The 57,671-nt window shown below is 39.7% G+C and carries 51 protein-coding genes and 1 riboswitch (1 of these 52 running past the window's edge); of the genes, 15 read left to right on the plus strand and 36 right to left on the minus strand.

The window, feature by feature from the left end; genetic code table 11:
• Positions 1-608: 608 nt before the first annotated feature.
• Entirely contained in the window at positions 609-1,844 is a 1,236-nt protein-coding gene (locus E6C50_RS12595; RefSeq protein WP_136403584.1) for an ABC transporter permease, read from the minus strand.
• 5 nt (positions 1,845-1,849) lie between these two features.
• Between E6C50_RS12595 and E6C50_RS12600 the strand changes: the two genes are divergently transcribed.
• The 6 genes from E6C50_RS12600 (at position 1,850) to E6C50_RS12625 (ending at position 12,893) form a co-directional block, all read left to right on the plus strand.
• Positions 1,850-3,106, plus strand: a complete 1,257-nt coding sequence (locus tag E6C50_RS12600; RefSeq protein WP_136403585.1) for an exo-beta-N-acetylmuramidase NamZ family protein — start codon at positions 1,850-1,852, stop codon at positions 3,104-3,106.
• A 12-nt stretch (positions 3,107-3,118) separates the two neighbouring features.
• Positions 3,119-4,678 (plus strand): histidine kinase, encoded by a 1,560-nt coding sequence (locus E6C50_RS12605; RefSeq protein ID WP_136403586.1) that lies wholly within the window; start codon positions 3,119-3,121, stop codon positions 4,676-4,678.
• Positions 4,679-4,786: 108 nt separating this feature from the next.
• Entirely contained in the window at positions 4,787-7,372 is a 2,586-nt protein-coding gene (locus tag E6C50_RS12610; protein WP_136403587.1) for a zinc-dependent metalloprotease, read from the plus strand.
• A 15-nt stretch (positions 7,373-7,387) separates the two neighbouring features.
• The gene (locus E6C50_RS12615) at positions 7,388-10,738 is read left to right on the plus strand and encodes a SusC/RagA family TonB-linked outer membrane protein (RefSeq protein ID WP_136403588.1); all 3,351 of its coding nucleotides are present in this window, start codon (positions 7,388-7,390) and stop codon (positions 10,736-10,738) included.
• A gap of 10 nt (positions 10,739-10,748) precedes the next feature.
• Positions 10,749-12,068 (plus strand): RagB/SusD family nutrient uptake outer membrane protein, encoded by a 1,320-nt coding sequence (locus tag E6C50_RS12620; RefSeq protein ID WP_136403589.1) that lies wholly within the window; start codon positions 10,749-10,751, stop codon positions 12,066-12,068.
• A gap of 60 nt (positions 12,069-12,128) precedes the next feature.
• Complete coding sequence (locus E6C50_RS12625; RefSeq protein ID WP_136403590.1) at positions 12,129-12,893, plus strand: LytR/AlgR family response regulator transcription factor; 765 nt, start codon at positions 12,129-12,131, stop codon at positions 12,891-12,893.
• Positions 12,894-12,911: 18 nt separating this feature from the next.
• Here E6C50_RS12625 and E6C50_RS12630 read toward each other — a convergent pair whose 3' ends face one another.
• Positions 12,912-13,268: a PH domain-containing protein gene (locus E6C50_RS12630; RefSeq protein WP_168732815.1), complete on the minus strand. Its 357-nt coding sequence runs from the start codon at positions 13,266-13,268 to the stop codon at positions 12,912-12,914.
• Positions 13,269-13,320: 52 nt separating this feature from the next.
• Entirely contained in the window at positions 13,321-13,815 is a 495-nt protein-coding gene (locus E6C50_RS12635; RefSeq protein ID WP_136403592.1) for a YkgJ family cysteine cluster protein, read from the minus strand.
• A 59-nt stretch (positions 13,816-13,874) separates the two neighbouring features.
• Here E6C50_RS12635 and E6C50_RS12640 point away from each other — a divergent pair, with 59 nt between their 5' ends.
• Entirely contained in the window at positions 13,875-14,591 is a 717-nt protein-coding gene (locus E6C50_RS12640; RefSeq protein ID WP_136403593.1) for a class I SAM-dependent methyltransferase, read from the plus strand.
• A gap of 62 nt (positions 14,592-14,653) precedes the next feature.
• Here E6C50_RS12640 and E6C50_RS12645 read toward each other — a convergent pair whose 3' ends face one another.
• From E6C50_RS12645 to E6C50_RS12685, 9 genes are all read right to left on the minus strand, one after another.
• Entirely contained in the window at positions 14,654-15,061 is a 408-nt protein-coding gene (locus tag E6C50_RS12645; protein WP_136403594.1) for a DUF2059 domain-containing protein, read from the minus strand.
• Between the two features lie 39 nt (positions 15,062-15,100).
• On the minus strand, positions 15,101-15,733 hold the full coding sequence (locus E6C50_RS12650; protein ID WP_136403595.1) for a 7-carboxy-7-deazaguanine synthase QueE: 633 nt from the start codon (positions 15,731-15,733) through the stop codon (positions 15,101-15,103).
• Positions 15,734-15,895: 162 nt separating this feature from the next.
• Positions 15,896-17,554 (minus strand): tetratricopeptide repeat protein, encoded by a 1,659-nt coding sequence (locus E6C50_RS12655; protein WP_136403596.1) that lies wholly within the window; start codon positions 17,552-17,554, stop codon positions 15,896-15,898.
• Between the two features lie 38 nt (positions 17,555-17,592).
• On the minus strand, positions 17,593-18,513 hold the full coding sequence (locus tag E6C50_RS12660; protein ID WP_136403597.1) for a PstS family phosphate ABC transporter substrate-binding protein: 921 nt from the start codon (positions 18,511-18,513) through the stop codon (positions 17,593-17,595).
• 99 nt (positions 18,514-18,612) lie between these two features.
• Positions 18,613-18,837, minus strand: coding sequence for a hypothetical protein (locus tag E6C50_RS12665; RefSeq protein WP_136403598.1), 225 nt, complete (start codon positions 18,835-18,837; stop codon positions 18,613-18,615).
• Between the two features lie 9 nt (positions 18,838-18,846).
• Positions 18,847-19,671, minus strand: a complete 825-nt coding sequence (locus E6C50_RS12670) for an energy transducer TonB (protein WP_136403599.1) — start codon at positions 19,669-19,671, stop codon at positions 18,847-18,849.
• Positions 19,672-19,702: 31 nt separating this feature from the next.
• Entirely contained in the window at positions 19,703-20,257 is a 555-nt protein-coding gene (locus E6C50_RS12675) for an ExbD/TolR family protein (protein WP_136403600.1), read from the minus strand.
• Between the two features lie 20 nt (positions 20,258-20,277).
• Positions 20,278-20,892 carry an ExbD/TolR family protein gene (locus E6C50_RS12680; protein WP_136403601.1) on the minus strand — a complete coding sequence of 205 codons (615 nt, stop codon included), beginning with the start codon at positions 20,890-20,892 and terminating at the stop codon, positions 20,278-20,280.
• An 80-nt stretch (positions 20,893-20,972) separates the two neighbouring features.
• A complete protein-coding gene (locus tag E6C50_RS12685) occupies positions 20,973-21,809 on the minus strand; it encodes a MotA/TolQ/ExbB proton channel family protein (RefSeq protein ID WP_136403602.1) in 837 nt (278 codons plus the stop codon).
• A gap of 368 nt (positions 21,810-22,177) precedes the next feature.
• Between E6C50_RS12685 and E6C50_RS12690 the strand changes: the two genes are divergently transcribed.
• Genes E6C50_RS12690 through E6C50_RS12700 form a run of 3 tightly spaced genes read left to right on the plus strand, consistent with a single transcriptional unit; the run spans position 22,178 to position 24,436 of the window.
• Positions 22,178-23,695, plus strand: coding sequence for a helicase HerA-like domain-containing protein (locus E6C50_RS12690; protein ID WP_136403603.1), 1,518 nt, complete (start codon positions 22,178-22,180; stop codon positions 23,693-23,695).
• A 3-nt stretch (positions 23,696-23,698) separates the two neighbouring features.
• Complete coding sequence (locus tag E6C50_RS12695) at positions 23,699-24,067, plus strand: DMT family protein (protein ID WP_136403604.1); 369 nt, start codon at positions 23,699-23,701, stop codon at positions 24,065-24,067.
• A 6-nt stretch (positions 24,068-24,073) separates the two neighbouring features.
• A complete protein-coding gene (locus E6C50_RS12700; protein ID WP_136403605.1) occupies positions 24,074-24,436 on the plus strand; it encodes a cupin domain-containing protein in 363 nt (120 codons plus the stop codon).
• Positions 24,437-24,566: 130 nt separating this feature from the next.
• On the opposite strand, the gene E6C50_RS12705 is transcribed toward E6C50_RS12700, so the two are convergent.
• Complete coding sequence (locus E6C50_RS12705; RefSeq protein WP_136403606.1) at positions 24,567-25,913, minus strand: FAD-dependent oxidoreductase; 1,347 nt, start codon at positions 25,911-25,913, stop codon at positions 24,567-24,569.
• Positions 25,914-26,134: 221 nt separating this feature from the next.
• On the opposite strand from E6C50_RS12705, the gene E6C50_RS12710 reads away from it, so the two are divergent.
• A complete protein-coding gene (locus E6C50_RS12710) occupies positions 26,135-26,293 on the plus strand; it encodes a lmo0937 family membrane protein (RefSeq protein ID WP_136403607.1) in 159 nt (52 codons plus the stop codon).
• 29 nt (positions 26,294-26,322) lie between these two features.
• Here E6C50_RS12710 and E6C50_RS12715 read toward each other — a convergent pair whose 3' ends face one another.
• Together E6C50_RS12715 and kynU are read right to left on the minus strand one after the other, a co-directional pair.
• Positions 26,323-27,405 (minus strand): agmatinase family protein, encoded by a 1,083-nt coding sequence (locus tag E6C50_RS12715; protein WP_136403608.1) that lies wholly within the window; start codon positions 27,403-27,405, stop codon positions 26,323-26,325.
• Positions 27,406-27,526: 121 nt separating this feature from the next.
• The gene (gene kynU / locus E6C50_RS12720; protein WP_136403609.1) at positions 27,527-28,810 is read right to left on the minus strand and encodes a kynureninase; all 1,284 of its coding nucleotides are present in this window, start codon (positions 28,808-28,810) and stop codon (positions 27,527-27,529) included.
• A gap of 107 nt (positions 28,811-28,917) precedes the next feature.
• Here kynU and E6C50_RS12725 point away from each other — a divergent pair, with 107 nt between their 5' ends.
• A complete protein-coding gene (locus E6C50_RS12725) occupies positions 28,918-29,649 on the plus strand; it encodes an SIMPL domain-containing protein (RefSeq protein WP_136403610.1) in 732 nt (243 codons plus the stop codon).
• Positions 29,650-29,705: 56 nt separating this feature from the next.
• Here E6C50_RS12725 and queA read toward each other — a convergent pair whose 3' ends face one another.
• The 10 genes from queA to E6C50_RS12775 form a co-directional block, all read right to left on the minus strand.
• Positions 29,706-30,755 (minus strand): tRNA preQ1(34) S-adenosylmethionine ribosyltransferase-isomerase QueA, encoded by a 1,050-nt coding sequence (queA, locus tag E6C50_RS12730; protein ID WP_136403611.1) that lies wholly within the window; start codon positions 30,753-30,755, stop codon positions 29,706-29,708.
• Between the two features lie 87 nt (positions 30,756-30,842).
• Positions 30,843-32,075: a 3-phosphoshikimate 1-carboxyvinyltransferase gene (locus E6C50_RS12735; protein ID WP_136403612.1), complete on the minus strand. Its 1,233-nt coding sequence runs from the start codon at positions 32,073-32,075 to the stop codon at positions 30,843-30,845.
• 28 nt (positions 32,076-32,103) lie between these two features.
• Positions 32,104-32,430, minus strand: coding sequence for a nucleotide pyrophosphohydrolase (locus tag E6C50_RS12740; RefSeq protein WP_136403613.1), 327 nt, complete (start codon positions 32,428-32,430; stop codon positions 32,104-32,106).
• A gap of 37 nt (positions 32,431-32,467) precedes the next feature.
• Positions 32,468-32,920, minus strand: a complete 453-nt coding sequence (gene dtd / locus E6C50_RS12745; protein ID WP_136403614.1) for a D-aminoacyl-tRNA deacylase — start codon at positions 32,918-32,920, stop codon at positions 32,468-32,470.
• Positions 32,917-33,885 carry a ribosome small subunit-dependent GTPase A gene (gene rsgA, locus E6C50_RS12750; protein WP_136403615.1) on the minus strand — a complete coding sequence of 323 codons (969 nt, stop codon included), beginning with the start codon at positions 33,883-33,885 and terminating at the stop codon, positions 32,917-32,919. Before rsgA ends, dtd begins: the two co-directional genes overlap by 4 nt.
• Before the next feature lie 69 nt (positions 33,886-33,954).
• Positions 33,955-35,607, minus strand: a complete 1,653-nt coding sequence (locus E6C50_RS18115) for a hypothetical protein (RefSeq protein ID WP_136403616.1) — start codon at positions 35,605-35,607, stop codon at positions 33,955-33,957.
• 53 nt (positions 35,608-35,660) lie between these two features.
• Positions 35,661-36,743 carry a bifunctional 3-deoxy-7-phosphoheptulonate synthase/chorismate mutase type II gene (locus E6C50_RS12760; protein ID WP_136403617.1) on the minus strand — a complete coding sequence of 361 codons (1,083 nt, stop codon included), beginning with the start codon at positions 36,741-36,743 and terminating at the stop codon, positions 35,661-35,663.
• On the minus strand, positions 36,733-37,620 hold the full coding sequence (locus E6C50_RS12765) for a prephenate dehydrogenase (RefSeq protein ID WP_136403618.1): 888 nt from the start codon (positions 37,618-37,620) through the stop codon (positions 36,733-36,735). The genes E6C50_RS12760 and E6C50_RS12765 overlap by 11 nt, the downstream gene beginning before the upstream one ends.
• Positions 37,621-38,769 carry a pyridoxal phosphate-dependent aminotransferase gene (locus tag E6C50_RS12770; protein ID WP_136403619.1) on the minus strand — a complete coding sequence of 383 codons (1,149 nt, stop codon included), beginning with the start codon at positions 38,767-38,769 and terminating at the stop codon, positions 37,621-37,623.
• Positions 38,766-39,593, minus strand: a complete 828-nt coding sequence (locus E6C50_RS12775; protein WP_136403620.1) for a prephenate dehydratase — start codon at positions 39,591-39,593, stop codon at positions 38,766-38,768. Before E6C50_RS12775 ends, E6C50_RS12770 begins: the two co-directional genes overlap by 4 nt.
• 291 nt (positions 39,594-39,884) lie before the next feature.
• On the opposite strand from E6C50_RS12775, the gene gldA reads away from it, so the two are divergent.
• Positions 39,885-40,787 carry a gliding motility-associated ABC transporter ATP-binding subunit GldA gene (gldA, locus tag E6C50_RS12780; protein ID WP_136403621.1) on the plus strand — a complete coding sequence of 301 codons (903 nt, stop codon included), beginning with the start codon at positions 39,885-39,887 and terminating at the stop codon, positions 40,785-40,787.
• A 1-nt stretch (position 40,788) separates the two neighbouring features.
• On the opposite strand, the gene E6C50_RS12785 is transcribed toward gldA, so the two are convergent.
• Together E6C50_RS12785 and E6C50_RS12790 are read right to left on the minus strand one after the other, a co-directional pair.
• The gene (locus E6C50_RS12785) at positions 40,789-41,532 is read right to left on the minus strand and encodes a head GIN domain-containing protein (RefSeq protein WP_168732816.1); all 744 of its coding nucleotides are present in this window, start codon (positions 41,530-41,532) and stop codon (positions 40,789-40,791) included.
• A 10-nt stretch (positions 41,533-41,542) separates the two neighbouring features.
• Complete coding sequence (locus E6C50_RS12790) at positions 41,543-42,637, minus strand: acyloxyacyl hydrolase (RefSeq protein ID WP_136403623.1); 1,095 nt, start codon at positions 42,635-42,637, stop codon at positions 41,543-41,545.
• A gap of 188 nt (positions 42,638-42,825) precedes the next feature.
• Here E6C50_RS12790 and E6C50_RS12795 point away from each other — a divergent pair, with 188 nt between their 5' ends.
• Entirely contained in the window at positions 42,826-43,461 is a 636-nt protein-coding gene (locus tag E6C50_RS12795; RefSeq protein WP_136403624.1) for a T9SS type A sorting domain-containing protein, read from the plus strand.
• 39 nt (positions 43,462-43,500) lie between these two features.
• Here the strand turns inward: E6C50_RS12795 and metF are convergent, their stop codons facing one another.
• The 9 genes from metF to E6C50_RS12840 form a co-directional block, all read right to left on the minus strand.
• Positions 43,501-44,457: a methylenetetrahydrofolate reductase [NAD(P)H] gene (metF, locus tag E6C50_RS12800; protein ID WP_136403625.1), complete on the minus strand. Its 957-nt coding sequence runs from the start codon at positions 44,455-44,457 to the stop codon at positions 43,501-43,503.
• 25 nt (positions 44,458-44,482) lie between these two features.
• Entirely contained in the window at positions 44,483-47,164 is a 2,682-nt protein-coding gene (gene metH / locus E6C50_RS12805) for a methionine synthase (RefSeq protein ID WP_136403626.1), read from the minus strand.
• Positions 47,165-47,169: 5 nt separating this feature from the next.
• Positions 47,170-48,162: a homocysteine S-methyltransferase family protein gene (locus E6C50_RS12810; RefSeq protein ID WP_136403627.1), complete on the minus strand. Its 993-nt coding sequence runs from the start codon at positions 48,160-48,162 to the stop codon at positions 47,170-47,172.
• A 148-nt stretch (positions 48,163-48,310) separates the two neighbouring features.
• A riboswitch (SAM riboswitch) is annotated at positions 48,311-48,431 on the minus strand.
• 71 nt (positions 48,432-48,502) lie between these two features.
• Positions 48,503-49,675: a trans-sulfuration enzyme family protein gene (locus tag E6C50_RS12815; RefSeq protein WP_136403628.1), complete on the minus strand. Its 1,173-nt coding sequence runs from the start codon at positions 49,673-49,675 to the stop codon at positions 48,503-48,505.
• Positions 49,676-49,699: 24 nt separating this feature from the next.
• Positions 49,700-52,111 (minus strand): bifunctional aspartate kinase/homoserine dehydrogenase I, encoded by a 2,412-nt coding sequence (thrA, locus tag E6C50_RS12820; RefSeq protein ID WP_136403629.1) that lies wholly within the window; start codon positions 52,109-52,111, stop codon positions 49,700-49,702.
• Entirely contained in the window at positions 52,108-53,100 is a 993-nt protein-coding gene (locus tag E6C50_RS12825; protein WP_136403630.1) for an alpha/beta fold hydrolase, read from the minus strand. The genes thrA and E6C50_RS12825 overlap by 4 nt, the downstream gene beginning before the upstream one ends.
• A 106-nt stretch (positions 53,101-53,206) precedes the next feature.
• Positions 53,207-53,665, minus strand: a complete 459-nt coding sequence (locus E6C50_RS12830; RefSeq protein ID WP_136403631.1) for an OsmC family protein — start codon at positions 53,663-53,665, stop codon at positions 53,207-53,209.
• Positions 53,662-54,960 (minus strand): O-acetylhomoserine aminocarboxypropyltransferase/cysteine synthase family protein, encoded by a 1,299-nt coding sequence (locus E6C50_RS12835; RefSeq protein ID WP_136403632.1) that lies wholly within the window; start codon positions 54,958-54,960, stop codon positions 53,662-53,664. The genes E6C50_RS12830 and E6C50_RS12835 overlap by 4 nt, the downstream gene beginning before the upstream one ends.
• A gap of 652 nt (positions 54,961-55,612) precedes the next feature.
• Positions 55,613-56,599, minus strand: coding sequence for a T9SS-dependent choice-of-anchor J family protein (locus E6C50_RS12840; protein ID WP_136403633.1), 987 nt, complete (start codon positions 56,597-56,599; stop codon positions 55,613-55,615).
• A gap of 311 nt (positions 56,600-56,910) precedes the next feature.
• Between E6C50_RS12840 and metK the strand changes: the two genes are divergently transcribed.
• Positions 56,911-57,671, plus strand: the 5' portion of a protein-coding gene (gene metK / locus E6C50_RS12845; protein WP_136403634.1) for a methionine adenosyltransferase. It continues 490 nt past the right edge of the window; 761 of the gene's 1,251 nt are visible here — the first part of the coding sequence; its start codon is at positions 56,911-56,913; its stop codon lies off the right edge, out of view.

A 57,671-nucleotide genomic window follows, 5' to 3' on the forward strand; every position in this document is an offset into this window, starting at 1 on the left:
GAAAAAATTTTCTTCACTTTTCTCACTCAATACCCTTAAGAACTTCCCTGTTTTGCGGGTGGCAAAGGTAAATCACTTTTTTATTTCTCGCAAATCTTTTTTGACTTTTTTTCTAACCTTAGTCATTCCCAATCTGCCGTACTCTACATTCAATGAACTCCCTTATTGCGGCTGCAAAACTAGAACCTTTTTCCGGTTTCGCAAACTTTATCATACCTTTTTTTAAATCTTTTTCTTAACAACCTCATTACAAAGACGTAACAACACCCGTTTTTTTTGATGGTCAGGGAACCCTTGTTCTCATTATCCGGTTTTACTGGCGTTTTTGCCTTTTTTATCACTCAAAAACAAGACCTGACCCGTTACAAAAAACTGTCAACTCATCCGAAATTAGTAGCAGCATACCTATATATAAGTGCGTCTTCTGAAAAATAATATCTGATCCGTTGTAAAAAATCGATTATCCGTAAATAAAAAAACTACCATTATATGATAGATAGCACTAAATCCGAGCCGAAAATTATTTTGATCTACATACTTTATATAATAAAACACCTGACAGGTTTCAAAAACCTGTCAGGTGTAAAAGGTGTTGCATTATTTCTTTTTTAGTCGAAACGAATCGCTTTAACCGGAGAGATCTTAGTAATAATATAGGACGGAATCAGCAAAACAAGTAAACAAACGACTATCGTCCCCAGGTTTAATGCTAAAATCGGAAGTACCTCTATAACCACCGGTGCTTCGGTAACATAATAATTCTCCGGATTTAATTTTACAATTCCAAAATATTTCTGAACCAACAACAATCCAATCCCGATTCCATTCCCCCAAAGCAGTCCTCTTATAATAAGGTATAGCGCATTGTATAAAAATATTTTTCGGATCATCCAGTTATCAGCCCCAATCGATTTTAGAATCCCGATCATTTGTGTACGCTCCAAAATAAGTACCAACAAAGCCACAACCATATTAATTGTCGCCACAACCACCATCACGATTAGTATGACTACTATATTAAAGTCGAACAATTTCAGCCACTCAAATATATTATAGTATTTCTCCTGAATCGTTATACTATTATAGGTAGGTGGAATTTCAGCGTAAATCGCCTCACCCTTTTCTTTTATCTTCGAAAAATCTTCAATAAAAACTTCAAACTCGCCCACTTGATCTTTACTCCATTTATTGATACGCTGAACATGTCGGATATCACCTATTATATAAGACGCATCAAACTCCTGAAATCCGGAATTATAAATCCCGACGATTTCGAAACGGCGCAGGTTGGGTAATTTATTCCCTTCCTCTTTCATAAAAAAGGTATTAAACTTATCCCCTAACTTTAATTGCAAACGATCCGCCAGGTATTTTGAAATGATCACTTCATTATTAAGCGCCCCTTTTAAATTTGGAATCCGACCGGCAACAATATACTCTTGAAGATCATTCCATCGAAAATCCTTACCAACACCTTTAAACACGATTCCTTCGAAAGCCGTCTCCGTTCGTATAATTCCAGCTTTGGACGCTGTAGCCTGTATATGACTGATACCGTCAATATTTTTAAACTTCGGATAAAACGACTGATGAATCGAAATAGGCTCCACACTTACCTCGGACTGATTATCATCGTAGTTGGTAATAATCACATGCCCATTAAAAGCCGCGATTTTCTGGCGTATTTTTTGCTGCAATCCAACGCCGGTCGCCACGGAAACAATCATCATAACGATTCCGATGGCAATAGCCGCAATTGCAATTTTTATTATTGGTGCAGATATACTACTTTTATAGTTTTTAGTAGTAATTAGGCGTTTTGCTATAAAATATTCTAATCTCAAAACTTATGGTATCAAATTCCGTTTTCAAAAATACAGTTTTATTCTTGGTTTTAGCGATAGTATCCTGCGGAAATTCTGCGATTAAGCACAAAGACCCGAAAACCTATCCAACAAACGAGGCTACAACTGCCAATCGGCCAAAGGAACCGATTCTTACCGGAGCCGATAATTTTGAAAAATACCAGTCACTTCTTAGCGGCAAGAAAATTGGCATTGTAACCAATCCGACCAGTATTGTCAACTACGACGGCGACAAACAAAAGTTAAGTAAGCCCCATCACCTTGTTGACTTCCTATTAAAAAACAAATTGGATGTTGTAAAAATATTTGCACCGGAACACGGTTTCCGCGGAACCGCCGATGCAGGAGAATTGATCAAAGACGGAAAAGACACGCAAACCGGTTTGCCGATCATCTCCTTATATGGTAACAATAAAAAGCCAAAACCGGAACAATTAAAGCAAATTGACGTCATGGTTTTTGACCTGCAAGATGTGGGCGCCCGATTTTACACCTATATCTCCTCCTTACATTATGTGATGGAAGCCTGTGCCGAAGAAAATATTCCTTTAATTGTCCTGGATCGTCCGAACCCGAACGGTAGTATTATTGATGGTCCGATATTGGAAAAAGAATTTACCAGCTTTGTGGGCATGCATCCGATTCCGGTTTTACATGGGATGACTATTGGGGAATATGCACGAATGATCAATGGCGAAAAATGGCTAAAAAACGGGGTGCAATCTCAGTTGGAAGTTATCGCCTGTACGAACTATAAACGAACTATGCCGTATAGTTTACCGGTAAAGCCCTCACCCAACCTTCCTAATGATCAATCCATCAACCTATATGCCAGTCTTTGTTTGTTTGAAGGCACCAATGTGAGTATGGGACGCGGTACCGACAAACAATTCCAGATTTATGGTTCTCCATTTCTGCCAAAATCCGATTTTAGTTTTACGCCCGGGCCGAATTTAGGTGCTAAAGATCCTGTACACAACGGTAAAGTGTGTTATGGCGAAGACTTATCCGGTATCCCAAAAGTGACCAACCTCCAGCTAAAATGGCTGATCAAAGCCTTTAGCGAAACTTCCGATAAAAAAGTATTCTTTAACAGCTTTTTTTCCAAACTGGCCGGAACGCAGAAATTGCAACAGCAAATCGAATCCGGATTGCCCGAAACAGCCATTCGGAAATCCTGGGAAAAAGGCCTGAATTCCTTTAAAAAAATGCGCACTGCCTACCTTATATATGAAGACTAATTTTTCAGATGCTTGAAATTCCCGATTAAAAATACCATTTCCCGTCGCACTTTCTTAATTACATCGCTTATTGTGATCGTAATTACGACGGTGGCTATTTTTATTTTAAGCAATCTGATAACCCAAATCACCGAAAAATCCAATGAAGAAATTGCCCAGCGTAGTTTTCTAAAAAAATACGAAGTCTTACAACAGGAATTCGGTCGCTTGCTGGAACAAAAGAAAAACGTACAGGAAGTCCTTAAAATAAGTAATGATCAAAACATAATCAACAACCTTACGGTACTCAATGCGATTCAGTTGAGCAATCCGGTTGTATTGTGCAACTGGTTTCAGATTAACAACGGTACGATTTACACCAACGATTCTGAAAAAGGTACTTTCCAAAAGCACCTGAATCTTTTGGTTGATCCTTCTGCTAAAGAAGAAAACTCCAGTATACTTTTAAAACAGGGCGATACCTTAATATGGCGCAACTATTTTAAAATTAAAAAAGACGACGCCACGACCATCCGTTATGGTTATGATATTGATTTAAAAAAATTACATGACTATTTTGCATTAATCGACGGTAATGCGCCAAACTATGCGTTTGTTTTCGACCAAAACGGAACCTGTATCTTCCACCCGGAAGCAGAAAAAAACGGTAAAAACATTTTTGATTTTACCAGTCTGAATCCTTCGGATACGCTTATCACGAACAAATCCGGATTCAATGAAACCGTCGCTTTATCGGAATACCTGCAACTGGATGTAATCCGGTTTGTAAAGCCTTTAAAACTGGAAGGTATCAACTGGTATGTGTGTATCAACTTCCCGAAAATGATCGCCGATGAAAATGTAAACAAAGTCAAACAACATGCCTCGGCCATATATTTGATTACTACATTTATTCTGGTTTTTATCTTTTACCTTTTTAATCGTGCCAACCGAAAAGAATATCTGGAAAAAGAAGCCCTGGTTGCTGATAAAAACAAGCTGCTTCTGGAAAACGAAAAGGTTCACAAAGAAAATGCATTGATTCAGTTGCAACAACTCAAGGAACAAATCAATCCGCATTTTCTGTTCAATACGCTCAACTCCTTATATATGTTAATTGACGTTGACGCGCCAAAGGCTAAAAAATTTACTTTAAACCTGTCGAAAATATACCGTTATCTGATTGACCCGCCACAGGAAAACATTGTCCCTTTGAGCGATGAACTTTCTTTTATCGAACAATACATCTTTTTACAGATGACCCGTTTTAATCAGGAATTACAATTTTCGATTGAAATTGAGGACGATTCGGGGCTAATCAAAAACATTCCGTATTTATCGTTACAGATTTGTATTGAAAATGTAATTAAACACAATTTGGCCACCATAGAATCGCCTTTAAAATCACGCATTATTGTTAAAAAAGACGCTGTATTTATTATCAATAATTTACAAAAAAAGACCAGTACCGAACAAAGTAATAATTTTGGCTTAAAATACTTACAAAGTATCTATAATTATTATTCTAAAAAAGACTTCAAAACCTTTGAAGAAAATGGAGAATTTATTTGCATTCTACCACTAATTGAGTAAGAATAAGTCATTCACTCCCAAATTAGAGCCACTCACTCCGTTTTGTTTTTATATCGTCACAGGAACTTCTAAATTTCGAGACAATTATTTAACCAAAACTTAACATAAATGAAAAAAAAGACACTCATATCAAGCACAAAATATGTATTGGTATTGTTGTTTTTATTGAGTAATGTTACTGCATTTTCCCAGAAAAAGAAACAAAAAGAAACAAAAACAGAAACTACTAAAGACACGATTGCAAAAACCAAAGGTTATGCTGAATTACTAAAAAAAGGATCCTTGAAAAAGGGGCTTTTTAACGTTATTCAGGTAAAGACCGACATTTATTTCGAAATCCCCGACAGTTTGATGGGAAGGGAATTCCTCGTTGTAAATAAACTGTCACAGGTTCCGATGCAGGTAAATGAGGCCGGATTAAACAAAGGAATGAATTACGAAAACAAAGTAATTTCATTCTATAAAGATACTGTTGCTAAAAAGGTATGGGTAAAATCGTCACTTCCTAAAGTTTCCTCTCCGGAAACTGATGCCATTACGGCATCGGTAAAGGATAACTTTTCCGAATCAATCATTGAAGTTTTTGATATCGAAACCAAAAACAGTGATTCCACCTCGGTAGTGATCAAAGTAAACAAAGTATTCGACGGAAAACAAAAAAGCTTTAACGATGTACTAAGTAACATCGGATTTGGCGGATCGGTCAAATCGGATCTGTCGTATATCGAAGCTGTTAAAACCTTTCCGGGTAATATTGTTGTAAAATCGCAATTAACGACCTCTGTAAGTGAAGGCGGACCTGCTTTATCCGTAACTTTAGGGGTGACTAGCAATATTGTTTTGTTGGATAAAGTCCCGATGAAGCCCCGTTTCCTGGATAAGCGAATCGGGTACTTTACCGAAAAACACTGGTATTTTAATGACAACCAGCATGCGATGGTTGAGAAAGAATTAATTACGAGATGGCGATTGGAGCCGAAAAAAGAAGATGAAGCGCGTTATTTAAAAGGGGAGTTAGTAGAACCTAAAAAACCAATTGTATACTATATCGATCCGTCCACTCCAAAACAGTGGCGTCAATATATTATAGACGGTGTTCATGACTGGCAGGCCGCTTTTGAGAGAGCCGGATTTAAAAATGCCGTAATAGCCAAAGAACCAACGGAAAGCGATACGGATTTTGACATTGATGACGTTCGTTATTCTGTTATCACGTATGCGGCTTCCCCAAAAGCGAATGCCATGGGACCATCGGTTGTGGATCCTAGAAGTGGTGAGATTATTGAAGCCGACATTATCTGGTGGCACAATGTAATGACTTCATTACACAGCTGGATGCGAATTCAAACGGGACCAATTGATCCGAAAGCCAGAGGAAACAAATTCAGCGACACTCATATGGGAGAAGCAATTCGTTTTGTATCCTCCCACGAAGTGGGACACACGTTTGGCTTAAAACACAATATGGGTGCTTCGTTTGCTTTTGAAGTGGATTCATTGCGTTCGAAAGTCTTTACCGAAAAAATGGGAGGAACCGCTCCGTCGATCATGGATTATGCCCGTTACAATTATGTGGCACAACCGGAAGACGGTGTAACGGCAATCACCCCGAAAATTGGTGAATATGACAAATATGCAATTGAATGGGGGTATCGTTGGTATCCGAATGAGTCAGAGGAAAAGACAAAGCTAAGTGCTTTGATTGGCAAGCATCAGAACGATCCGATGTATTTCTACGGAGAGCAACAGGATGGTGGTGCAATTATCGATCCGCGTTCACAGTCCGAAGATTTAGGGAACGATGCAGTTAAAGCAAGCGAATATGGATTGAAAAACCTGAAACGCGTTGTAGACAATATTTTAACCTGGACGTATGAAAAGGATGCTTCCTATTATGAAACCGGAAAACTGTATATCGGAACAATCGGTCAATGGCAATTATACAACCGTCATGTTTTAAACAATATCGGAGGTGTATACCTGAACACTACCGTTCACGGTGATCACAAATCCAGTTATGTTCCGGTTTCGGCTACGATGCAACGTAAAGCAACCGATTATTTGCTTCGAAATGTGATTACAATTCCGCAATGGTTGTTTTTTAACCCGATCCTTGACAAAACCAATCCGTTAAAAGATTCTCCAGTGGGTCCCTACGAATACACACCGTACACCCTTTCGAGAGAATTACAATATGGCATACTATACGATTTGTTTAGTGACGAGCGTTTACTTCGCATGATCGAGAACGAACTTTACCAGCGAAATGGCGCAAAAGACAAATTGTTTACGGTTAGTGATCTCTTTAAACGTGTTCATCAACAGGTATTCAGTGGTACAATTCAGAACAAATCGTTGTCGATTTTGGAACGTATGACACAGAAAAATTATGTAGATGTATTGATCGTTTCGACCAATAAATTATTTGAAAAGACAGATGCTAAAAAATTAATGTTTACCAAAACGCTGAACATGCCAATGCTTTGCAATCATGTTCATGAAGACCAGATGATACGCAACATTAATCAATCATCATTAAAAAGAGTTACCGAAGTAACCTCTGAAAAGAAAGGCGAACTAAACAAGGTATTACAACTTTTAAAACTAAAGAAAAACACCGGAAATCTGGAAACCCGAAACCACTATTCGGATTTAATCAATCGAATTGAAAAAGCACTAAACAATCCTCTATAAACTAACAATTCAAAAATGAAAAGACTATTAATTTTAATGACACTCCTCCTCTCCCTTGCGGGATATTCCCAAGAGAGCAGGACGATTACAGGAAAGGTAATCGATGCACAGGACAAATTACCTATGCCTGGTGTTTCGATTTATGTAGAAAATAAATCGATAGCCACCAAAACCGGTCAAAGCGGAATTATTGAAAGTACCGGCGTGGGTACGGTAACCGACATGGACGGTAATTTTAAACTGGAAATCACCAAAGATGTAAAAAGCCTGCGCGTTAGTTTTATAGGTTATGAATCCTACCTGATCGATTTGACTTCACAAAGCCACTATACTGTTAATCTGAAGTCCGATTTGAATCAATTACAGGAAGTAGTTGTAACTGGTTACCAAAAAATTGAAAAGCGTAAGCTAACCGCTGCTTTGGTAAAAGTAGACATGGAGAATATCCAACAAGCTGGTGTAGCCAGCGTCGACCAACTTTTAATAGGTCAGGTTGCCGGTGTAGCCATAACACCAGGTAACGGAGCACCGGGAGGCGCTGCAAAAATCCGAATCAGGGGAACGGCCTCACTATCCGGTCCTCAGGATCCGCTATGGGTATTGGACGGACTTCCATTGGAAGGAAACGATGCTCCAAAATTTAATGACAAAGAGAATATTGATCAATTAAATAATTTTTCAATTGCCGGTTTAAATCCGGATGATATTAAAGACATTACCATCCTAAAAGATGCTGCCGCTACTGCCATATATGGAGCGCGTGCTGCTAACGGAGTAATTGTAATTACAACCAAAAAAGGTAGAAAAGGACGTATGGCTGTTAATTTTACTGCCAATACATTCGTAACACAAAAGCCTGATTTTTCAAAGTTAAACCTGATGGATGCCAACCAAAAGGTTGATTTCGAACTCGGTTTGGCCAGTCGTCCGGAATTAACATACCGCGATGATAAAGGTGCTATTTCACGTATTTTGAACACCAGTGGTGAGCTAGGTGCCTACCGTGCCGGTGGTTTTTCGGCACTGACACCGGCAACACAGCAGGCGATCAATGCGTTACGTGCCAACCAAACCAACTGGGGTGATTTATTATACCGTACAGCTGTGAACCAACAATATGGATTGAGCTTATCTGGTGGTGGTGAAAAATCGGATTACTATTTTTCATTAGGGTATTACGACGAAAAAGGAGCCACTATCGGAACCGGATTCGAACGTTATAACATTACCTTGAAAAACAATTATGAAGTATCGGATAAATTAAAAGTAGGCGTTGGCCTTTTCGGAACGCAGAGTAAAAACACCTCGTATATTTCCGATACAGATGCTTTTACCAACCCGGGAAATTATTCAAGAAATGCCAACCCGTATTTGTCACCATTGGATGCCGACGGTAACTATGTGTACGACAAAGATATTCAGGGTTATTCGGATCGTTATGTACCGTTTAACTTTTTGGAGGAGCGCAACAACACCTCCTATCAGTTAAAAACCAGAGCGTTAAAAGCGATTTTCGATTTGGAATACAAGGTAACCAACGATTTAAAGTTAACCTCTCAAATCGGTTTACAAATGGACAATTCCGACACCGAAAAATATGCGGGTAAGGAAACGTATTTCACCCGTAAGGAGCGCGAAAAAACCAGACGTTTTAAAAACGGAGGCTTTTATTATTTCCTTCCGGATGGTGGAATCATCCAGAATTGGGACACTGATTTTTTCCAGTATAATATCAAAACACAATTGACCTATAATAAAACACTTGGTGAGAAACACGAACTGGATCTTTTGATAGGTAACGAATTACGAAGAACATACAATACGAGTATCTATTCAAGAGGCTATGGTTACAACCGCCAAACCGGAACAACATCACAAATTCTGTTCCCGGATCAGTCAACAGCGGATGAAGCGCAGTACAAAACGTATGGTAGAAACCACAACGAAAATGCCTTTGCATCGTTTTATGCTACCGCATCCTATACCTACGACAGAAAATATACTATTTTCGGAAGTGTACGTTATGATGGTTCCGACTTATTTGGTGTAGATCCGAAATATAAATATTTACCATTATGGTCTATTTCGGGATCATGGTTGGCTTCGGAAGAAAGCTTCCTGAAAGACAATGTACCGACGATCAGCAACCTTCGTTTTAGAGGTTCTTATGGTCTACAAGGGAATATCGACAAAAACACCTCTCCGTTTGTAGTAGGAAACTACGGAAATGTGAGTATTCTTCCGGGACAAACGGAACAAACTATTGTCGTAACGAGCCCGCCAAACAGTAAATTACGTTGGGAAAAAACTGAAAACGTAAACGTTGGTTTCGATTTAGGCGTATTGAAAAACCGTATTAGTGTAGCCGCCGATCTGTATGGACGTAAGAGTACCGACCTTTTAGGCGTACGTGCTTTACCACTTGAAAGCGGTTTCGAATATACCAATATGAACTGGGCTCAGGTTACCAATAAAGGTTATGAGATCTCATTAACCACAAAAAATATTGACAACCAGAATTTCAAATGGACGACCAATTTCAATTTAGCACACAACAAAAGTAATATCGACCGTATCCAAGTACGTGCCAACAGTTACTTACCATCCGGTGAAGGTTACCCGGTGAATGCCGTATTTGCCTTGAAAACCGCAGGAATCGACGCTAATGGTTACCCTCAGTTTGTAGGTAGCGACGGACAAGTGGTGAGTGCTGTAGAGTTCTTCCAGTTATACGATCCGTATGCCGATATTATACCAGGTGAATTAGCGCAATCCCGTTTAACCGAGAATGCCGATAAATTCAGAAGTTTATTTTCCTATGTGGGTGATCGTGATCCAAAATATACCGGAGGTTTGATCAACACGTTTAAAATTAAAAACTTTGATGTAACGGTTTCGGCGGCATTTAACTTAAAACAAACGGTAGTAAAAACACCTCCCTACAACGGAACACAGCTTGACAGAGGTCAGAACTATACTACTGATGTCCTGAACGCCTGGTCACCAACCAATACCGGTTCGAATTTACCGGGTATCGTTGGAAAAGGAGATCCGTTTACCGACAACTCCTGGATGGCTTACCAATGGTTTTCAAGCGGTAATCCGGTGAACACGTACGCGTTATTGGATACCTGGGTGGAAGAAATGAGTTATATGCGAATCAGCAGTATCCGTTTGGGGTATTCCCTACCGAAAACGGTTACGGATAAAATGAATATTCAGAATATACGTTTTAGTGTAGAAGGAAGAAACCTATTTGTGATCAGTTCGGACTACAAAGGTTATTTCGATCCGGAAACATTTGGTAACATCTATGCACAACCTATCCCTAGATCGGTAACATTAGGGTTAAACGTAACTTTTTAAAATTAAGATCATGAAAAAACTATCAAAATATATCATTCTGGCTGTAGCGGCAATCGGAATGACAGGTTGTGATGATTATCTGGATATCAAACCGGAAGGAAAAGTAATTCCGGAAACACTTCAGGATTTCAGAGCGGTTATGACTCGTGCTTACGGCGTATACCCACAACACAAATCACTGACGACTTTACGTGGTGACGAATTGAACTTAAACGAGTTTGACGATCAGTTAACGTATATCAAAGATATTTATATCTGGAAAGATGCGAATCCCGACCCGGCTACGACAAGTTTCCAATGGGGACAATTGTATAATGCTGTTTTCTATACCAATGTTGTGATCAACGATGGTAGTTCTAAAATTCCGGCATCCGATGAAAAAAATCAACTATTAGGAGAAGCTCATGCTTTAAGAGCCCTTACCTATTTTGATCTGGTAAATCTTTTTGGCAAACCGTATAATAATACCACATCCGGTTCTGATCGCGGTGTTCCATTGGCATTACAGGTAGATTTGGAACAGGATTTTATTCCGGAAAGCGTAGCGAATGTTTACAATCAGATTTTATCGGATATTGAACAGGCAAAAGGTTTATTAAACCAGCCCACACAAGCGACCGGGTTAAACTATCGTTTTTCGAAAGCGGCTATTTATGCATTGGAAGCGCGTGTACGTTTGTACCGTAACGAATGGCAAAATGCTTTGGATGCAGCCAATACGGCACTGACCTATAAAAACCAGTTGGTTGATTTGAACACCACTGCTGTTCTTCCAAACAAATACAACACAGTTGAATCGGTTATGGCGTTGGAAGATAATTTTATCAACTCACTAAAAAATGCCTCATTTGCATCAGCCGATTTGATTGGAGCCTTTAATCAAACCGGTGATTTACGTTTCCCGTTATATTTTCAGGCATCAGGCAGTCGTTTCCGATTCCTTAAAGGTGGTGAACAAGAACAGAAATGTACCTTCAGAACGGCAGAACTTTATCTGATTAAGGCGGAAGCACTTGTAAAATCAGGTGATTTGTCACAAGCGAAAGCAACCCTACTGACATTGGCGCAGAAACGTTATACACCGGCTGCTTATACCGCATTGGAAACACAGGTTAATGCGATGGCAGCAGATGCTTTTACCAGCTTCCTGTATGAAGAAAGAAGACGGGAATTTACCGTTGAAGGTCACAGATGGTTCGACCTTCGAAGAGTAAACCAGAAACAGATTATACACCAGCTGGATGGAGAGAATTATACCCTGGTTCAAAACGATCCAAGGTATACTATTCCGTATCCGAAAAACGCACAGTTAAATAATCCGAATTTATAATTTCAAGAGGTCCCGGCAATAAACCGGGACTTTTTTTTACTTTTACATAAAAAAGTAAAAATGAAGATTGCTATTGTTGAGGATGAACACCTTGCCTCCGGTTATCTGAAAGCCATTTTAGAACGACAGGAGATCCTTTCGATATCAGACATTACCATTCTCCCCTCCGTAAAAGAGGCCATTGCTTTTTTTAAGGAAAACACCGTTGACCTTGTCTTTATGGATATCCATTTAGGCGACGGTAAAAGTCTTGACATCTTTGAGACGATTTCCATTTCCAGCCCGATCATCTTCGTTACCGCTTATGATGCCTATGCGATCAAAGTGTTTAAACATTTTACGATCGACTATCTCCTTAAACCTTTTGAAGAGGAAGAATTACTGGAAGCCCTTTCCAAATACAAAAAAATAAAAAGTGCTTTCGATATCAACCAAACCGTACAATCGTTGGCAACTATCGAAGATAAAAGTACCGATCCGTATCAAAAACGCTTTCTGGTAAATCATGGTTATCGCTTTATCTCGATCAACGATTCCGATATCAGTTCATTTATGGGCTCTGGAAAACACCTGTTTATTTTTACAACAAACGGGACAAGTTTTTTATATGATGACACGATCAAGGATATTATCGGCAAATTAAATCCGGAGTTTTTCTTTAAAGTAAACCGGAAATATATCTTACACCGTTCGGCGATTAAAGAAGTTATCCGTCATTCCAGTCAAAAAGTGGAAATTGTAGTCGATGCTACCATCAAAGACAGTGCCCCGATATTGGTTAGCAAAAACGAAATCAATGCTTTTAAAAAGTGGTTGGATCAATAAAGATGAATCCTACTCCAATTAAAGTACAACCTGAATATCCGGATTGATTTTCAGTAGTTGATTTAAAAAAGCATCTCTTTCCTCTGGTGAAATGATCACACTTTTCTTGCCCTGATATTTAATTTCGATACGATCGGTTATCGAATTGGCCGGTGCACTCAGTATACTATCGGTTTTAGATACCGAAACAATATCGGAAATCGCAATTTTTATATGTACCAAAAATCCCGATCGTACCACTAAAGTCGTATCCGTAATTGTATATTTGGTCTGACGCATCAGATATGCTATAAAAAGGCCTACCAGCAAAAGTATCAGTAAGCCGGGCCATGCTCCTTTTGAAATAAAAACTATACCGGGTATCAGCAGTGACATACTCAGTATTAATATAATTCCGGAATCTATTTTCGATCGGTAGACATTCATGTTATAAAGGTAGTTTTTTTTTCATTTCCTCCACTATAGTATAAGCAGCCGGACATATGGCCACATTTTTTAGTGTCAGATTGGCAATTTGCTGGAATTTTTTTCGATCTGTATGCGGGAATTCCCGGCACGCTTTTGGCCGGACATCATAAATCATACAATAATTCTCATGATCCAGAAATGTACAGGGCACACTTTGCAATACATAATCATTGTCTTCATCAATACGCAGGTACTTTTCGATAAACTGTTGCGGCTTTAATCGGAAGTGTTTTGCAATCCGCTCCACATCAGCCAAGGTAAACAAAGGCCCGGTCGTTTTACAGCAATTGGCGCATTTCAGACAATCCGTTTTGCGGAATTCAGCATCGTGCAAATCCTGCATCACATAGTCCAGATTTTTGGGCGGCTTCTTTTTCAGCTTATCGAAATACTTTTTGTTTTCGTTATGCTTATCTTTGGCAAGCTTAGGTAGATTTTTTATAACATTGTCCATATCGGAGATCATTCACCTGGCAAATAAACAAATAACCGTTATAAGATACAAACTAAATAATGAAAGACCTTATTGGAAAAGCCATCCTGGATTATCAGACAAAGAATGCGCCGGAAGATATTATTACCGAAACATCGCTGACAGAAGCCGACAGTATGTCTGTGGCTTATTTATTCCGCGGTTATGAGGACATGCCCGGCATTGAACAAAAAGCATTACAGTTGGCCAAAGGAAAAATATTGGATGTAGGTTGTGGCGCCGGAAGTCATAGTTTGTACTTACAGGAAAAAGGATTGGACATCACGGCAATCGACATATCTGAAAATGCGGTGGAAGCTTGTCGGTTGAGAGGTTTACAAAACGTAACGGTACAGGACGTGATGACATTATCGGATACCATCCAATACGACACTATTTTATTATTGATGAACGGTACCGGTTTATGCGGTAAACTCAATCGCGTGGCTGGTTTTTTACAAAAATTAAAGTCACTTTTAACGCCAAACGGACAAATCCTGATCGATAGTTCCGATATCATTTATATGTTTGACGAAGATGAAGATGGAGGCAAATGGATTCCATCGAACATGGAATATTATGGCGAACTGGTTTTCCAGGTGCGCTATAAAGGCCAACAAGAGGATGCTTTTGACTGGGTTTATATCGATTACAACACCTTGCAAAATGCGGCGCATGCTAATGGCTTACAATGCGAACTGGTCAAAGAAGGAGAACATTATGACTATCTCGCCCGACTGACACATCTTAAACTATAACATAAAAAAGAGCCCGGATATGGGCTCTTTCTTGTTTTATACAGGAATAAAAAATACCGTTATTATTGCATGTATTTCATCATCATACCTTGTAGTGAACTTCCCCACTCCTGACTAGCAGCCATGTTTTTCTCTGCGATTACACCAGCTTTATCAGTCATTTTTTTACCTACCGGTGTTTCATAAAATTTCAAGATTTGCTTGATATCGTCATGAGAATACTCTTCCATATATACCTTAGCGATTTTATCGTATAAAGACGGTAAAGAAGCATCAAACTCAACCAGGAAAGCAGCTTGCTTTTCTTTTGGAATCATTTTCAGGATCTGGTCTTTAGCCAATTTCATCTGACTAGCCGATCCGGTTACTTCAATTACCTTTAATACGTCTTTTTTGAAGGCCTCATTAGTCTGTGCCATACCGATTTGCGCTGCAAGTACCAAGGCAAATGTTAAAACTATTTTTTTCATCGTTTTTTAATTAATAATAGAGGATAAATATAATCCTTTTTATGGAATATTCAAATATTTATGCGTTTGCAGCGAAACCCTCCATTTTGGATTATTCATAACATAATCGACAATCAAAGGCGTCATTTCTTCCTTTTTACTCCACTCCGGTTGCAGGAATAATATAGCCTTGTCGTTTACTTTGGCTGCCTGTTCTTCGGCAAATAAAAAGTCGTGTTTATTATGAATAATCACCTTTAATTCATGCGCCTGCGCATATACATCTTCCTGAGGCAATTTTGTCTTTTTTGGAGACAAACAAATCCAATCCCAGGTTCCGGATAGCGGATAGGCTCCCGAAGTCTCAATATGAACTCTAAGATCCTGCTCTTTTAATTTCGCCGTTAACGGTTCCATATTCCAGGTTAACGGTTCTCCACCGGTAATCACAACGGTTTCGGCATATTTTTTAGCATTGGCTACAATCCGATCCGTTTCGGTTGGCGGATGCAATTCGGCATTCCAGCTTTCTTTTACATCGCACCAGTGGCATCCTACGTCACAACCGCCTATTCGGATAAAATAAGCCGCCGTTCCGGTGTGATATCCTTCCCCCTGAATGGTGTAAAATTCCTCCATTAAAGGCAACATCTCGCCTTTTTCTACCGCTAATTGAATTTCTTTTTTCAGCATTTTTTTCTAAAATAGTCTGCAAAGATACGGATTTTGCTTTTTTATCGCTGTAAAACATAAAAAGCTTATTCAGAATTAACTAAAGTTTATCAGTTGGTCAAAACACAAAATAAAAAGCCGATGAAAATTCATCGGCTTCTCTACTATACCAAACGGTTGTTATTACAATTTTTTCAACGTATCAGTAGCATATTTGTTACCTGGTTCCAATACTAATAACTCCTTAAGGTTTTCTATAGCTTTGGCTTTTTCACCATTGTTAGCATAGTAGGCTCCCACATACGTATAGGCTTCGATCAGGTTGTTTTTCGCTTTTTCCGTTTCACCTTTTTCTTTTACAATCTTAACATATTGCTCGTACGATGAAACCATTACTTTTTTAGATTCCGGCGTATCCATCACACGGTTAACTTTCGCTTTGTATAAGTGTGCATCCTGAGTTGTTGGCGAAGCTGCAATTACATTTGTAAAGGCTGCATCTGCTTTTACCAACTCGTCTTTTGGCGATGTTTTCTCATCATAATCAAAGTATAGTGCATATCCTAAATAGAAATTATCATACAGGTAGTTTTTCGATTTTTGGTTTTTAACCGCCACTTCAAAGATTTTCCCGGCTTCTCTATAGAATTTCTCTTTGAAAAGTTTTAATCCGATTTCGTTTAACTCTGTTGCGATGATCGGATCTTTTTCAACCGCTTTGTTAAGCTCTTCAATTCCCTGATCGTACATTCCTTTTTCATATTTTCCATCTGCACCTTTAGACAAAGCAATTTTAGCCAAACCTAAATACAGGTAATCTCTGGCGATAATTTTCTTCGCTTCCACTTTAGAAATATACTCATTTAAGGCTTTCACACTTTCCTGGTGGTTTCCATTTTCGTGAGCCGAGTATCCTAAATAACGTAAGATTCTAGGGTTTACCTTGTCAAGCTGTTGCATTTTTTTAGCCTCTGCTTCCAAAGCTTTGTAATCTTTAGCCAAAATCAGGAAGTCAGCGTGACGCATACGAGACTCTAACGAATAATCGGTTAAACTCATATATTTTTCGTAGTACTCCAATGCTTTTTTCACATAAGCATTATAGTTTGATGTTTCACTTGCGCCCCAGTGGTAGTACGTTTCCGCTAATTCTCTGTAAACCGGACCATAATTAGGGTTGGTTGCCACGATTTCGTTGAATGATTTTACCGCTTCCGGGAATGCTTTTGCATTTTTAGTGATAACCGCCAGTTTGATTTTAGCCATCAACAACGAATTGTCGTAGTCATAGGCATTACGATACGCACTATACGCTTCGTTGGTGTTACGTTCTCCGTAATACGCATCACCCAGACTTAAATACGCCTGTGCCGATTTCGGATCAACAACTAAAACTTTTTTCAGGTTTTCGATTGCTTTTTTATAATCGGGTCTTTCCGATTTTGTATAGGCTCTACCGATTAATAAAAATTCTTCGGTATCTTTCTTTTTAATATCTTTTGTTGCTTTGGCAAAATTGGCTTCCGCCCCAAAACCATCACCGTTATCCAGGTTAATTTCTCCTAGTCCGATGTAGTTGATTGCTCCTTTATCTTTGGCTGCGATACCTTTTTCAAAGAAGATTTTAGCCGAGTCGGTCGCTTGTTCGTTAAGATATAAATCTCCAAGATAGAAAAAGTTTCTACCATTATTTGGATCCGACGCTACTAACGATTTTAATATCTTTTTCGCTTTTTCATACTGCTCTGCATCAACTGCTTTTTTCGCCTGCTCCAAATCCTGTGCAAAAGTGGCTGTACCAATCACAGACAGTAACAAACTAAAAACTTTTACATTCTTCATTTTTATAGTCTTATTTATTATTATTTGGTTTTCTAAATTTAATTACGCACCTGAATCTCCCTTGTTGGCATGATTGCCGGTACCAATCCGGATTTCAGCATAATGCGTTGGCCTTTCTGTCCTGCAACAAAAGAGGCAAACCCCATGCCTAAACCGGTTGTTCCCTGAAAATTTAACATATATAGTTTTCGGGTAATCGGGTAATCTCCGGTTGCAATGTTGTTTTGTGTTGGTTTAAAGAACTTATTATTCTTAAGTTTATTGTTATTTACCCCTAAAACTTTAACATTTAAAACGGCATTTTGTAGTTCCCGTGGCGTTTGTAACAACCAGTTCACACCTACAACCCCAATTGCATCGGTATGGTCGGCGATATAATTGAGTAATTCTCCGTTTGATTTTAGTGAGAAAACACCATTTGCCGGCAATTCTTTTACTCCTGCAAATTCTTTTAGCGTTCGAACCGTACTGGAATTGGCATTATCAAACACCAGGTTTTTGATTTTTGTGGATTTTTTCCCCATCATCACCGACACAATTTCCTCAGTTGTAATGGTAGAATCGGCTTGCTTGGCATTTACGATAAAAGCCACGGCATCGGTTCCGATTTCGGTAATACGGGGAATAATTTGTTTGCTTCTGAAATTTTTCAATTCCAGCGAATCCAATGTTCGGGGTAAAACGACGATCTGAGATGTCTGCTGGTAAATGGATTGTAGTATTTCGGTCTCCGTTTTTTGTTCCAGCGTTAATTTGGCCCGATCGTATTCATTTTGAAAAAGTGTCGCTTCGTCATCAACAATCGGGAAGATGGTTTCTTCAACCAGAACCGTAGCTTTACCGGACACCGGAGTTTCTTCGACATTCTCGGTCGCAGCTTCTGTTTTTTTACATCCTATCTGAATCGCAAGCATGCCAATCCCGAAAAGCAATCCCAATCTAAAAATATTCTTTTTCATAAAGAAAATCAACTCAATTTCGAATAATGTTTAGATACAAAGTTAGTCCTTTTTTACAAGTACCGAAATCGAAGTTGCTAAATTAAAGTTATAATTTACTTAATTATCATCCTGTTGTAGTAGCCTTACAAAACGAATCGCAGCATAAACAATCAGTATCACGGCTAATATAACCCTATTCCTGTACGGTAGCTCCACCGGCATCGATTTCCAGATGATCAATGTTGCAGCCATAAAAAGATACAAACACAGGAAGACAAGTCCTAAAACAAACAGAAATCGCTGTTTAGGCGATTTCTGTCTAAAATTTTGATATATATTCATAGAAAATTATTATTCTCCTACCTGAATAGTAATTGGTAAGTTATACGCTACACGAACCGCTCTACCGTTCTGAACTCCCGGTTTCCACTTAGGAGCGTTTTGTAACATACGAATTGCTTCTTTACCCATTCCGTATCCCGGATCTCTAAGAACTTTAATATCGGTTAAGCTACCGTCTTTTTCTACTACGAAACCAACAATAACACGCAATACTTTCACTCCTTCGTCTACCTCCGGTGATCTAAAGTTTTTCTGAACGTATTTGTTGAATCCGGCCATACCTCCTGGGAATTCCGGCGCCACTTCTACGGCCATATATACTTTATTCGGATTATCTTCAACGATATCAGAACCTTTTGGTCCTTCTCCGGATGGTTTATCGATATTGATATCCCCGGCTTCTTTATCCCCTTTGATATTCTTTTGTCCAGGGTCGGCCGTTTCCAGGTCTTTTACCGTTGGCGGATCTTCATCACGAACCAATTTTTTATCCACAACCTTTGGTGGTGGGAATTTCACCTGATCGTTAATCGATTTTGGTGGTTCCGGTGGCGGTGGTGGTAATACCGGTTCATCTTTTGGTGGTGGTGGCAATAAAGCCGTCTCGATCACCTTGTCCAGCTTCTCCTCTTTTTTGCTACTAAGTGTATCGGAAAGATATCTTGTAACCAAAGGAGCGCTAACCGCAGAACCGAACAACAGAATTCCGATAGCCAGAGCTCTTGTTGTGGTTTTAGGGTTTTCTGAACGTAACTGATAGGCACCGTAAGCCTTGTTTCGGCCTTCGAAAACCATATCAATCCACCCTTTTTTAAATATGTTTAATCTTGACATAATTTCGTTTTTTAAAATTAGCTCAAAGGAATTAATTCATTCCTTCTTTGTCTAACATTTTAAGTTCATCCGGTGTAATATCCACAATTGCATAAGTCGGAACCGAAGTAATTGCCATTTCATCCAAAATATCCACTAAGTTTTTATAGTTGGATTTTTCTGTTGGTTTGATTACCACAATTAATCCTTTTTTCGGATCCGTTCCGTAGATCGCTTTTACTTTCTGGATCTGATCTAAAATCACCTTACGAATTCCTTCTTTTCCAAAAGCAGCTGCAGTTGGACCTTCAAGAGGCGAACCTGGCTGACCTTTAAACCATAAGATCTTATTGTCTTTTCCGATCAAAATCGTTAACGAACGATCATCAGGAACTGTTAATTCAACATTATCCTTTTTATCTGGATCTTTATCCGGCATTGCCAAATTCATTGACTGAGGTTTTGACAACGAAGTCGTTAACATAAAGAAAGTAATCAATAAGAATGCCAAATCCACCATCGCTGTCAAATCGACACCGGCGTTTTGTTTTTTACTTCTTACTTTCTTGCCTTTACCGCCGCCGTCGCCTGTATTTAATTCTGCCATTTCTACAGTTTCTTTTTAAATTAAAAATCTTCGCTTCTCAAACCGGTAACCAGGAAAAACCTGTTTACTTTTTGTTTCTGTAGAATATCGATTACCCTTTTTACGGTTGGATATTCTTCTTTCGCATCTCCTTTGATAGCAATCTTAAGCTCGGCATTGTTTAACTCTTTCGTAGCTAAACGGGCTGCAAGTAACCACTCTCTTAATTGATTGTCGGTCGAATCATACGGAATACCTGGCTGAAGACCTTCTTTATTACGCTCTTCTCCGGTTAAAGCCAATAATTGCTTTAAACCACCAACCGGTACACCAAAACCATCTACAAGTGAAAATTTCTTTTTCTCTTCGTCAGTAAAATTCACATTGTATTTTTCACCTATCTTTTCCAAAGTCAGAATTCTGATATCCTTACCTACTACACCGAAGAATACTTTTTCCTTACCTACGGTGATGGTTGCCAAATCGGAATCCGGCAATTTCGTTTGTACCGTAGAAGCAGGCGTATCTACCGGAAGTGGCTCAGGAAGCTTTGCTGTAGATGTCATTACAAAGAAAGACAAGAGTAGGAACGCCACGTCACACATCGCGGTCATGTCGATCCTAGTACTCTTCTTTTTCATTTTTGCTTTAGCCATTCTCTATTAGAATTATAATTGCAGTCAAAACAATTGACCTTTTAACTGCAACTGATTATTAAATTAACTCTTTTACTCAATTATGCGTTGTTACGCGCTTTGAAACGTCTGTAAGTTTGCGTGATTGCAAAACCAGCCTCGTCGATAGAGTAAGTTAATTTATCAATCTTAGATGTAAAGATGTTGTAAGAGATAATTGCTAAAGTAGACGTACCGATACCAGTAGCCGTGTTGATAAGTGCTTCAGAGATACCTGTTGCTAATGCCGCCTGATCCGGTGCACCTGCTGCAGCTAATCCAGAGAACGCTTTAATCATACCCGATACCGTTCCTAACAGACCCATTAACGTACCGATAGATACTAGAGTCGCGATAATTGTTAAGTTTTTCTCTAACATTGGCATTTCCAATGAAGTAGCTTCTTCGATTTCTTTTTGGATAGTCTCAGTAGCTTTTTCACTGTCAAATCCTTCTTTTTTAACCTCTTGGTATTTAGTTAAACCAGCTCTAACTACGTTAGCAACTGAACCTTTTTGTGTATCACACTCAGCGATAGCTTCTTCGATTTTACCCTGGTTGATTAACCCTTGTACATTTTTAACGAAAGCTTCAACATTTCCTTTACCAGCTGCTTTAGAGATAACGAAGAAACGCTCGATTGAAAATACTACAGTCATCAAAAACAATCCCATTAACACTGGAACGATGTACCCTCCTTTAAAAACCATTCCTAGATAGTTTCCTGGTAGTGGATGACCATTCGGATCACCGTTAACAAAGTTAGATGGATGACCCATTACGAATTTCCAAATCAAAATTCCGATTACAACACAGATTACGATAGCGAAACCTGCAAATAAACTTGATCCGTTAGAGCTAGCTCCCTTCCCAACATTTTCGTTAGATACTTTTGTCATTTTTTTTTAATTTTTAGTTTTTTGATTTTATTATAACTACCTTCTTACAAAATGAATATTTTCGCCTTATAAGATTCGCAAATTTATGTTTTTAGAGTAAATAAAAAAATAAAAAGCATTTTTTTTCGGCACGTACAACAAATTATTTAACAATGAGTATACTTTTCTTTTTAAATTCCCAAACAACTATTAACATAACTTTAAATTAATAACGCTTTATTGTTACTATTATTCTTTCAGTATTGTTATCTTTTACTGTTTTTTTATAATAAAGCCGTAATTTCATCATCATAAAGCCATAAACAGGAACAAAATGGTTTTGTATATTTGTAATAAGTCAATTTCGTAATACTATTGCTACAATCAACATGACAGCTACTAAATTTTCAGAATCCATACGTACAGGATACGACTGTAAAGGAGAACATATCATACTGGGAGGCGCCCTTTTAAACGGTGAAGCCGTTCCGGATACACTGATAAAAATCCCGTTAAAAACCATCAACCGCCACGGATTAATAGCCGGTGCTACCGGAACCGGAAAAACCAAGACCATACAGGTACTTTCCGAACAATTATCTCAAAACGGAATTCCCGTAGTAATGATGGATATCAAAGGTGACTTTAGTGGTATCGCTATGCCCGGCGAAGTAAAACCTTTTATTACCGAACGCCATGAAAAAATGGGCATTCCTTACGAAACCAAAGCGTTTCCGGTAGAATTGCTCACCTTATCCAAACAAGACGGTGTTCGTTTACGGGCAACGGTTTCCGAATTCGGGCCAGTACTATTCTCCCGCATTCTGGATTTAAACGATACCCAAAGCGGTGTGGTTTCCGTTATTTTTAAATATTGTGATGATCATCAGATACCGTTATTGGATCTGAAAGACTTTAAAAAGTTGCTGCAATATGCTACTGAGGAAGGGAAAGCCGAATTCGAAAAAGAATACGGTCGGATTTCAACGGCATCTACCGGTTCCATTTTACGAAAAATCATCGAATTGGAACAACAAGGTGCCGATATTTTCTTTGGAGAATTGTCGTTTGACATCAACGATCTGATGCGTATCGACAGCAACGGAAACGGCTATATCAATATCATCCGACTTACCGATATACAAGACAAGCCCAAACTTTTTTCTACTTTTATGCTTTGTCTGTTAGCCGAAATCTACAGTCAGATGCCGGAACAAGGCGATAGCGGGCGTCCGGAGCTTGTTATTTTTATTGACGAAGCCCACCTGATATTCGATCAGGCCAGTAAAGCCTTATTGGATCAGATCGAAACCATCGTAAAACTAATCCGTTCCAAAGGAATTGGTATTTACTTTATCACCCAAAATCCGACCGATGTTCCGAATGGTGTTTTGGCACAATTGGGTCTTAAAATACAACACGCATTACGCGCTTTTACCGCCAACGACCGTAAAGCGATTAAAATGACAGCTGAAAACTATCCGCTTTCCGAGTTTTACAAAACCGACGAAGTAATCACACAATTGGGAATTGGTGAAGCTTTGGTCACCGCATTAAACGAAAAAGGAATTCCGACACCTTTGGCCGCTTGTATGATGCGCGCACCCATGAGTCGTATGGACATTCTGACCCAAAGCGAGATAGATACGATCAACAACAATTCGAAGCTGGTTAAAAAATACCAGGAAACAATCGATCGCGAAAGCGCCTACGAAATCCTGAACAAAAAAATAGAAACCGCTCAGGAAGCCGCTGCTCAGGAACAACAACGCAAGACCGAAGCAAAAGAAACACAGCGTTCTGCTCCACAAAAAAGTTCAGCTATGAACCCTATCGTAAAAGTACTAACGAGTGCGACTTTTATACGAGGTGCTTTTGGCATCCTTTCCAAAATACTCAACAAATAACACATGAAAGGTTATCTAACTATAGGATTACTAATCCTTTCCAATATTTTTATGACACTGGCCTGGTATGGTCATTTAAAATTTAAAGAATTAAAATGGTTTGAAAATGCCGGATTGATCACTATTGTATTGATCAGTTGGGGATTGGCGCTTTTTGAATATATGTTCCAGGTTCCAGCCAATAAAATTGGGTTTCAAGGCAATGGCGGACCGTTTAGTCTGATGCAGTTAAAAGTAATTCAGGAAGTCATCACTCTTGTTATATTCGTGATTTTCTCCCTACTCTTCTTTAAAAACGAAACCTTCCGCTGGAACCATGCCGTAGGTTTTTGCTTTCTGATTCTGGCCGTATATTTTATCTTTAAAAAATAACCGATTATGAAAAAATATCAAATCCAAAACACACCGTACATAGTTCCTACGACCGACGGCAAACATATTGAGGAACACCACGGCAAAATTGCCACCGGCAATACCGAAATTTCGATTGCCCGTATGATCGCACCACCACATTGGAGTGAGCCTTTCCAAACGCCAGAATTTGACGAATACACCTATATCATTACAGGCAAAAAACAATTTATTATCGAAGGTGATACGATTGTTCTGGAGGCCGGCCAATCGATCCGGATTCAAAAAAATGCCCGGATACAATATTCCAATCCGTTTGACGAGCCTTGTGAATACCTTTCGGTTTGTTTACCGGCTTTTACGATGGAAGCGGTACATCGTGAGGAGTAATAAAGCTACACCTGAGATTGTTTTACCTTCAACACCAAACTCACTTTAGAAACACCTGACAGGTTTTAAAAACCTGCCAGGTATAACAAATAAAAAAGGGTTACTCTAGAATAAAGTAACCCTTTTTATATTACGACTGTTGTAACAGTTCTAAAATTTTCTTTTCGACTTCTTCCGTTTCCCATTGGGTTTCGATACTCGGAATTTTCATGATCTCTTCCATTATGGCATTCTGATGATTACCAATTGCCAATGCTTCCGAATACGGTCGGTAGCTAAACGTTACCCGATCGTATAACGGCAACCATTTTTCCGGATGTTTTAACGCAAACCACTTTTCGATTTTCTTTTGGAGCAGGAATTTTTCATCGGCCGTTTTCGTACTCATTTCCATAAAATTACGGTACGACAATTCGGCAATCGCATCGGCATTAGGCTTACGAATTACCTGATATTCTTTAAAAATAGTCTCCCAATCATCTCCAAACTGCTCCATCAATCCGGCTAAACAGGTAATATCTTCAAAACCGGCATTCATCCCTTGTCCGTAAAACGGTACAATAGCATGCGCCGCATCACCGATTAACGCGACTTTATCGCCATACGTCCACGGATAGCATCGCATCGTTACCAACGAACTGGTTGGGTTTTTAAAGAAATCATTAACCAACTCCGGAATTACCTGTAAGGTATCCGGGAAATATTGCTGAAAGAACCCTTCCACTGCTTCCCTGTCGTGAAGCGCTTCAAAGGAATTTTCTCCTTCAAATGGCATAAATAAAGTACAGGTAAAACTTCCGTCCATATTCGGCAAAGCGATCAACATAAAAGCGCCACGCGGCCATATGTGAAACGAATTTTTATCGAGTTTATGGGTTCCGTCCGGATTGGCGGGTATATTTAATTCTTTATAACCGGTATCCAGAAAATCCTGTGAATAATCAAAACGGTTTTGGCGTTGCATTCGGTGACGTACTCTCGAAAAGGCACCATCGGCTCCGAAAACTTTATCGTATTTCAGTTCTTCCCAGGCCCCTTTTTCAGTTTCGCCGATATGAAGTGTCGCATCAGCCAGTGTTACATCCCAGATTTTCTTTTCAAAAAAGAACTCCACGCCGACTTCTTCAGCCAGTGTAAGCATCAAACGGTTTAATCCGCCTCTTGAAATCGAATAAATACTCTCTCCGTCGATTCCGTAAGGTTGATACGCCAGCTCTTTATCTACCAGATGTATCGCTCTTTTATCCATCGGAATAGCTACTTCCCGAATACGATCTCCTATTCCTGCGCCATCCAGTGCTTTCCAACCTCTGTGTGACATCGCCAAATTGATTGATCGGCCGGAAAAGGCTATTTTCCGAACATCCGGGCTTCTATCATAAACGTGAACAACATGTCCCGCTTTTCTCAGATATATTCCCAATAATGTCCCTACCAAGCCAGAGCCAACAATGGCTATACGTTGCTGCGTTTGCATGAAATCTGTTGTAAATAATTGGCGTAAAAATACTTAATAAATAAAGAACCACAGCCGTTTTATACTGATTTTATTATAATTTTCACTTTTACCGGAAACCCAAATTCCACCCTAGCACAAAATCCTTTAAAAAACAACAAGAACCTTAATTTTTTATTAAATTTTAAACATTTCCGAATAAATAGTATTATTTTTAAAAAACAACTTAAAAACTATTTATTATGAAAGATTTAGTCTGGTTAATTGTAGTTATCTTACTACTGGGATGGCTGGTTGGTTATTTCGGTTTTCGGGAAGCTGTTGGTAGTTTCATCCATATTTTATTAATACTGGCCGTTATTGGTATTTTATACCGATTAGCGACCGGCAAAAAACTATAAAAACAAAAAATCCCCGAATGGGGATTTTTTTATCGGTTGAATTTTATTTTTTGTCCGACGTTTCGTTTTTGCGATTTAGCCAGAACACCACACATATGAAACAACATTCTTGCTCCGACATTTCCGTCCCAGTCATCATCACCCGGAGCAACTTCCACCAGGTCAAAACCAATGATTTCTTTATTGGTTTCCGCCAATCGGCTTAACAAATAAGCTGCCTGCTCAAACGAGAATCCTCCCGGTACCGGTGTTCCTGTATTTGGGCAATACCATGGATACATCCCGTCGATATCAAAGGAAATACACACTTTTTCCGGCAAGGATGCAATGATATCATCACATTGTTGCGCCCAGGTTTTCCCTTCAAACGTTTCCGCTTTCAAGTCCATATCGGTGTGTACCAATACGCGGTTTCCTTCTTTTTGAGCCACTTCCACTTCCTGTTCACAGAAATCACGGATTCCAACCTGAACAATTTTAGAAACCTGCGGAATTTGTAAGGTATTATACATAATCGAAGCATGCGAATACGTAAACCCTTCGTAGGCAATTCGCAAATCCATATGCGCATCCAAATGTAAAATACCAAAGCTTTCGTGTTGTGATGCCAACGCTTCATAGTATCCTAACGGCGTACTATGATCACCGCCAAGTAAAACCACTTTCTTACCTTGTTTCATCCAATGTAAAACACGGTCTTTCACTTCGTTTTTCAGATCTTTACACACTTTATTAATCTTATCCAGATCCGATTGTAAAGCCGGAAATGTTGCAACATCTTCACCTGCTTCCAATGCTTCGATAATCGGTTGCGCCAGACTTTTATATTTTGCGGAATTCGTCGCCCAGTGTTCCGGCGCTTCATCCATATATATTCCTAATTTCCACAATTCCGGAAACTCCTGATGTTGTAAATCCACCTGAAAAGAAGCATCTAAAATGGCATTCGGTCCTTCAGAAGTTCCCGCTCCATAGCTCACGGTAACTTCCCACGGCACCGGTACAATTATAATCTCACTTTCTTCGGCAGTAAAGGGTAATCCAAATACACTTGCATCGGCCAATCCCGGTTGTGACGGATCAAAACTTTCTATTTTTTGCTGTTTGTTCATTTTACTTTTTATAATGGTACGTTTACAACTAATGTATACAAAGATAGTAGCATTAGTAGAATTCCGAAAAAAATGTTTCCAAAAAAAGACCAGAGATTTCCGGTCTTTTTAGATTTTATAGCTATTTGCTTTTATTCAAAATTCCTTCGCGTAAAATCTGTCCGAATTCATACATATCTTCAAACGAACAATAGAACGGTACCGGAGCCAAACGGATCACATTGGGTTCCCGCCAGTCGGTTATTACGCCGTTTTTCATCAGATAATCAAAAAGCGTTCTTCCTTCGCCATGTAAAAACACCGACAACTGACACGCTCTTTGCGTCGGATCGGAAGGTGTGATTACCTCGAATTCACTTTCCACTTCTTTATCCACTTCCTGAAGAATAAACTCCAAATAAGCCGTTAGTAAATCTCTTTTTTCGATTAGCTTATCCATTCCTACTTCGGCAAACATTTCAACAGATGCCAAATACGGCGCCAACGATAGTACTGGTAAGTTACTAATTTGCCATCCATCAGCACCGCGAACCGGATCGAATTGCGGCTCCATTTTAAAACGGCGCTCTTTATTATGTCCCCACCATCCGGCAAAACGCGGCAAACTCGTATCGTTATGATGCATTTCGTGGATAAAACAACCGGAAGCATTTCCCGGTCCTGAGTTCATATATTTATAACTACACCAAGCCGCAAAATCGACATTCCAATCGTGTAATTGTAATTTGATATTTCCGGCTGCGTGCGCCAAATCCCAGCCTACATACGCGCCATATTTATGCCCCGCTTCGGTAATCGTTTTCATATCAAAAACCTGTCCGGTGTAATAATTCACACCGCCAATCAACACCAAAGCCAACTCATCACCTACCTCATCGATTTTGGCCAACACATCTTCCAGACGGATATTGTGTTCGCCTTCTCTGCGTTTGATTTCCACAATGGTATCTTTTGGATCCAAGCCATGAAAATGCACCTGACTTTGGAACATGTATTGATCACTTGGAAATGCTTTTTCTTCGCAAATGATTTTATATTTTTTAGCTGTCGGACGATAAAACGTCACCATCAACAAATGCAGATTCACTGTTAGGGTATTCATTACCGTCACCTCGCTTGGTTTGGCACCCACCACCGTACTTAAAGGCGCTGCAAAACGTTCGTGGTAATCCCACCACGGTTTGTCAGCATAAAAATGACCTTCTACCGCCAGATTTCCCCAATCGTCCATGATCTCATCCACATAGGCTTTGGTTCTTTTTGGCTGTAATCCTAAAGAATTACCGGTAAAATAAATCACCTGTTTTCCATTTACCTTCGGAAAAATAAATTCGCTTCGATACTTTGCCAATACATCTTTTTCATCCAGCTGTCTCGCAAATTCACGTGTATTTTGAAATGTCATTGTTTATTATTTTGGTTTCGCGTAAAAATAAGAAAAAATAAATTTTTGCGTTTGTTATTACAATACAGATATTTCATACATTTATAACAATTAAATATTTTTTAGTGATGAAAAACAATGTTAATTCCCTAATCATAGGAATAGCGGTTGTTCTGGCAGCGTTCCTGTTTTCCAACGCCTTTAAAAACAGAAACCAAAGCAACGACACCATTAGTGTAACCGGGCTTGGCAAAAAAGATTTTGTATCGGATCTGATTGTATGGAGCAGTTCTTTTTCCAAAAAGAATATGAACCTGAAAGAGGCTTATGCCGCACTCGACAAAGATCGCGAGATCATTAAATCGTATCTGATTTCAAAAGGAATTCCGGAAAGTAATATTGTTTTTTCGGCGGTTAACATCAATAAGGATTTCGAATACAGCTATGATAGCAACGGTAATACGCGCCAACAAATCTTCACCGGTTTTTCACTTTCCCAAAATGTACAAATCGAAAGTAAGGAAGTCGATAAAGTGGAAGGTATTTCCCGCGAGGTAACCGAATTGATCAACTCAGGCGTGGAATTGTATTCCAATCCACCGGAATATTATTACACCAAACTGGCAGAACTAAAACTAGAAATGATTGCCGAGGCGACCAAAGATGCCAATGCCCGGGCACAGAAAATCGCCGAAAATGCCGATGCCAAACTGGGCAATCTGAAAAAATCGGATATGGGTGTTTTCCAAATCATTGCACAAAACTCATCGGAAGAATACTCCTGGGGCGGTTCGTTTAATACGGCTTCTAAAAAGAAAACCGCTAATATTACCATGAAATTGGTATATCAGGTTCGATAGTTCCTATAAAGTCATAAAAAAAGCGTTCCGAGGAACGCTTTTTTTATGGTATTACCTTACAGGATTAACATCGCATCACCGTAAGAATAGAATTTGTATTTTTCTTTAACCGCCTCTTCATAGGCTTTTTTCATTAAATCGTGACCACAGAAAGCCGAGATCATCATTAATAAAGTTGATTTTGGTGTATGGAAATTGGTAATCATACAATCGGCTACGCTAAAGTCGTAAGGAGGGAAAATAAATTTATTGGTCCATCCTTCGTACGGGTTTAATGTTTTGGCCGACGAAACCGAACTTTCCATCGCACGCATGGTGGTTGTTCCAACCGCACATACTTTTTTCTTGTTCGTTTTTGCTTTGTTTACAATCTCACACGCTTCTTCGGTAATACGCAATTCTTCCGAATCCATTTTGTGTTTCGACAAATCTTCCACCTCAACTGGGTTAAAAGTTCCCAAACCTACGTGTAATGTAATTTCGGCAAAATTAATTCCTTTGATTTCCAAACGCTTCATCAAATGTTTAGAGAAGTGCAATCCAGCCGTTGGAGCCGCTACAGCACCTTCTTCTTTCGCATAGATCGTTTGGTAACGTTCCGCATCTTCCGGCGTTACGGCACGGTTGATGTATTTCGGAATTGGTGTTTCCCCTAATTCCAGCAATTTTGCTCTGAACTCCTCGTAAGAACCGTCGTAAAGGAAACGAAGTGTTCTTCCTCTGGAAGTAGTATTATCGATAACTTCCGCTACTAACGAATCGTCATCGCCGAAATATAATTTATTACCTATACGGATTTTACGAGCCGGATCTACCAATACATCCCACAAACGTTGTTCCGCATTTAATTCTCGTAACAAAAACACCTCAATTCTCGCTCCTGTTTTTTCTTTATTTCCATACAGACGAGCCGGAAAAACCTTGGTATTATTCAGCACCATTACATCACCTTCTTCAAAATAATCCAGGATATCTTTAAAAAGTTTATGCTCGATGGTCTGCGTTTTTCTGTTGACAACCATCAAACGCGCTTCGTCTCTGTTTTCGGCAGGAAACTCTGCAAGCAATTCAGCCGGCAAATTGAAATTAAAATGAGATAACTTCATTGTACAAATTTTAAATTGAGTGCAAATATACTATCGCGAGACAGGGGTTGTCAAGTGTTTTAAGTTTTATTTTTTAAAACCCTTATTTTACAGCACTTGTTCCGCTATCCGGAAACCAGTTTTACGAAGATCGTCCCAAAAACCGGGGTAGGATTTAGAAACCACTTCGGCCTCACTAATGATTAATGATGTTTTTAATGCCAATGGTGCAAAAGCCATCGCCATCCGATGATCCTGATAGGTTTGTATTACCACATCCGACTTTATTGTTTCGGATGCTTCCAAAGTCAGACTATCGTCGGTTACCGTGATCACGGCTCCGAGTTTGGTCAGTTCGTTTTGCAAAGCCACCAGACGGTCGGTTTCTTTTATTTTGAGCGTATGCAATCCGGTAAGACGACACGCTTTATGGAGTCCGAAACTGGTTACTGCTATGGTTTGCGCGATATCCGGTGTATTCTTCAAATCGAATGTCACAGCTCCTGAATGAGAAACTTCTATTTTTCGTAAGGTAACCGTATTGCCTTCAAAAATGGATTCCACACCAAAATGACGGTAAATTGCCACTAAATCGCTATCGCCCTGAAAGCTGTTTTCCTTATAACTGGACAGGGTGATTTCTGTTCCGACCTTCGCCATTGCTACTATGGAATAGTAATAGGATGCCGAACTCCAATCGCTTTCCACTGTACTTATTTGCGGTGCAATTTCTTTTTTTGGCTGAACCGTGATACGATTACCTTCAAAAGTTGTTTCAATTCCTATTTCCTGTAATAGCGACAAAGTCATTTGGATATACGGAATGGATGTTAGTTCACCTTCCAGAGTCAACTCCAAACCCTTTTCAAGACGTGGTGCGACTAAAAGCAAAGCCGAAATATACTGACTGCTTACATTCGTTTTCAGACTTACTTTCGATTCTGTCAATTTTTTTCCGGAGATTCGAATGGGCGGATAGCCTTCGTTTTTTTCGTAGGCTATAACAGCTCCCAATTGCCGTAAGGCATCAACCAAAATGGAAATGGGTCTTTCCTGCATACGCGATGATCCGGTGAGTATGATTTCACGACCTTCCTGAATTGCGAAAAAGGCAGTCAGGAAACGCATGGCCGTACCGGCATGATGAATATCAACCACGGACTCCTCCGACTGTAGCGCTTTGGTCATCATCAAACTGTCATCTGAATTGGACAGATTGTTCAATTTCAGATTCGGATACAGTGCCTGAAGCAATAACAACCGATTGGTTTCGCTTTTGGAACCTGTAATGGCAATTTGGGATTTGAGGTTTACGTCTGATAGTCGGAGTTGTAGATCCATAATTTTATAGCGCTATAAGGCGTTGTATTTATTTTAATTTTTCGTTGTTGTGATGGCGGTCGTGATCCCTTTTGGTTTTCAGATCCATTTTCTTATCGAACGCCGCTTGCAGATCCACACCCGTTTGGTTGGCCAGACATAAAACCACAAACACCACATCGGCCAGTTCTTCGCCCAGATCTTTGTTTTTATCACTTTCCTTTTCGGATTGCTCGCCATAACGACGTGAAATGATTCGTGCCACTTCGCCTACTTCTTCGGTTAACTGCGCCATATTGGTCAGTTCGTTAAAATAGCGAACCCCATGGTTTTTAATCCAGTTATCTACGTCCAGTTGTGCGTTTTTTAAGTCCATTTTTATGCTTTTTTAAGTATTCTTTTCTCTTTACTCTTTACTCTTTATTTTTCGTATCGATTACAATCGTCACCGGTCCGTCATTAAGCAATCGCACTTTCATATCGGCTCCGAATTGGCCGGTTTGAACCGGTTTCCCTAATTCCATTTCCATTTGTTTTACGAATGTTTCGTATAACGGTATCGCCACATCTGGTTTGGACGCTTTGATATAGGAAGGTCGGTTTCCTTTTTTGGTTTGGGCGTGTAGTGTAAACTGACTTACCACTATGATGTCTCCATTGGTATCTTTTAACGACAGGTTCATCACCTCGTTTTCATCGCCAAATATGCGAAGGTTGGCAATTTTAGCCGTTAGCCAGGCACTATCTTCCTGCGTATCAGCATCTTCGATTCCAATCAACACCAATAAACCGTTACCGATTTCGGCTACAATTTTCCCGTCGATGGTAACAGAAGCTTCCGTTACCCGTTGTATGACTGCTTTCATTCGGTATCCTGTGCTTTTCCTTCTCCGTAGATATCGGTTCGGTAGTTTTCATCTTCCCCTTCTAAAATCTGGATATAGCTTTTATAGCGCGACCAGGCGATTTCATCATTTTCCAACGCCTCTTTAACGGCACAATGCGGTTCTTCCTTATGCAGGCAATTATTAAATTTACACTGATCTTTTAAAGCAAAAAATTCCGGAAAATAATCTCCGATTTCCTGTTTTTCCATATCGACAATTCCAAAACCGCGGATACCCGGCGTATCGATAATTCGGGCGCCAAACGAAAGATCGAACATCTCGGCAAACGTCGTGGTGTGTTGTCCTTGTTGGTGTTGATCGGATATTGCTTTTGTTTTAAGGTTTAACGACGGTTCCAGCGCATTGACCAAAGTGGATTTTCCTACACCGGAATGTCCCGAAAACATAGATACCTTGTCTTTCATCATGGTCTTTAACTCGTCAATTCCTTTCCCTTCGGCTGCCGAAACACGCAGGCATTTATAACCTATATTGGAGTAGACATATTGCAGGTAAAGCTGCTCGTCGAGCGTCGCTTCATCGTAGGTGTCGATTTTATTAAAAATCAAAACCGCTTCAATACCATAGGCTTCGGCCGTAACCAGGAAACGGTCAATAAAACTCGTTGTGGTTGGCGGATTGTTAATCGTAACCAAAAGAAATACGATATCGATATTGGAAGCGATAATATGGGTTTGCTTGGACAAATTCACCGATTTGCGAACGATATAGTTTTTACGGTCGTGGATGTTGTGAATAATCCCCGCCACTTCGTCTGTGGACTGATCCAATTCAAAATCGACCACATCACCAACGGCAATAGGATTGGTACTCTTAATGCCTTTCATTCGGAATTTTCCTTTTATACGGCATTCAAAAACCTGATTGTCTTCGGTTTTAACACTGTACCAACTTCCTGTAGATTTATAAACGATTCCTGTCATACCGCAAAGATAACTATCTTATTATTACAAAAAAAGGTTGCTTTTGAGGGCAACCTTTTCTGATTTTAATTATTGTAAAACCATTCGACCTAATTTGTCCTGCGATTTTCGGGACGCATAGATCAGGAATTCCTTTTCATTTTTTCTGTAAAAAATACCCGGACGGATTACCAATTCATTTTTGATGGCTTCTTCCGGATCTTTTCTGGTGATCACACCGCTATCGCTAAACATAAAGATTGTCGGAACTGCATTGTTGTAATTCCCCAATGATTTAATCTCTTCGATATCGGTAATTCCTTTGTTCTTTTTATTATCGTTAAAAAGAATGCTCAACTGACCGTCTTTGTAAATCGGAATAGCACTTAGGTATTCTGGTCCTTTCCCCATAACGCCTAACGGAAATGACAATCCAAGTGCCACGTTAAAGTTTCCGGAACCGCCCAATCCTGCAAAAATATTAAGTGACGCCACGGTAACGGTTGCCGCCTGTTCTTTTGCTACCACATTACTCCAATCCAACGATCCGTCTGGTTTTAATGCCATCACGATCATTTCGTTTGTGGTATAAGTAATGGGTTGTACGCCTAACGGACCAATCCCTTGTCGTTGTCCTACATAAATAAAACGGTATTCTGAGATAACAATAAGTCCGCCGTCATTTTTCTCGATGATCGAGTGAATCATATATAGCGGCTTTAGATCTTTCCCTTTTTTCGCACGACGCTCACCCAATAATTTCACTTTGGTTGCATAGTCAAACTCATTAAATTTTAGGTTGTCATTGGTATTGTTGTCCAGATTAATCGTAGCGTTATAAACACCTTTAAGCTCTTTGTTTGCTTTTCCGTTGTCTCTTACGCTTGAATAAAACCCAACCAATTGTACCGTATTTTTACTGGTAGAAATCATTTTACAATTGATAATTTCTTTTCCGGTAAAGTTGATATCCACTACTTCTTTTTTATAACCGTTTTGGTTTTTAAATGCGAATACCTGGAATTTTTCTACTTTTTCCTTTTTCTTTTTATCGCGGTAGCTTTCGTTGATCACTAAAAACACATCGTCTTTTGTATTGATATCGAAATCGGAAATTGTAAACTCATAATCTTTTTGATCGTCGTTATAGCTTACCTTTTCAATATTGGAGAAAACCGTTTTTAAATTCGGATCAAACATCTTCAATTCATACTTCAAGGCATCTTCTTTTTCGTAAAGCGCCGTGTGCATGGCAAGCAACATATGCTCATCCGGCGATACTTTGAAATAAAAACCACCTCTGTCGGAACTTTTTGCCACTTCGGCCTCGAACATGGTTGTCATGTTCTTGCTTAATTTTCCATCTTCGGAATATTCAATTCCCACCAATGTAAAGATTTTGTCTTTTCTATGGTACACACTTCCAATCACATATAGCTTACCGTTTAGAATAACGATCTCTTCAAAATCGATATCCTTGTCTTTTAACTCCGGTAGCAAAATTGGTTTGTTCGAAAGCAGTTTCATGCCGCTTGCATCGAAAATCTTTAGGAAATAATCGCTTTTCCCTTTTAATCCAAGTGCATAAATCTTGTTATTGGTCTCTCCAATAATTTTAATAATTTTCCCTTTCTCTTCGGTAATTTCTTCACCATAGGTAATGGAAACATTTTCCATTTTGTATTGTGAAAAAGCCGAAAAAGTTGTCATTAAGGTTACTACAAATAGTAATAGTTTTTTCATATAAGGCTTGTTAAAAAATTTCGCGATATTACGAAATTTTATGAATCAAGCCGTTAACTATTTATTATTTTCTCCTGATGCGCGATACTCTCCTGGTGAATGGCTTTAAACATCTTAAGGATAAACTCCTCACTTAGACCACGTTCTTCACCTTCCAAGACCATTTTTCCAAGAATTTCATTCCAGCGTTTGTTTTGCAATACCGCTACGTTGCGTTCTTTTTTTAACGCACCAATACTATCGGCAATCTTCATTCGCTTACCAAGGATATTTAAAAGTTTGCTGTCGATTTCATCAATCTGCGTACGCAATCCTTCCAATCGCTGGTTGTAATCGTCGGCTTCATCGGTTATTTTACGGATTCGTAAATCTTTAAAAATCTGTTTTAAGGCCGATGGTGTCACTTGTTGTGCGGCATCGCTCCACGCATTATCCGGGTCAATATGTGTTTCGATAATCAGTCCGTCGTAATTCAGATCGAGTGCTTGTTGGGACACTTCCAAAATCATATCGCGTTTTCCGGTGATATGCGACGGATCACAAATTAGCGGCAAATCCGGGAATTTGCTTTGCAACTCAATTGGCAACTGCCACTCCGGATTGTTTCGGTATTTTGTTTTTTCGTAGGTCGAAAATCCTCTGTGGATTACGCCTAATTTTTTGATATTGGCATTGTACAAACGTTCCACTCCTCCAAGCCATAACGCCAAATCGGGATTTACCGGATTTTTAACCAGTACGATTTTGTCGGTATCTTTTAACGCATCGGCAATTTCCTGAACGGCAAACGGGTTTACAGTCGTTCTGGCCCCAATCCACAACACATCTACATCGTGCTCCAAAGCCAGTTGCACATGATCCGCATTGGCAACCTCAACAGCCAGTAACAAACCGGTTTCCGCTTTGGCGCGTTGCAACCATTTTAGTCCAATGGCGCCTACGCCTTCGAAACCACCCGGACGCGTACGCGGTTTCCAGATTCCCGCTCTGAACACACTTACATCCGAATCCTTTAATTCGTGTGCTATTTTTAATACCTGTTCTTCTGTTTCGGCACTACATGGCCCGGCAATCACCAATGGGTGACTTAAATTGAAAGCGTCCAACCATGTTCTCATTGCAGCATTATTCTCCATAACTCAATTCTTTTTTTAAATGTATTCCTTTTAAAATTTCTTTTATTCTGTTTGTTTGTTCCATTTCGGCATAAACCGAATCATAATCATCTGTTTCCAGTAAGGTTTTAAAATGATTCAGGTTTTCAATATATTCGGACAGTGATTTTAACACCATCGTCTTGTTTTGCTCAAAAATAGGCGCCCACATAGCCGGGGAACTTTTTGCCAGTCGCACGGTACTTTCGAATCCGCTACCGGCCATATCAAAAATATCCCGTTCGTTTTGCTCTTCTGCTATAACGGTTTTCCCTAACATAAAAGAACTGATGTGCGACAAATGCGAAACGTAAGCAATGTGTTTGTCGTGTGCTTTCGGATCCATATAACGGATGCGCATCTTTATTTTTTTAAACAATTGCAGCGCTTTTTCCTGAATCCCAAAAGCTGTTTTTTCAATTTCGCAAATGATATTCGTTTTTCCTTCAAATAGCCCTTCAAAGGCTGCCGACGGTCCTGAAAACTCCGTACCCGCTATCGGATGCGTGGCTATAAAATTACGCCTTTTCGGATGGTTTTCAACGACTTTACAGATTTGTTCTTTTGTAGACCCTACGTCCAGCACGACGGTATTCTCATTTATCCGATCCAGCACTTCCGGCAAAACGTCAACCGCCTTATCAACCGGTATCGCCAACACCACCCAATCGGCTTCCGACACTTGTTTCCAGTCGGCCTGACGGTCGATGATGCCGCGTTCCAATGCTTCTTTAACATGGTTTTCATCAGTATCAATCCCAAAGAAAACCGCCTGTTCGTTCTGTTTTCGAAAGTCAAGTGCCAGCGATCCGCCTATCAGACCAAGGCCAATTATAAAAACTTTTTCTTCTCCCTCCATTTATTCAAATCGTTTTAGAATTTCTTTTATTTTTTCTTCCGGAAGACATAACGAAAAACGAATGTACCCTTCTCCATTACTTCCGAAAATCGTTCCGGGTGCTATAAACAGGTTTTTATCGTATAACAATTTGTCGACAAAAGCTTCCGCTGATTTTTCTTCCGGTGGCAGTTTCGCCCAGACAAACAATCCGACGCTATTGGTATCGAACGTGCAGTTTAATTTTCGCGCCAGTTTAAAAACAAGATTCCGTCTGGTTTGATACACTTCATTTAGTTTTGCAAACCAATCCGAATCACTTTTCAAAGCGGCGATGGCTCCTTTCTGAATACCGTAAAACATTCCGCTGTCCATATTGCTCTTCACTTTTAGCACCGCCTGAATTACCTCTTTTTTCCCCATTACCATTCCTACACGCCAACCGGCCATATTAAAGGTTTTACTCAGCGAATTCAGTTCCATCGCCACCTCCATCGCTCCGGGAATACTCAAAATAGATTCCGGATTCTCGTTTAGTATAAAACTATACGGATTGTCATTTACAATCAGAATCCGGTGTTTTTTGGCAAAGGCAATCAGTTTTTCAAACAACGTCCGGTTTCCGATAGCTCCGGTTGGCATATGCGGATAACTCACCCACATGAGTTTTACCCGTGAAAGGTCTTGTTTTTCCAGGGCTTCAAAATCGGGTTCCCAGTTTCGTTCGGCAGACAAATCATAGAAAACACTTTCGGCACCCACCAGATTCGCAACCGACGCATAGGTCGGATAACCCGGATTTGGGATCAGCACACCGTCACCTTCATTTAGAAAAGCCATAGCAATGTGTAGAATTCCTTCTTTGGATCCCATTAACGGCAATATTTCCGAATCCGGATTTAGGTTTACTTTAAAATGAGTTGCATAAAAACCGGCCATCGCCTGACGGAGTTCGGGAAGCCCCTGATAACTCTGATATTGGTGCGCAGCTGGTTGCGACATGGCTTCCTGTACTGCTTCCATTACCGCAGTTGCCGGTGCCAGATCCGGACTACCAATTCCCATATTGATCACTGGTTTTCCTTTGGCTTGCAACTCCCGTACTTCCCGCAGTTTTTGCGAGAAATAGTATTCCTGAACCTGATCTAATCTTTTTGCTGTTGTAATCATACTACTCCTTTTTTATATTCTCCTAAAACCTTAAATTCTTTCGTCATTTGCTGCAAAGTAGTTCTGGCGTTTTCATAATCGGCATACTTGTCGAATGTGATATCGATAAAGAAAGAATACTGCCAGGGTTTTTCGATAATCGGCATCGACTGTATTTTGGTAAGGTTCAACCTGTACTCATTCATAACATTCAGAATTCCGGCCAGACTTCCCTGCATATCTTCCAATTCAAACTTCAACGAAACCTTATCAATATCCGGTTTCGGAATAACCGAATTTTGTGCTTTTACAATCACAAAACGGGTTTTATTACTGGTTATCGTATGGATATTTTCGGCCAATACGGAAAGTTCATACATCTCGGAAGCCACTTTACTGGCCACTGCTCCGATTCCGGAGAGTTCTTTATCGCGGATTCTTCGCGCTGTTTCGGCGGTATCAGCATCTTCCACCAGTCGGATATGCGGATAACGGCTAAAAAACTTTTTACATTGCAATAACGCCATCGGATGGGAATGTACTTCCCGGATATCTTCGATCGTTTGTCCCGGCAACGCCATCAGATTCATCCGGATATCCAGATAATGCTCCCCGATAATGTGCAGTTTATTAAAATCAATAAGTGCATAATTCGGAATAATCGATCCGGCAATCGAATTTTCCAATGCCATGATTCCCAGATTGCGATCGTCGTCGAGTACATTTTTCACCAATTCGTCGAACGACATACATTCGATAAGGTTTTTACTTTCGTTAAAGTATTCTTTCGCTACCTGATGGTGGAATGAACCTTTGATTCCCTGTATTGCAATTTTCCTTTCCATAAGCCAAAAAAAAATCCCGATGGAAAACATCGGGATTGTATTATAGTGTTATAATTCTTTCGTATACATCGATCAAATAACCATATGACAATCCCTTTCTTCTTTCCAGAAAAAATAAAAGAAATTGTTATAATAAAAAGTGTTACTTGAATTCATGGTTTTTCGCCATTGTATTTGAATGACAAAATTAGAAAAAAAATATTTTCCCCGATCCGATTTTTAAAAAATTTATGATTTTTAAAATAATCAGCATTAATTTCTTCTTATTTTTGCTCCAAATCAGGTATTAGTATGTCTATTGAAGTTTTAAAAATATCCAAGAATTACGGCGAACAAAAAGCATTGGATTCGGTTACATTTTCGATAAAAAAGGGAGAGATTGTAGGCTTCCTTGGGCCGAATGGTGCCGGAAAATCAACCTTAATGAAAATACTGACCACTTTTTTGGATGCCGATGAAGGTACGGCCACTGTTAACGGTCATGATGTTACAACAGCACCAAAAGCTGTTCAGAAATCGGTTGGCTATCTTCCGGAACACAATCCTTTATATCTGGATCTATACGTTCGCGAATACCTGGCTTTTAATGCCGATGTATATAAAGTAGCGAAATCCCGTATCGACGAAGTGATTGCGCTTACCGGATTAACACCGGAAAGTCATAAAAAGATAGGAGCACTTTCCAAAGGATACCGTCAACGTGTTGGACTGGCCACGGCTTTATTGCACGATCCGGAAGTATTGATTCTCGACGAACCTACCACAGGACTTGACCCGAATCAGTTGGTTGAGATCCGTGAGTTGATCAAAAATATCGGAAAAAACAAAACCGTTTTTCTTTCGACGCATATTATGCAGGAAGTAGAAGCGATTTGTGATCGTGTGATCATCATAAACAATGGTAAAATCGTAACCGATAAAAAACTGGATAGCCTGATGAATGAAGATAACGAACAGGTTATTGAAGTAGAATTTGACTATCAGATTGAAGCCCAATTAATCGCTACAATTCCAAACCTGCAATCGCATCGAAATGTTCACGATACCATTTGGGAACTTACTTTTACAACGGAAAAAGACATGCGTCCGGCCGTTTTTGATTTTGCACAGGAAAATGGCTTAAAAACCTTACAGCTAAATCTGAAAAACAAAAATCTGGAAGCCGTATTCCGCGAAATGACGCAGAAAAAATAATCTAATTATAGACGACATGCCCGGTATAATGCTGGGCTATTTCTACTAAAGACGGGTTGTTTTTCAGCACCACATTCCCGGTACTGTAAATATTTCCTTTTATATCCTGTTGCGGATTTACAATGATATCATTGGTACTTCGCTGAAAAACATACACCTGTTGTGCAATCAGATTTTGCCCCTCAAAACGTTCGGCACCGGAATAAAAAGCAATAGTAAGATTGGTTGCTTTTCCGGAAATACGATATAACGAAGCCTGATTATCTTCGACAACAAGATTGGTACATTCCAATTGCAAATCGAATATTCCCGAAGCCGTATCGGAATACATACCCGACCGGATGGCAAAATCATCAAAATGCAGCACTCCATTTGAGGAGATATTAAATTGGGAAGCCGAATAAATCCCTTTTAAATCCGGTACGGTGACATAGACTTTTGTGATGTTTTTATCGCGAAACCAACTGCATCCGTTGGAATTCCGCAGCAGCAATTTATCATCCGAAACCGAAACCGAAATACCCGGTAAAAGATTCGCCCCGGTTTCCACGAGTATTTTCGTTTCGCTACCTTGCTTTACAATCATTTCAATACCTTCTCCTACATCGATCCAGCTAAAATCAGGAGTTACAATTTCATTGGTGATAGTACTTCCGGAAGCCATAAAACAGTCCGGTGCTTTTTCGGAATTACAGGAGAACAGCACAAAAAGGATGATCAATAAACAAGAATAATATTTTGTCATTTGTTTCATTTTACAATCGGATTCCAAGACTACATTCGAGCGCTTCGGCTTTCGCAGCATGTGTTTTTAAACCTACTCCTGCGAAAACGTTACGGGTCATATAAAATTTGAGTCCTAATCGCTGGTAAAAGGACGCGTGTATTTTTGCGGGATCATATACATAATAGCCTAGTTGTGTTTCGAAAGTAAAGCGGTTTACAAAAAGTTCATGGCCTATAAAAAATCCGGCTCTTTTATAATCGACATTTGGATCGCTGTTTTTTTCGTAATACGCAATAGCCATATAGCGAATGTATTCTTTCAGATACAGCGACCAGAAGAAATCACCTCCGAACTGAATCGCACTTTTTTTACTGATCCGCTTATCGACATACGCCGAAAGCACATAAAACGGATACTGCCCACTTCCGATAACATCACTTTCATTAACACCACTACGAAAAACAACAGTATAGCGAAGTGGTTCGGTATAACGGGTGGTATCTTTTTCGAACGTATATTCCGGTTCCTTTTCGCTAAAATTATAATTAAGTCCAACAGTAAAAGCCATCGTATTGGTACTGGTATTTGGCGCTTTGATATTGGCATTCGAATGATGTACCAATAACAATCCGGTTTGTACTCCGAGACCTTTCCACACATTCAGTTTGTTGTAGTTCAGCATAAAATAAGTCGAGGGCATCAAGCGCGTACTATAGGCAAAATTCCGAAAGTTGGTTTCTTTATCATACGGATTCGTACTATAAGCAATTCCCTGTCCTACTCTAAACTGAAGGTTCCGTTTTAAAAAATAAAAATTATAATGTCCGTATAAACCATACAGGTCGCCTAATATTTCGTTTTTATTTCTCTGGTACTGAAACGACAGTCCGTAATCCGGGAAATTATATTCCGACTGCCAGGCGGCACTCCCATAGGTTTTGCGATTGATTCCGAGTAAGATTCCTTCCGGATGCGACGTAATAAGATGTTTTATCGCATTATTATGCGGCAATATATTCCCATAGAAGTAATTGGCTTCCACAAAATAGCGCTTCTCTTTTGCATTTTGGGAAAAAGCGAAACCATAAAAAAGCAGGAATACTAAGTATAAATAATGTCTCATTTTGTCTTTGGCAAGCAGACAAATATAGACAAATCAGAATATATCCATCATTTTCTGACACAATTCTTATCTTAGCAAGACAACAATTCCTGTTTTTACTCCCTATACATTTTATCCTCTACAAATACCGTAAATCTATACGATTTACGATTTTAAACATTAGTATTTTTCTTTTTATAAATTAAACCATGAAAAAGATACGAAAAATTTTATTCTGCTGTCTGATTAGTTGCTATACCTATGCGCAAATGAATATAGACTATTATTATACCAATAAAAATCTAAATATAAGTACAGGTCCATTTGAAACAGGCACAACTGTAACAGTAAATTATCACGATTTCCCGCTAAAGAGTTCCTCTTGGTTTTGGTTAGTTGTTATGCCTTATAGCAAATCTGCAGTTTATAATCCTCTTGCAGGAGGTGGTCGTCTGGATTACTCCGGTTATATTTATGGAAACGGCAGTTGGTCAACTACTTTTAACAATGAAGGTGAGTTCTCCATTCTTATAGCAAAAAATCCGGTCAATGTTATATTTCAAGGAGCTATATTCTTTAAAATTGTCAAAAAAAAGCTATCGTTGGACAACATCTTAACAGCAAAAGAAGCCGTCCATATTTCCCCAAACCCGACTAATGGCTTGTTCAAAATAGCAACAGCGGAAACTATTTCTGAAATACAGATTCACGATCAAATGGGAAAATGTGTCCTAAAAACAGCTTCAAATTCCATAGACATTACGGCACAGCCCAACGGAATTTACTTTGCAACCATTCAGGATAAGAATAGTAATGTCGTAAAACGAAAAATAATAAAAAAATAAAAACACCTGTAAGGTTTAAAATCTTACAGGTGTGAGCTCTTAAAATACAGTTGCTGCAATTTTCCGGATACTTTCCGAACGTCCCATCGAATAGTAATGTAAAACCGGTATTCCGGCAGCTATTAATTCCCGACTTTGGGCAATGCACCATTCGATTCCGATTTCTTTTACGGTTTCATTATCCGCTGCTTTTACCACTTCCATAATCAATTCATCAGGCAAATCCACTTTAAAACGATGTGGAATCTGATTGAGTTGCTTTTTGGTAGAAATTGGTTTTAAACCCGGGATAATCGGCACTTCGATACCTTCTTTCCGGCATTTGGCTACAAAATCGAAAAACTTACGATTATCAAAAAACATTTGGGTAATGATATAATCTGCTCCGTTTTTGATCTTTTGTTTTAGGAAATGAATATCGCTATCCAGACTCGGTGCTTCCATATGCTTTTCGGGATAACCGGCCACGCCGATACAAAAATTGGTCTTATTGGTATTTTGCAAATCTGCATCCAGATAAATCCCGTTGTTTAGGTTATTGATTTGCGTTACCAATTCGCTCGCATACTGATTTCCTTCCTTTTCGGGTTTAAAATAGATTTCGCTTTTTACCGCATCGCCTCGTAAAGCCACTACGTTATCGATTCCGAGGAAATCCATGTCAATCAGGAAATTTTCGGTATCTTCTCTGTTAAACCCACCACACAGAATATGCGGAATGGCATCGACCTGATATTTATTCTGGATCGCCGAACAGATTCCAACCGTACCCGGTCTTTTTTTTACGATCTTCTTCTCGAGCAATCCGTTTGGCAATTCTTTATATTCGTATTCCTCCCTGTGATAGGTCACATCGATAAACGGAGGTTTAAACTCCATCAGCGGTTCGATATTATCGAATATACATTGGATGTTTTGCCCTTTTAACGGCGGCAATATCTCGAAAGAAAACAATGATTTTCCCGCTGCATTTGCTATATGTTGTGTTACTTTCATTTTAAAATGTTATAATTTCCTTTTGTTAATCGGCTATATTCGGATTCAACCATTTTTCGGCATACTCATACGGTACCTTGCGACGTTGTGCATAATCGCGAACCTGATCTTCTTTTATCTTCCCCAGTCCGAAATATTTACTTTCGGGATTTCCGAAATAATAACCGGATACCGAAGACGCCGGCCACATGGCCAGACTTTCCGTTAGCTTTACTCCGATTTTGTTTTCTACGTCGAGTAATGTCCATATTGTATTTTTTTCAAGGTGATCGGGACAAGCCGGATAACCGGGTGCCGGCCGTATTCCTTTGTACTTTTCGGAAATCAGTTCGTCATTACTCAGCACCTCATCAGAAGCATATCCCCAGATTTCTTTTCGCACTTTTTCGTGCAGGAATTCGGCAAACGCTTCTGCAAATCGGTCACCCAACGCCTTGATCATAATTGAGTTATAATCGTCGTGAGCCGCTTCAAATTCAGCTGCCTTTTCATCCACTCCAAAACCGGTTGTAACACAAAAAGCGCCGATATAATCCTGTTTTTCGCTCTCTTTTGGCGCTATAAAATCGGACAAAGCAATATTAGGCGCTCCTTTTGTTTTTTGTGATTGTTGTCGTAGCGTTAAAAACGTTTCCAATATGTTTCCTTTCTCATCATACACTTCGATATCGTCGTCGTTTACCTGATTGGCCGGAAAAACCCCATAAATTCCTTTGGCTTCCAACCAGTTTTCGGTTATAAGTTGCTCTAACATTTTTTGTGCATCCTGAAACAAGATTATTGCCTGTTCTCCTACCACTTCATCTTCTAAAATATTTGGGTATTTCCCATGCAAATCCCAGGTTCTGAAAAACGGTGTCCAGTCGATATAACCGACCAGTTCTTTCAATCGAACCGTAATGGTATGTACTCCGGTTTTATACGGCTTTTGTGGTATAAACTGATCCCAATCCAATTTCAGTTTGTTGGCGCGTGCTTCGGCTATTGTCAGGAAGTTTTTATCGCGCGAACGGTTTAAAAAACCTTCCCGTAACTCGTCGTATTCCGAACGTATGGCTTTGGCATAATCCGTTTTAACATTTTGATTGATCAGATTTCCAGCTACCGTTACGGCTCGCGAAGCATCATTCACATGTACTACTGTTTCGGAATATTCCGGAGCGATCTTTACAGCCGTATGCGCACGGGACGTCGTCGCTCCACCAATCATTAGTGGAATTTTTATATTGAGCTTATCCATCTCTTTGGCCAGATACACCATTTCATCCAACGATGGTGTGATCAATCCACTCAGACCGATAATATCGACCTGTTCTTTAACTGCGATTTCGATAATTTTTTCCGGCGGAACCATCACCCCTAAATCGATGATTTCAAAGTTATTGCATCCTAAAACTACCGAGACAATATTTTTACCAATATCATGTACATCGCCTTTTACGGTTGCCATCAAAATCTTTCCGGCCGAACGGGATGCTCCGTCTTTGCCCGCTTCGATAAACGGTAACAAATAAGCCACCGCTTTTTTCATTACTCTGGCCGATTTGACCACCTGTGGCAGGAACATTTTTCCATTTCCAAACAAATCGCCTACAACATTCATTCCGGCCATCAGGTTTATTTCGATCACCTCAATCGGTTTCTGTACCATTTGGCGTGCTTCTTCCACATCAAGTTCTACAAACTCATCGATTCCTTTTACCAATGCATGTGTGAGTCGTTCCTGTACGGTTCCGTTACGCCATTCCTGATTTTGTTTTTCGATCGTTTTGGCATCGCCTTTTACATTTTCGGCAAATACCAACAGTCGCTCGGTTGCGTCATCTCTACGATCCAGCAATACGTCTTCTACATATTCCAGTAAATCCTTTGGAATTTCATCGTATACCTCCAACATCTCCGGATTTACAATCCCCATCGACATTCCGTGCTGAATGGCATGATACAGGAAAGCCGAATGCATCGCTTCACGTACCCGGTCGTTTCCGCGGAAAGAAAAAGACACATTACTCACTCCACCGCTTACATTAGTATATGGCAGGTTTTCACGAATCCATTTTGTCGCGTGGAAAAAATCAAGCGCATTGCGACGGTGTTCTTCCATTCCGGTAGCCACTGGAAAAATATTCGGATCGAAAATGATATCTTCCGCCGGAAATCCTACCTGATCAACCAAAATATCATAGGAACGCTTACAGATTTCAATCCGACGTTCATACGTGTCTGCTTGTCCGGCTTCATCGAAAGCCATCACAATCACAGCCGCACCATAGCGTTTAATCAATTTAGCATGGTGGATAAATGTCGCTTCACCTTCTTTTAGACTGATGGAATTCACGACACATTTTCCCTGTACAACTTTTAAACCGGCCTCGATGATTTCCCATTTGGAGCTATCAATCATTACCGGTACACGGGAGATATCAGGTTCCGAAGCGACAAGATTCAGGAATCGGGTCATTGCAGCTACACCATCGAGCATCCCTTCATCCATATTAATATCGACAATCTGCGCGCCACCTTCTACCTGAGCACGGGCAATATCGAGTGCTTCTTCATATTTTTCTTCTTTTATCAGGCGCAAAAATTTCCGTGACCCGGTCACATTGGTGCGTTCCCCTACATTCACGAAAATACTTTCCGGAGTGATAATCAACGGTTCTAATCCTGATAATCGCAAGTATTTTTTACAATCTGCTTCAGTCATGCTCTCTATTCTAAAATTCTGGGTTGGTAATCTTTCGCCACTTCAGCAATCAGGCGAATATGCTCCGGAGTAGTTCCACAGCAGCCGCCAATAATATTGATCAGGTTATCGTCGAGATATTCTCTTATCAAAACCTGCATTTCTTCCGGTGTCTGATCGTATTGTCCGAAAGCGTTGGGCAATCCGGCATTCGGATGCGCCGATATATTAAAAGAAGTATTGTGTGCCAGTCGTTTTAAATACGGTTTTAACTGATCGGCTCCCAAAGCACAGTTAAATCCAACACTTAGCAACGGAATATGCGAAATCGAAATCAGGAAAGCCTCAACCGTTTGTCCGGACAAGGTTCTACCGGAAGCATCCGTAATCGTACCGCTCACCATTACCGGGATATCGAGATTGCGTTCTTCTTTTACCTCATCGATTGCAAACAAAGCGGCTTTTGCATTCAATGTATCGAAAATGGTTTCAACCAGTAATATATCACTTCCGCCATCAATAAGTGCTTCGACCTGTTGTTTATAAGCAATTCGTAAATCATCGAAAGTAACTGCGCGATATCCGGGATCATTTACATCGGGCGACATACTGGCCGTACGGTTGGTTGGCCCTATAGAACCAGCTACAAAACGTGGTTTATCTGGATTTTGCGCCGTGAATGTATCGGCTACTTCACGGGCAATTTTAGCCGATTCGTAGTTGAGTTCGTACACCAGATCTTCCAGGTGATAATCGGCCATACCGATAGTAGTTCCCGAAAACGTATTGGTTTCGACAATATCGGCACCCGCGTCAAAATATTGCGCGTGGATTTCGCGAATCGCCTGTGGTTGTGTAATGGAAAGGAGATCGTTGTTTCCTTTTAGCGGATGCGGGAAATCTTTAAATCGCTCGCCTCTAAAATCTTCTTCCGAAAAGTTGTATCGCTGTAACATCGTTCCCATTGCTCCGTCAAGAATCAGGATTCTGTTTTGCAGCGCTTCATTAATCTTTGACATTTTTTAGTTTTTTTTAGTTTTAGCCAAAGTCAATATGAAAACAGCGCCTATAGCACTATAAACATATAGTCTTAGCTTTTTGCAGTTCTGAAAATCAGCGTAAAAAATGTCATCCGTAAAGAGAGAAGGAATACCAGAAAAGTATTCTTTGTTATCTATCCTGAAAACCAATTTGCATTGTTTTCGGGTAGAATGTAGCACCTTCTTTAAAGAGTAAAGGGTTGCTAAGGCTTCATCGGGTCTATTCCCTCTGCCTTTCGTGATAACATTTCAGTCTGTATAAGAACAGTGCAAAATAACGCAATTGTTTTATACCAACCAAATTTCCGTGCTTAAATTGCTACACGAGTGCTTGTTCGAGATCGGCAATGATGTCGTTTACACTTTCCAAACCGGCTGAAATCCGTACTAATCCATCGGTAATACTAACCGCCAGACGTTCCTGTTCCGTCAGTTTACTATGTGTGGTAGACGCCGGATGTGTAACGATCGTTCGGGTATCTCCTAAATTTGCCGACAAGGAACACAGTTTGATTTTGTCCAGAAACTGTCGTCCGGCAGCAATCCCTCCTTTGATTTCGAAAGCGACAATATTTCCGCCCAATCGCATTTGTTTTTTGGCGATTTCATATTGCGGATGTGACCTTAAAAAAGGATATTTTACCGTTTGTACGTTGGGATGACTTTCTAAAAAGTGCGCGATTTTCTCAGCATTTTCACAATGTTTTTCCACCCGAACCGGTAGTGTTTCCAAACTTTTTGACAAAATCCAGGCGTTAAATGGTGCTAAAGCCGGTCCCGTATTTCGTGAAAAAAGATAAATCTCCCGGATGAGTTCTTCTTTTCCAACTGTCACACCTCCCAAAACCCGACCTTGACCGTCGATTAATTTGGTTGCCGAATGGATCACCAAATCGGCTCCAAAGGCAATTGGATTCTGAAGATACGGTGTCGCAAAACAGTTATCGACAATCAGAATCAGGTTGTGTTTTTTAGCAATTTTTCCCAGATATTCCAGATCGAGAATATCCACGGCGGGATTGGTTGGCGATTCAGCAAACAGAATACGAGTGTTCGGTTGGATATAACTTTCGATTGTTTCCGGTTCGGTAATAGTAAAGTAGCTGGTTGTAATATTCCATTTTGGAAAATACTTTGTAAAAAGCGTATGGGTCGATCCGAATACACTACTGGCCGACACGATATGATCACCGGCATTTAACAGCGCAGCAAAGGTCGAATACACCGCCGCCATTCCGGTAGCAAAGGCATAACCCGACTCGGCACCTTCCATTTTGCAGATTTTCTCCACAAATTCGCTGGTGTTTGGGTTGGAAAACCGACTGTAAATATTCCTATTTTTTTCTTCGGCAAAAGAAGCCCGCATATCTTCGGCATCTTCAAAAATAAAACTGGACGTAAGGTACAATGGTACCGAATGTTCCAAATACTGACTGCGTTCTGTCTGAGTTCGAATAGCCTGCGTTTCGAATCCCAATGGTGAGTTGCTCATGATTTTGTTTGTTTTAAGATAGTTTTATTTCTTTTCCGATAATCGCAGAATATCGCCAAAGACACCTCTTGCGGTTACCGAAGCACCGGCACCGGCACCTTGAATTATAATTGGTTGATCACCGTACGAATCGGTATAGATTTCAAAAATCGAATCGGAACCTTTTAATTGTCCCAACGCTGAATTCCCCGGAACAGAGACTAATTTTACATCGAGATTACCTTTGTCCTGTTGTAAGTCGCCCGACAATTCGCCGATGTAACGCAATACATAACCCGGTTGCTGTTTTTCTTTTACCGACTGATACAATGGGTCCAGTTCGGAAATCCGGTTTAAAAATTCCGAAGCACTACCTTGCTGTAATTGTTCCGGGATCAGGTTTTGTATTTTAATTTCTTCAAACTCATTTTGCAGATCAAGTTCCCGAGCCAGGATCAGTAATTTACGCGCCACATCATTTCCACTAAGATCTTCGCGCGGATCGGGTTCGGTAAAACCTTTGTCGACCGCTTCCTTCAACACCTGACTAAACGGTCTGTTTTCGACTGAAAAATGATTAAACAAATAACTTAACGTACCGGAAAACACGCCTTTTATCTTGGTGATATTCTCCCCGGAAAGATGTAGTAATTTAATGGTGTCGATAAGTGGTAAGCCCGCGCCTACATTGGTTTCGTATAAATAATTTTTCTGATTATCGGCCAGCGTTTTACGGAGTTTTTGATAGAACGCATATCCAACGGTATTCGCTATTTTATTCGACGAGATCAGATCGAAACTTTTTTCAGCCAGCGGAATATAGTTTTCGATAAAATCGGCACTGGCGGTATTATCAATGGCAATCAGGTTTTCCAAATGGTGTTCCTCAGCATAATCGATTACGTCATCCACACTGTACACTTTTCCGTTTTGCTGGATTTCCTGTCGCCAATCGGCTGTAATTCCGTCCTTATTGAATAGTGCTTTTTTGGAATTTCCAATGGCAAAAATGTTGAGTTTGATTCCTTTTATTTTTTCAATATTCGCTGCGGAAGCCAAAACCTGATCAATCAGTGTTCCACCAACCAATCCATGTCCGAACACTGCAATATTGATTTTTTTGGCCACACCGAATATTTCTCCGTGAATCACATTTAGCGCCTTGTGGGTTTGTGCTTTTCGGACAACCAAACTCACATTTTTACCGGTTACGGTATTATTAAACAATACCGGTACAATTTTATTTCGGATTAAAGCCGTATACGGTTTATGGAACGTACTCAGATCCTGACCAATAATAGAAATCACTGCTACATCATCGTTGGCTGTGATTTTACTTACATCCTTATTATAAAAATCATTTTCAAACTCCCGTTCCAAACCTACGATTGCTTTGGTCACTTTATCGGCCGCCACTATAATTCCGATTCCCCTTTCGGATGATCCCTGTGAAATAATACTCACACTGATCTCATTATCGGCCATCACGCGGAAAATACGGGCATCGATTCCGGTTTTACCCAAGAGACCTCTCCCTTCCAGGTTGATCAATGCAACATTATCCAGTACCGAAAGTGTTTTAATTCCTTCGTTATCCGACATGGCCGTGATCAACGTTCCCTTGTTGTTATGATTAAAAGTATTCAGTACCCGAAGCGGGATATTTTTTTCGATAAGCGGTACGATGGTTTTCGCGTGTAGTATGGTCGCTCCGAAGTTGGCCAGTTCGTTGGCTTCGTTAAACGACAACCGCTCTATTTTTTTAGCGTCTTTTACCAGATCGGGATTGGCAGTATAGATACCATCCACATGGGTATAATTTTGTAGTTCTTCTGCTTCGAGGTAATTGGCAATTAAAGAGGCGGTATAATTACTTCCGTTACGGCCCAAGGTTGTGGTTTCGTTATTGACATTCGATCCGATAAACCCGGTGATAACATTAATGGTGGTGCCGTTATGTTGTTTGAAGTGATTGAGGATATTCTTTCGTGAGGTCTGTTCCAGCGGTTGTGCATTTCCGAATTTGGTATCGGTCTTGATCAGTAATCGCGTATCGGAAAAATTAGCATTGAGTCCTTTTTGTTGTAATGCTTCTGTAACGACCTTTGCAGCGATAACTTCGCCCTGAGCCAGTACGTTATCTTTAATTTTAGGGCTGTAATCTCCTAAAAGTGCTACACCTTCGAACAATTTATCGAGTAGGGAAAACTCACTGGAAAGATCGGCTGTCGAATTTCCCTGTTGCTCCTTTTTAAACGTTTCCAATTGTTTGATATAGGATTTGTTTTTTGAAGCGGCTTCCAGTATTTGTTCCAGTTCATTTGTGGCATTTCCGATAGCCGAAACCACTACTGCAATCTTCTCCTGATTTTCGACTTTGTCCTGAATAATACGGAGTACCTTATCGAAACCGCCATTATAAGCCAGCGACTTTCCTCCAAATTTTAATATTTTCATTGTATTTTTTGTTTAGCAGTTATAAATATCTTTTGTAGTAGGGTATTTAATTGTTCGAATTCAATCAGAAAAGCATCGTGCCCGTGAATGGATTGTATTTCGTGATAATAAACGTTGGTATGGACTCTTTTTAGAATTTCGTAAGTCTCCCGGTTTTGATCGACAGTAAAAAAATAATCGCTGTCTACGGCCACCAGGTGAATATGTGCTGTCGTTTCTTTTCCGAATTGCAAAAAACTACCACAATGGCTTGCTTCACCTATGGTTTTGAGTAAATGATTCATCAGTTTATAGGATGCCAGCTGAAACCTGTTTTTAAGCTTTTCACCATGATGCAATAACCAACCTTCTACCTTATATTCTTTATTGGGATCATTCTGTTCCCGGTTAAATTTTTTGTTTAGTGACAAAGGCGTACGATACAATAACATGGCATGCAATCGGGCATCATGAATTGGATTTTCGGAATTGTTCAGAATTTTATCCTGAACCAACACATTAGCAATCAGCCAGTCGGTCGCTTTCCAGTCGGTTGCAATGGGAATCAGGTTTTCAATTTGCAGTGGTTTTAGAAAGGCCATTTCCCAGGCAATTCCGCCACCAAGACTTCCGCCGATTACCGCGAACAATTTTTGAATTCCGAGGGATTCCAATCCTTCCCAAAAAATTGCAGCAATATCTTTTGTTGTAAAGTCTGTATAATTAAGAATCAGGTTATCCGGATTTCCGTCATAGCCATTGCCCGGTATATTAAAAGCGATTACGGTATAATAATCGGTATCAATAACCGCCCCGGAACCGATCAGACTTTTCCACCATCCGTTTTCACCGGTTACCTGTGAATTTCCGGTTAACGCATGGTTTACCAATACCACCGGAGCCGTTCCGACGGGTTGTCCGAAATACTGATAATACAATGGAATCCATCTTTTCACCGCGGCATTCTCCAGTCTAAAATCAAACAGATCTATTTTATGTATACTACTCATTCCTTTTTCTTTTTTTGAAACTGCCTCTAACGATTGCAGACGTGTCAGAGGCAGTAAAAACAAACAAAACAACTTAATTTTCTTTTTCCGATCGGAAGGGATCTTGTCAGATCACTTCCGATGTCGTATATTCTTTTACCAGTGTAAGTAAAACCGAAGACGTGTTGAGCAGACTATCGCGTAGCGGGCATCTTTCTTTTACGGTATCGATCCATTGTTTTAGTACTACCAGCGAGGCATCTGTAGTTGGTTTCACAACTACTTCTATACGCTTTAAACCGGGTCTGCTATTGGTATCCAGACCTGCTATTTTACTGGTTTCGAGTTCACCGGATATTTCGATCTGAAGGGCTTTCAGATCCAATTTAAGCTCTCTGGCAACGATGTGACCTACGGCATTGATACTTCCGGCAAACCCTGCGAGTAAAAACTCAACGGGACTGGGACCATTCTGGTCACCCAGAACTACATTATTACTTATTCTTACTTTGAAATTTTCTGTTTTCACAACGAATTGTTCGCTGTTTTCAACAAATCCTAATACGTTTACTATTTTGGTACTCATGATGTTACTTCTCTTTTTAATTTAACTTTTTCAAATGCCTGTCTCAGGTCGGTTTTCAAATCTTCCAGGTCTTCAAGACCTACCGACAAGCGGACTAAATCTTTGGTTACTCCCGTAGCTTCCTGCTGTTCATCGGTTAACTGTTGGTGCGTGGTACTCGTTGGATGAATAATCAGTGACTTAGAATCACCGATATTAGCCAGCAGCGAAAACAATTTTGTTTCATCGGCCACCAATCGTGCGGCATCAAAACCACCTTTTAAGCCAAAGGTTAGCACTCCGTTTTGCCCTTTTGGCAGGTATTGTTTAGCCAACTCATGATAACGACTGGATGGTAATCCCGGATAATTCACCCAGGCCACTTCTTCCTGTTGTTCCAGCCATTGTGCCAGTTCCAATGCATTTTCACTGTGTTTTTTCACCCGGATATCCAGTGTTTCTAATCCCTGAATAATCTGAAAAGCATTAAACGGACTTAAAGCGGCTCCAAAATCCCGTAGTCCTTCGATTCGTACTTTCGCGATAAAAGCGGCATTTCCTAATGCTACCTGGTATACGAGTCCGTGGTATCCGGTTGACGGTTCTGTAAATTCCGGGAACTTCCCGTTACTCCAGTCAAAATTTCCGGCATCGATAATGACACCTCCTAACGAAGTTCCGTTACCGGATATATATTTTGTTAGCGAGTGAATTACAATATTTGCCCCGTGTTCAATCGGGTTTAACAAATAGGGCGTTGCCACGGTATTGTCTACAATAAACGGTACCTTAAATTGTTGCGCCTGTTTGGAAATGGCCTTGAGATCCAGTACATCCAATTTTGGATTTCCAAGGCTTTCTGCAAAAAACGCCCGTGTATTTTCCTGAGCTGCTTTTGTAAAGTTTTCCGGATCGGAAGGATCCACAAACGTGGTGGTAATCCCCAGTCGCGGTAAGGTTACATTCAATAAATTATAGGTTCCGCCATACAGACTGTTGGAAGCCACGATATGATCGCCGGATCGCAGTAATACTAAAAGCGTTGTAGCGATTGCAGCCGTTCCGGAAGCCGTCACCACGGCTCCGATACCACCTTCCAAAGCCGCCAGGCGTTGTTCCAGTATATCATTGGTCGGGTTATTTAATCGGGTATAGATATATCCTGCTTCTGTTAATCCGAACAGATTAGCCGCGTGTTCGGCATTGTTAAATACATAGGATGTTGTCTGATAAATAGGTACGGCACGAGTTCCTGCGTTATTTTTTACGTTATGTCCTGCGTGCAATGCGTTTGTTGAAAATTTCTGAGTGCTCATGTTTTTATGAATTTAAAGTTAGATTTTGATTAAAAAAAAAGTCCTTTTGGCGCTTTACCAAAAGGACTTTACAGTTTGAACTATATAAACTAGACTAAGTCATTCGCTTTTGGCAATAGCAATGGGTTGCGTACATACAAATACACATCATTCGTTTCATCATCATTTTAATTGCTGTTGCCTTCATTTTGTTTGGATTCTTATTGTTTAATTTTTAATACTATCTAAACCTGGATTGTTGTTAAATAAAAAAAGCCCCTGCTTTTTGCAGAGGCTTTGATGCTATATTTTTAAAATGAGACTTTCAAAATTAAGCAAGAGTATCCTCTGCGGAACGTTTCCACATCATAATACACATATATCGCTTAATTGATTTCATTTTGTTATTTCTATTTGATGAAGCAAAATTGAAAACTATTTTTGGAATAACCAAACAAAAAAATAAATTTTAACATTTCATTTCTTTGTTTGCAGTTCCCTAAATACTACGTATTTAGATTCTATTAAAAAAGGCTCCTTTTTTACATCCTCGTTTTTTGTTTGATCTCCGACAGTTATTTTGCTTTTTGTTTTTTAAGATTCTTATTAACAAAAAACAAAAAAAACCCACCTGAAACAGATGGGTTTGATCCAATAATTATAGAATATCTATTTAGTTTTTCAAGAACTTCGATGTAGCTGTTCCTTCATTTGATTGTACAGAAACAAAATAAGCTCCTGCAGTTAAATCAGAAACATTGATCTGAGCCTCAGCTTGTCCTTGTACCGCTACCGATTTTACGATTCTTCCGTTTAAATCTGTAACCTGAATTCCTTTGATTTCCATTCCGTTTTTAGCCGCAATGTTTAACACATCATTAGCCGGGTTCGGGAATACAGAGAAGTTTTTAGCAAAGAAATCCTGAGTTCCTAATGGTCTGTCAACAGAGAAGGTATCAATTCCGATGATATCAGAGTTGGATCCGTTAGGACCACCATTTGTTACAAAATATCTGAAACCGATTTTTACAGCAGTTGGTCCGGTTAATCCGGTTACTGTATACGAATACTGCGTCCAGTTAGTCGGGTAAGAAGTTAAGTTTTGAGTAGGGTTGATTTCTACTAATAAGTTTGTAAAATCACCTACAGCAGTTGGTCCTGTAGATGGGTTTACAGTTGCCGCACCATTTGTACTCATACGCACTTGTAAGTTATCTGCATAAGAAGCTGTATTGGTAGCCGAATATTTCCCTAAACGGGTATAGAACGAAATAACGTCACCGTTTTGTACTGTAACAACTGGCGAAATTAACCAGTTACTAATGGTCGCACCAGACGTCAAAGTACTTGATGTACTGGTAAAGTTTACCAAAGCAAATGTATTAGGCGTTCCGTCCTGTCCGTTGGGAATTGGACACGTTTGTCCAGTTGTATAGGCCTGAGTCTGGAATGGAGTTGGGTTAACGGTTGCACTTACTACCACCGGAGTATAGCTGGCTACTGTCCATAATGTTGTAGACGCAGTAGTACTCTGATTGGTTCTTACCCAACCTGCAGTTGTTAAATCAGCGGTTGTACCATTAAAACCATAATTGTAAAGATTTTGTGCTTGTCCAAAAAGAGGAAGACAAAATAATAAAGAAAGTAATTTTTTCTTCATGTGAAAATTTTTTAAGAGTTATAATGCAACGAATGTAATAATTTAATTACATAGCCTAACAATATGGCAATTGTTAAAATCATAGTTTTCACATTTTAAATTGTTTTTGTTGTTTTTTTTTGCTTTTTTTCTTTATTTAGAACGAAGTCTTTTATAAATTTGCAAACAAAAATTTTAAGAGGAAAAATTTGAACTGATTGCAACCTCTTATCGATAGTACTATCGGTATTAAAAAAATGCTAAAGCAGTAGTCACTTCTTTACGCGTTTCCTGCACTAGTTTTTCCTCGCTTAATCATAAAAATTGAACTTATGGCTTATTTGTTTACGTCAGAATCAGTAAGTGAAGGACATCCGGATAAAATTGCTGATCAAATTTCTGATGCATTAATTGATAACTTTTTAGCTTTCGACCCTGAATCGAAAGTAGCATGCGAAACGTTAGTTACTACCGGACAGGTTATTCTTGCCGGAGAGGTAAAATCGAAAATTTACCTGGACGTACAACAAATTGCACGTGAAGTGATCAAAAAAATCGGTTATACCAAAAGTGAATATATGTTCGAAGCCAACTCTTGTGGTGTACTTTCGGCTATTCACGAACAATCACAAGACATCAATCAGGGTGTAGACCGTTCCAACAAAGAAGATCAGGGTGCTGGTGACCAGGGAATGATGTTTGGTTATGCAACCAACGAAACCGAAGATTTTATGCCGTTGGCGTTGAATCTTTCTCACAAATTATTACAGGAGCTTTCCGAATTGCGAAGAGAGAACAACGAAATCACGTATTTACGACCAGATGCGAAATCGCAGGTAACTCTGGAATATGATAATAACAACAAGCCAGTACGTATCGATGCTATTGTAATTTCGACGCAACACGATGATTTTGCTGATGAAGCAACCATGCTGGCTAAAATCAAAAACGATATTATCGCGATTTTAATTCCGCGTATCATTGCAAAAAACCCGCAATATGCACATTTATTTAACGACAAAATACAGTACCATATTAACCCTACCGGTAAATTTGTTATCGGTGGACCACATGGTGATACCGGGTTAACAGG

It is taken from the genome of Flavobacterium supellecticarium, assembly GCF_004801375.1.
GTDB lineage: Bacteria > Bacteroidota > Bacteroidia > Flavobacteriales > Flavobacteriaceae > Flavobacterium > Flavobacterium supellecticarium.

What these genes read in the sequence shown, in the direction of transcription:
- E6C50_RS12770 (WP_136403619.1), bottom strand. Translation starts at nt 38,769, where the DNA reads ATGATTACAACAGCAAAAAGATTAGATCAGGTTCAGGAATACTATTTC.
- E6C50_RS12700 (WP_136403605.1), top strand. Translation starts at nt 24,074, where the DNA reads ATGAAAAAATATCAAATCCAAAACACACCGTACATAGTTCCTACGACC.
- thrA (WP_136403629.1), bottom strand. Translation starts at nt 52,111, where the DNA reads ATGAAAATATTAAAATTTGGAGGAAAGTCGCTGGCTTATAATGGCGGT.
- E6C50_RS12655 (WP_136403596.1), bottom strand. Translation starts at nt 17,554, where the DNA reads ATGAAGAATGTAAAAGTTTTTAGTTTGTTACTGTCTGTGATTGGTACA.
- E6C50_RS12705 (WP_136403606.1), bottom strand. Translation starts at nt 25,913, where the DNA reads ATGCAAACGCAGCAACGTATAGCCATTGTTGGCTCTGGCTTGGTAGGG.
- E6C50_RS12670 (WP_136403599.1), bottom strand. Translation starts at nt 19,671, where the DNA reads ATGTCAAGATTAAACATATTTAAAAAAGGGTGGATTGATATGGTTTTC.
- E6C50_RS12725 (WP_136403610.1), top strand. Translation starts at nt 28,918, where the DNA reads ATGAAAAACAATGTTAATTCCCTAATCATAGGAATAGCGGTTGTTCTG.
- dtd (WP_136403614.1), bottom strand. Translation starts at nt 32,920, where the DNA reads ATGAAAGCAGTCATACAACGGGTAACGGAAGCTTCTGTTACCATCGAC.
- E6C50_RS12760 (WP_136403617.1), bottom strand. Translation starts at nt 36,743, where the DNA reads ATGGAGAATAATGCTGCAATGAGAACATGGTTGGACGCTTTCAATTTA.
- E6C50_RS12640 (WP_136403593.1), top strand. Translation starts at nt 13,875, where the DNA reads ATGAAAGACCTTATTGGAAAAGCCATCCTGGATTATCAGACAAAGAAT.
- E6C50_RS12660 (WP_136403597.1), bottom strand. Translation starts at nt 18,513, where the DNA reads ATGAAAAAGAATATTTTTAGATTGGGATTGCTTTTCGGGATTGGCATG.
- E6C50_RS12650 (WP_136403595.1), bottom strand. Translation starts at nt 15,733, where the DNA reads ATGCTGAAAAAAGAAATTCAATTAGCGGTAGAAAAAGGCGAGATGTTG.
- E6C50_RS12795 (WP_136403624.1), top strand. Translation starts at nt 42,826, where the DNA reads ATGAAAAAGATACGAAAAATTTTATTCTGCTGTCTGATTAGTTGCTAT.
- E6C50_RS12735 (WP_136403612.1), bottom strand. Translation starts at nt 32,075, where the DNA reads ATGGATCTACAACTCCGACTATCAGACGTAAACCTCAAATCCCAAATT.
- E6C50_RS12810 (WP_136403627.1), bottom strand. Translation starts at nt 48,162, where the DNA reads ATGTCAAAGATTAATGAAGCGCTGCAAAACAGAATCCTGATTCTTGAC.
- E6C50_RS12675 (WP_136403600.1), bottom strand. Translation starts at nt 20,257, where the DNA reads ATGGCAGAATTAAATACAGGCGACGGCGGCGGTAAAGGCAAGAAAGTA.
- E6C50_RS12615 (WP_136403588.1), top strand. Translation starts at nt 7,388, where the DNA reads ATGAAAAGACTATTAATTTTAATGACACTCCTCCTCTCCCTTGCGGGA.
- gldA (WP_136403621.1), top strand. Translation starts at nt 39,885, where the DNA reads ATGTCTATTGAAGTTTTAAAAATATCCAAGAATTACGGCGAACAAAAA.
- E6C50_RS12740 (WP_136403613.1), bottom strand. Translation starts at nt 32,430, where the DNA reads ATGGACTTAAAAAACGCACAACTGGACGTAGATAACTGGATTAAAAAC.
- E6C50_RS12665 (WP_136403598.1), bottom strand. Translation starts at nt 18,837, where the DNA reads ATGAATATATATCAAAATTTTAGACAGAAATCGCCTAAACAGCGATTT.
- rsgA (WP_136403615.1), bottom strand. Translation starts at nt 33,885, where the DNA reads ATGACAGGAATCGTTTATAAATCTACAGGAAGTTGGTACAGTGTTAAA.
- E6C50_RS12710 (WP_136403607.1), top strand. Translation starts at nt 26,135, where the DNA reads ATGAAAGATTTAGTCTGGTTAATTGTAGTTATCTTACTACTGGGATGG.
- E6C50_RS12790 (WP_136403623.1), bottom strand. Translation starts at nt 42,637, where the DNA reads ATGAGACATTATTTATACTTAGTATTCCTGCTTTTTTATGGTTTCGCT.
- E6C50_RS12715 (WP_136403608.1), bottom strand. Translation starts at nt 27,405, where the DNA reads ATGAACAAACAGCAAAAAATAGAAAGTTTTGATCCGTCACAACCGGGA.
- E6C50_RS12785 (WP_168732816.1), bottom strand. Translation starts at nt 41,532, where the DNA reads ATGACAAAATATTATTCTTGTTTATTGATCATCCTTTTTGTGCTGTTC.
- E6C50_RS18115 (WP_136403616.1), bottom strand. Translation starts at nt 35,607, where the DNA reads ATGAAAAAACTATTACTATTTGTAGTAACCTTAATGACAACTTTTTCG.
- E6C50_RS12625 (WP_136403590.1), top strand. Translation starts at nt 12,129, where the DNA reads ATGAAGATTGCTATTGTTGAGGATGAACACCTTGCCTCCGGTTATCTG.
- E6C50_RS12600 (WP_136403585.1), top strand. Translation starts at nt 1,850, where the DNA reads ATGGTATCAAATTCCGTTTTCAAAAATACAGTTTTATTCTTGGTTTTA.
- E6C50_RS12680 (WP_136403601.1), bottom strand. Translation starts at nt 20,892, where the DNA reads ATGGCTAAAGCAAAAATGAAAAAGAAGAGTACTAGGATCGACATGACC.
- E6C50_RS12695 (WP_136403604.1), top strand. Translation starts at nt 23,699, where the DNA reads ATGAAAGGTTATCTAACTATAGGATTACTAATCCTTTCCAATATTTTT.
- E6C50_RS12840 (WP_136403633.1), bottom strand. Translation starts at nt 56,599, where the DNA reads ATGAAGAAAAAATTACTTTCTTTATTATTTTGTCTTCCTCTTTTTGGA.
- E6C50_RS12620 (WP_136403589.1), top strand. Translation starts at nt 10,749, where the DNA reads ATGAAAAAACTATCAAAATATATCATTCTGGCTGTAGCGGCAATCGGA.
- E6C50_RS12830 (WP_136403631.1), bottom strand. Translation starts at nt 53,665, where the DNA reads ATGAGTACCAAAATAGTAAACGTATTAGGATTTGTTGAAAACAGCGAA.
- E6C50_RS12825 (WP_136403630.1), bottom strand. Translation starts at nt 53,100, where the DNA reads ATGAGTAGTATACATAAAATAGATCTGTTTGATTTTAGACTGGAGAAT.
- queA (WP_136403611.1), bottom strand. Translation starts at nt 30,755, where the DNA reads ATGAAGTTATCTCATTTTAATTTCAATTTGCCGGCTGAATTGCTTGCA.
- E6C50_RS12835 (WP_136403632.1), bottom strand. Translation starts at nt 54,960, where the DNA reads ATGAGCACTCAGAAATTTTCAACAAACGCATTGCACGCAGGACATAAC.
- E6C50_RS12775 (WP_136403620.1), bottom strand. Translation starts at nt 39,593, where the DNA reads ATGGAAAGGAAAATTGCAATACAGGGAATCAAAGGTTCATTCCACCAT.
- E6C50_RS12630 (WP_168732815.1), bottom strand. Translation starts at nt 13,268, where the DNA reads ATGTCACTGCTGATACCCGGTATAGTTTTTATTTCAAAAGGAGCATGG.
- E6C50_RS12610 (WP_136403587.1), top strand. Translation starts at nt 4,787, where the DNA reads ATGAAAAAAAAGACACTCATATCAAGCACAAAATATGTATTGGTATTG.
- metF (WP_136403625.1), bottom strand. Translation starts at nt 44,457, where the DNA reads ATGAAAGTAACACAACATATAGCAAATGCAGCGGGAAAATCATTGTTT.
- kynU (WP_136403609.1), bottom strand. Translation starts at nt 28,810, where the DNA reads ATGACATTTCAAAATACACGTGAATTTGCGAGACAGCTGGATGAAAAA.
- E6C50_RS12765 (WP_136403618.1), bottom strand. Translation starts at nt 37,620, where the DNA reads ATGGAGGGAGAAGAAAAAGTTTTTATAATTGGCCTTGGTCTGATAGGC.
- E6C50_RS12635 (WP_136403592.1), bottom strand. Translation starts at nt 13,815, where the DNA reads ATGGACAATGTTATAAAAAATCTACCTAAGCTTGCCAAAGATAAGCAT.
- E6C50_RS12815 (WP_136403628.1), bottom strand. Translation starts at nt 49,675, where the DNA reads ATGAGCAACTCACCATTGGGATTCGAAACGCAGGCTATTCGAACTCAG.
- E6C50_RS12685 (WP_136403602.1), bottom strand. Translation starts at nt 21,809, where the DNA reads ATGACAAAAGTATCTAACGAAAATGTTGGGAAGGGAGCTAGCTCTAAC.
- E6C50_RS12645 (WP_136403594.1), bottom strand. Translation starts at nt 15,061, where the DNA reads ATGAAAAAAATAGTTTTAACATTTGCCTTGGTACTTGCAGCGCAAATC.
- metH (WP_136403626.1), bottom strand. Translation starts at nt 47,164, where the DNA reads ATGACTGAAGCAGATTGTAAAAAATACTTGCGATTATCAGGATTAGAA.
- E6C50_RS12690 (WP_136403603.1), top strand. Translation starts at nt 22,178, where the DNA reads ATGACAGCTACTAAATTTTCAGAATCCATACGTACAGGATACGACTGT.